42 protein-coding genes (2 of these 42 only partly in view) are annotated in these 57,671 nt (G+C 40.8%); 20 read left to right on the plus strand and 22 right to left on the minus strand.

Going from position 1 to position 57,671, the window contains the following annotated elements:
• The 17 genes from ACRWP9_RS10485 to ACRWP9_RS10565 form a co-directional block, all read right to left on the minus strand.
• Positions 1–1,422, minus strand: the 5' portion of a protein-coding gene (locus ACRWP9_RS10485; RefSeq protein WP_434925968.1) for an MFS transporter. Its footprint begins 123 nt before the window's first position; 1,422 of the gene's 1,545 nt are visible here — the first part of the coding sequence; the start codon lies at positions 1,420–1,422; its stop codon lies beyond the left edge, outside the window.
• Between the two features lie 365 nt (positions 1,423–1,787).
• Positions 1,788–3,818, minus strand: a complete 2,031-nt coding sequence (locus tag ACRWP9_RS10490) for a glycoside hydrolase family 97 protein (protein ID WP_434929025.1) — start codon at positions 3,816–3,818, stop codon at positions 1,788–1,790.
• Positions 3,819–4,055: 237 nt separating this feature from the next.
• Entirely contained in the window at positions 4,056–5,849 is a 1,794-nt protein-coding gene (locus tag ACRWP9_RS10495) for a protein adenylyltransferase SelO (protein WP_434925969.1), read from the minus strand.
• A gap of 253 nt (positions 5,850–6,102) precedes the next feature.
• Positions 6,103–6,300 carry a CPXCG motif-containing cysteine-rich protein gene (locus tag ACRWP9_RS10500; protein ID WP_434925970.1) on the minus strand — a complete coding sequence of 66 codons (198 nt, stop codon included), beginning with the start codon at positions 6,298–6,300 and terminating at the stop codon, positions 6,103–6,105.
• A gap of 463 nt (positions 6,301–6,763) precedes the next feature.
• A complete protein-coding gene (locus ACRWP9_RS10505; protein WP_434925971.1) occupies positions 6,764–7,612 on the minus strand; it encodes a PepSY domain-containing protein in 849 nt (282 codons plus the stop codon).
• Positions 7,613–7,646: 34 nt separating this feature from the next.
• Positions 7,647–8,129, minus strand: coding sequence for an FMN-binding protein (locus ACRWP9_RS10510; RefSeq protein ID WP_434929027.1), 483 nt, complete (start codon positions 8,127–8,129; stop codon positions 7,647–7,649).
• A gap of 209 nt (positions 8,130–8,338) precedes the next feature.
• Positions 8,339–9,514 carry a porin gene (locus ACRWP9_RS10515; protein WP_434929028.1) on the minus strand — a complete coding sequence of 392 codons (1,176 nt, stop codon included), beginning with the start codon at positions 9,512–9,514 and terminating at the stop codon, positions 8,339–8,341.
• Positions 9,515–9,860: 346 nt separating this feature from the next.
• Positions 9,861–10,265 (minus strand): large-conductance mechanosensitive channel protein MscL, encoded by a 405-nt coding sequence (mscL, locus tag ACRWP9_RS10520; protein WP_434925972.1) that lies wholly within the window; start codon positions 10,263–10,265, stop codon positions 9,861–9,863.
• Positions 10,266–10,868: 603 nt separating this feature from the next.
• Positions 10,869–11,465, minus strand: a complete 597-nt coding sequence (gene trmY / locus ACRWP9_RS10525; RefSeq protein ID WP_434925973.1) for a tRNA (pseudouridine(54)-N(1))-methyltransferase TrmY — start codon at positions 11,463–11,465, stop codon at positions 10,869–10,871.
• Between the two features lie 224 nt (positions 11,466–11,689).
• A complete protein-coding gene (locus ACRWP9_RS10530; RefSeq protein WP_434925974.1) occupies positions 11,690–12,214 on the minus strand; it encodes a GGDEF domain-containing protein in 525 nt (174 codons plus the stop codon).
• Between the two features lie 115 nt (positions 12,215–12,329).
• Positions 12,330–13,489, minus strand: a protein-coding gene (locus ACRWP9_RS10535; protein ID WP_434925975.1) for an IS3 family transposase whose coding sequence is annotated in 2 segments (ribosomal slippage) — positions 12,330–13,240 and positions 13,240–13,489 — 1,161 coding nt in all. Because the reading frame shifts where the segments join, the coding sequence is not laid out codon by codon here.
• A 14-nt stretch (positions 13,490–13,503) separates the two neighbouring features.
• Complete coding sequence (locus ACRWP9_RS10540; RefSeq protein ID WP_434925976.1) at positions 13,504–13,794, minus strand: hypothetical protein; 291 nt, start codon at positions 13,792–13,794, stop codon at positions 13,504–13,506.
• A 338-nt stretch (positions 13,795–14,132) separates the two neighbouring features.
• Positions 14,133–16,085 (minus strand): alpha-amylase family glycosyl hydrolase, encoded by a 1,953-nt coding sequence (locus ACRWP9_RS10545; protein ID WP_434925977.1) that lies wholly within the window; start codon positions 16,083–16,085, stop codon positions 14,133–14,135.
• Positions 16,086–16,147: 62 nt separating this feature from the next.
• A complete protein-coding gene (locus ACRWP9_RS10550) occupies positions 16,148–16,849 on the minus strand; it encodes a cyclomaltodextrinase C-terminal domain-containing protein (protein ID WP_434925978.1) in 702 nt (233 codons plus the stop codon).
• Positions 16,782–18,107: an alpha-amylase family glycosyl hydrolase gene (locus tag ACRWP9_RS10555; protein WP_434925979.1), complete on the minus strand. Its 1,326-nt coding sequence runs from the start codon at positions 18,105–18,107 to the stop codon at positions 16,782–16,784. The genes ACRWP9_RS10550 and ACRWP9_RS10555 overlap by 68 nt, the downstream gene beginning before the upstream one ends.
• A 261-nt stretch (positions 18,108–18,368) precedes the next feature.
• Entirely contained in the window at positions 18,369–19,868 is a 1,500-nt protein-coding gene (locus ACRWP9_RS10560) for a tryptophan halogenase family protein (protein WP_434925980.1), read from the minus strand.
• 81 nt (positions 19,869–19,949) lie between these two features.
• Positions 19,950–22,673: a TonB-dependent receptor gene (locus tag ACRWP9_RS10565; RefSeq protein WP_434925981.1), complete on the minus strand. Its 2,724-nt coding sequence runs from the start codon at positions 22,671–22,673 to the stop codon at positions 19,950–19,952.
• Between the two features lie 500 nt (positions 22,674–23,173).
• Between ACRWP9_RS10565 and ACRWP9_RS10570 the strand changes: the two genes are divergently transcribed.
• The 4 genes from ACRWP9_RS10570 to ACRWP9_RS10585 all read left to right on the plus strand — a co-directional run bounded on the left by ACRWP9_RS10570 (position 23,174) and on the right by ACRWP9_RS10585 (position 29,937).
• The gene (locus ACRWP9_RS10570) at positions 23,174–24,814 is read left to right on the plus strand and encodes an alpha-glucosidase (protein WP_434925982.1); all 1,641 of its coding nucleotides are present in this window, start codon (positions 23,174–23,176) and stop codon (positions 24,812–24,814) included.
• 107 nt (positions 24,815–24,921) lie between these two features.
• On the plus strand, positions 24,922–26,190 hold the full coding sequence (locus ACRWP9_RS10575; protein ID WP_434925983.1) for a sugar MFS transporter: 1,269 nt from the start codon (positions 24,922–24,924) through the stop codon (positions 26,188–26,190).
• Between the two features lie 146 nt (positions 26,191–26,336).
• On the plus strand, positions 26,337–27,551 hold the full coding sequence (locus tag ACRWP9_RS10580; RefSeq protein ID WP_434925984.1) for an RsmB/NOP family class I SAM-dependent RNA methyltransferase: 1,215 nt from the start codon (positions 26,337–26,339) through the stop codon (positions 27,549–27,551).
• 142 nt (positions 27,552–27,693) lie between these two features.
• Positions 27,694–29,937, plus strand: a complete 2,244-nt coding sequence (locus ACRWP9_RS10585; RefSeq protein WP_434925985.1) for a sensor domain-containing phosphodiesterase — start codon at positions 27,694–27,696, stop codon at positions 29,935–29,937.
• A gap of 160 nt (positions 29,938–30,097) precedes the next feature.
• Here ACRWP9_RS10585 and ald read toward each other — a convergent pair whose 3' ends face one another.
• Positions 30,098–31,213: an alanine dehydrogenase gene (gene ald / locus ACRWP9_RS10590; RefSeq protein ID WP_434925986.1), complete on the minus strand. Its 1,116-nt coding sequence runs from the start codon at positions 31,211–31,213 to the stop codon at positions 30,098–30,100.
• 182 nt (positions 31,214–31,395) lie between these two features.
• Here ald and lrp point away from each other — a divergent pair, with 182 nt between their 5' ends.
• From lrp to serS, 6 genes are all read left to right on the plus strand, one after another.
• Positions 31,396–31,896 carry a leucine-responsive transcriptional regulator Lrp gene (lrp, locus tag ACRWP9_RS10595; protein WP_226410050.1) on the plus strand — a complete coding sequence of 167 codons (501 nt, stop codon included), beginning with the start codon at positions 31,396–31,398 and terminating at the stop codon, positions 31,894–31,896.
• Between the two features lie 258 nt (positions 31,897–32,154).
• Positions 32,155–34,893, plus strand: coding sequence for a DNA translocase FtsK 4TM domain-containing protein (locus ACRWP9_RS10600; protein ID WP_434925987.1), 2,739 nt, complete (start codon positions 32,155–32,157; stop codon positions 34,891–34,893).
• A 20-nt stretch (positions 34,894–34,913) separates the two neighbouring features.
• The gene (gene lolA, locus ACRWP9_RS10605; RefSeq protein WP_434929030.1) at positions 34,914–35,546 is read left to right on the plus strand and encodes an outer membrane lipoprotein chaperone LolA; all 633 of its coding nucleotides are present in this window, start codon (positions 34,914–34,916) and stop codon (positions 35,544–35,546) included.
• A gap of 60 nt (positions 35,547–35,606) precedes the next feature.
• Positions 35,607–36,884 (plus strand): replication-associated recombination protein A, encoded by a 1,278-nt coding sequence (locus ACRWP9_RS10610; RefSeq protein WP_434929031.1) that lies wholly within the window; start codon positions 35,607–35,609, stop codon positions 36,882–36,884.
• On the plus strand, positions 36,877–37,251 hold the full coding sequence (gene crcB, locus ACRWP9_RS10615) for a fluoride efflux transporter CrcB (RefSeq protein ID WP_434925988.1): 375 nt from the start codon (positions 36,877–36,879) through the stop codon (positions 37,249–37,251). The genes ACRWP9_RS10610 and crcB overlap by 8 nt, the downstream gene beginning before the upstream one ends.
• A gap of 18 nt (positions 37,252–37,269) precedes the next feature.
• The gene (serS, locus tag ACRWP9_RS10620; protein WP_434925989.1) at positions 37,270–38,556 is read left to right on the plus strand and encodes a serine--tRNA ligase; all 1,287 of its coding nucleotides are present in this window, start codon (positions 37,270–37,272) and stop codon (positions 38,554–38,556) included.
• 444 nt (positions 38,557–39,000) lie between these two features.
• Here the strand turns inward: serS and can are convergent, their stop codons facing one another.
• From can to ACRWP9_RS10640, 4 genes are all read right to left on the minus strand, one after another.
• Positions 39,001–39,612, minus strand: a complete 612-nt coding sequence (gene can, locus ACRWP9_RS10625; protein ID WP_434925990.1) for a carbonate dehydratase — start codon at positions 39,610–39,612, stop codon at positions 39,001–39,003.
• A gap of 197 nt (positions 39,613–39,809) precedes the next feature.
• Positions 39,810–42,485, minus strand: coding sequence for an MlaD family protein (locus ACRWP9_RS10630; RefSeq protein ID WP_434925991.1), 2,676 nt, complete (start codon positions 42,483–42,485; stop codon positions 39,810–39,812).
• Complete coding sequence (locus tag ACRWP9_RS10635; RefSeq protein ID WP_434929033.1) at positions 42,472–43,068, minus strand: paraquat-inducible protein A; 597 nt, start codon at positions 43,066–43,068, stop codon at positions 42,472–42,474. The genes ACRWP9_RS10630 and ACRWP9_RS10635 overlap by 14 nt, the downstream gene beginning before the upstream one ends.
• Before the next feature lie 103 nt (positions 43,069–43,171).
• Positions 43,172–43,798: a paraquat-inducible protein A gene (locus tag ACRWP9_RS10640; protein ID WP_434925992.1), complete on the minus strand. Its 627-nt coding sequence runs from the start codon at positions 43,796–43,798 to the stop codon at positions 43,172–43,174.
• Between the two features lie 183 nt (positions 43,799–43,981).
• Between ACRWP9_RS10640 and ACRWP9_RS10645 the strand changes: the two genes are divergently transcribed.
• The 10 genes from ACRWP9_RS10645 to ACRWP9_RS10690 form a co-directional block, all read left to right on the plus strand.
• A complete protein-coding gene (locus tag ACRWP9_RS10645) occupies positions 43,982–44,266 on the plus strand; it encodes a YebG family protein (protein WP_434925993.1) in 285 nt (94 codons plus the stop codon).
• Positions 44,267–44,341: 75 nt separating this feature from the next.
• Positions 44,342–44,800 carry a GAF domain-containing protein gene (locus ACRWP9_RS10650; RefSeq protein ID WP_434925994.1) on the plus strand — a complete coding sequence of 153 codons (459 nt, stop codon included), beginning with the start codon at positions 44,342–44,344 and terminating at the stop codon, positions 44,798–44,800.
• Positions 44,801–45,076: 276 nt separating this feature from the next.
• Entirely contained in the window at positions 45,077–45,700 is a 624-nt protein-coding gene (gene proQ, locus ACRWP9_RS10655; protein ID WP_434925995.1) for an RNA chaperone ProQ, read from the plus strand.
• 22 nt (positions 45,701–45,722) lie between these two features.
• Positions 45,723–47,774: a carboxy terminal-processing peptidase gene (prc, locus tag ACRWP9_RS10660; protein WP_434925996.1), complete on the plus strand. Its 2,052-nt coding sequence runs from the start codon at positions 45,723–45,725 to the stop codon at positions 47,772–47,774.
• A gap of 73 nt (positions 47,775–47,847) precedes the next feature.
• The gene (gene pepN / locus ACRWP9_RS10665; protein ID WP_434925997.1) at positions 47,848–50,406 is read left to right on the plus strand and encodes an aminopeptidase N; all 2,559 of its coding nucleotides are present in this window, start codon (positions 47,848–47,850) and stop codon (positions 50,404–50,406) included.
• Positions 50,407–50,479: 73 nt separating this feature from the next.
• Complete coding sequence (locus tag ACRWP9_RS10670; RefSeq protein WP_226410037.1) at positions 50,480–50,698, plus strand: DUF2835 family protein; 219 nt, start codon at positions 50,480–50,482, stop codon at positions 50,696–50,698.
• Between the two features lie 311 nt (positions 50,699–51,009).
• The gene (locus ACRWP9_RS10675) at positions 51,010–53,046 is read left to right on the plus strand and encodes a DUF1302 domain-containing protein (RefSeq protein ID WP_434925998.1); all 2,037 of its coding nucleotides are present in this window, start codon (positions 51,010–51,012) and stop codon (positions 53,044–53,046) included.
• Positions 53,047–53,059: 13 nt separating this feature from the next.
• Positions 53,060–54,424: a DUF1329 domain-containing protein gene (locus tag ACRWP9_RS10680; RefSeq protein ID WP_434925999.1), complete on the plus strand. Its 1,365-nt coding sequence runs from the start codon at positions 53,060–53,062 to the stop codon at positions 54,422–54,424.
• Between the two features lie 102 nt (positions 54,425–54,526).
• On the plus strand, positions 54,527–55,534 hold the full coding sequence (locus ACRWP9_RS10685) for a WD40/YVTN/BNR-like repeat-containing protein (RefSeq protein WP_434926000.1): 1,008 nt from the start codon (positions 54,527–54,529) through the stop codon (positions 55,532–55,534).
• 40 nt (positions 55,535–55,574) lie between these two features.
• Positions 55,575–57,671 carry the 5' portion of an efflux RND transporter permease subunit gene (locus ACRWP9_RS10690; protein ID WP_434926001.1) on the plus strand. The gene runs 213 nt beyond the window's last position, so the window shows 2,097 of its 2,310 coding nt (coding positions 1–2,097); its start codon is at positions 55,575–55,577; its stop codon lies off the right edge, out of view.

Below are 57,671 nucleotides of genomic sequence, written 5' to 3' on the forward strand. Positions count from 1 at the left end.
TAAAATACTGGCGGCCAACAGTTGGGGTATCACGATGAAAAAGTTAAAAATGCCCATATATACACCCATTTTTTTCGGTGGAATAACCCCCGATAACATGGCGTACGGCACAGATAAAATAGAAGCCCAAGCGAAACCGACACCTATCATCGGGATCCACAATTGAGTCGGGTCTTTAATAAAGTAAAAACTGATTAAGCCAAAGCCGCCTAAAAACATATTGATAGTGTGAGTAAACTTAATGCCGACAGCTTTGGCTAAAAAAGGAATAATGATTGCCGCAATGGCAGCAAAGCCATTGTATGAAGCGAATAACATGCCGACCCAATCAGCGCCGTCATTATAGGCTTGGGTAACCACGTCAGTAGAACCATAATGATATGAGGTGACCGCGGCTGTGGTGTAAATCCACATGGCGAATAGGGCAAACCAGGCAAAAAACTGCACTACAGCCAGTTGTCGCATTGCTCTTGGCATGTGGAATAAGTCGTCAACCACGTTAAACACTAATCCCAAAGAACTGCGTGCTTGTTGGTTTTTGTTTGCCAGTTTTATTGAACAAATGAGTTGCAAAGGACCAAAAGCAAAAATGCCTAAACTTAAGATATAAAGCTGTTTATCGAGATCTTGAGTCACAATGATGGCAGTAAATATTGCCCCAATCGCCATCCAAATCATTGCGCCATTTCGATACTGGCTTACGCTGCGCTGGTTTTCCACTAGCGGTTGCAGTTGATCAGTTTCTTGCTGATGAAAATCCGCCAATTCTTCAGGAGAGTATTCTTTACTGGACACAACTGTCCAACCAACAGCTAGAAACAGTACCGCGCCACCAAAGTAGAAAGCGTAGCGTACTGAGTCGGCAATTTCACCCGCAGGTGCGGTATTGGCGACATCAAAATAATTAGTCAAAATATAGGGTAATGCTGATGCAATTACCGCGCCGACACCAATAAAAAAGCTTTGCATTGCATAGCCCTGGGTGCGTTGGTTTTGCGGTAAATTATCGCCCACAAAAGCGCGAAATGGTTCCATGGCGATATTAATTGAAGCATCCATAATCCATAACATCCCTGCGGCGATCCATAAGGTTGGCGAGTGGGGCATGATGAATAACGACAGAGTGGTAAAAATGGCACCGATTAAGAAATAAGGACGACGGCGACCTAAAAAGTTCCAGGTATTATCGCTTAAGTAACCAATAATGGGTTGGACAATTAATCCGGTGAGCGGTGCTGCAATCCATAAAATAGGAATGTCGTCTATCTCAGCGCCTAAGGTTTGAAATATTCGGCTGACATTGGCATTTTGCAGGGCAAAGCCAAATTGAATGCCTAGAAAGCCAAAACACATATTAAATATTTGCCAAAAATTGAGCTGAGGCTGAACTTGTTTATTAGGAGCATGGTTATTTGCCGACATTTTTTATCCTTATTATGGGTAGGCGGTTGTTCAGTCGTTAGATAAAAAAAAGCGAATACACATCTCCCTAAGACGGGTATTCGCCAATGACCTAATATCCTTATTCAGCAAACAAAACGCTAAACAAAGTTAATCGAGGTACTCCAAAGCCGATACTTGCCATAGTCTGGTCAGTATCAGAAACGACCTAGCCTTCTTCATCTCCACAAGCGAGAGCGAATTTAGCAGGTTTTATAGTAGCCTCGCTGTCTGGATTTGCACAACTGAATACATACGTATTCATCAATTATAGGTAACTTAAGTAGCACATTCTCGCTACATTTTTTAGCTTAATACTCAAGCCAATATTCTTTAGCAAGTCTATGTTATTTAATTAATTTAAATCTAATCGCTGTACCGCCACTGGCGGCCATCGTTAACGTCAGCGTGTCTTTAGCTGAAACCACTTTTTGTTCAATAACATAGTCGTATGGGTTAGTTAACCAATCAGCCTTGTCACCATCACGATAAATTTGTGCCTGGTATTGCGAATTTGCAGTAAAAAAGTCTAAAGCAATATCGACACTGCGTGGGGTTTCATCGGTTAATCCACCGATAAACCAATCATCATTTTTACGTGATTTACGTGCAAAAACCACAAAGTCACCCACTTCACCGGCAAGGGCTTTTGATTCGCTCCAATCGGTTGGCACATCTAAAATAAATTGAAATGCATCTAAACGCTCAACATAGTTGCGTGGTAAGTCGGCAGCCATTTGAATAGGGCTATAAAGCACCACATAAAGCGCCAACTGCTTCATTAAGGTTGTTTGCACTCGATTAACCGCATCTAAGCCAGCAGGCGCAAGATTGAATATGCCTGGGGTAAAGTCCATTGGGCCAGACAACATGCGAGTGTAAGGTAAAATTGCAGTGTGTTCAGGGTTATTAGGCGGTGAACCCCATGCATTAAATTCTTGACCACGTGCGCCTTCACGGGCTATCCAGTTTGGATATGTGCGGCGAAGTCCGGTATCTTTAATCGGTTCATGGGTATTAATACTAATACCGCGCTTAGCCGCTTCGGTGACACTGTGCAGGTATTCATTAACCATAAATTGGCCATCGTGCCATTCATGGCGGGTAATACCGTGTTCATCAACCCGTTTAATATCACCGCCATCGGCAACATAACCGGTTTTAATTTGGGTTACGCCATGCTTTTTATATAAGTCGTAGGCATCGCTCATTTGCTTGCGATAATTGGTGACTGAACCTGAGGTTTCATGGTGGCCAATCAAGCGTACATTTTTACTTTTGCCATATTGGCTAATCACATCTAAGTCAAAATCAGGGTAGGCTTTAGTAAAACTGAATACATCGCCGTTATCGAACCAACTGCCGTCCCAGCCTTCATTCCAACCTTCAACCAATACGCCATCAAAACCATACTTGGCGGCAAAGTCCATGTATCGCTTAGTTTCACTAGTGGTTGCGCCATGTTTAGGCCCGCTGCCCCAAGTGTTCTCATTTAAGTGCATTCCCCACCAAATACCCACGTATTTACCCGGTTGCACCCATGACACATCACCGAGTTTATTCGGCTCGTTAAGATTAAGGATAATATCTGAGTTAAGCAGTCCTGGGGCATCTTTAGCAATTTGAATAGTACGCCAGGGTGTTGAAAAACCTGGCTGGGTTTTAACCCTAATACCGTCGGACCATGGGGTTAAATCTGCGCGTAAAATACCATCGCGACCTTGATTAAGGACCATAGCCGCATAGTCGGTGAGGGCAGCTTCATGAATGCTTAAATGCAAGCCATCAGCCGTTCTAAACGTCATTGGGGTGTGGGCTCTATCGATTTTATCCAGCGAGGTTGTTCGGTATAAATACTCGTAACGGTTCCAGCCACGACCGGGGATCCACCATGCGGTAGTGAGTTGCGGATCGGGTATGGCAAATTCAGTTAATTCGTCAGTAATATCCAGCTTGGGTGTTTTAGCCAGTCCAGCTTGTTTTGGCACTAAGTAGCGAAAACCAATACCGTCGTTAAAGGCTTTAAATTCAATATCAAAGTCGACTTTGCCATTACTGAGCGTCGCGACAATACGATTGTAATGGTCACGCACATTTTCACGCTCGCCCCAAGGTAGCTGCCAGGTTTGATCAACACTGTTACTTTTAACCTCTTTAATGCTGAAATCCACGCCAAACTCACCCAACTGCTGGAATACCAAGCCCAGTTTGCTTGGGTTAACCACGGTGTTACCGTTAAATTTAACCTGATATTCAGGACGACCATTGTCGTCGGTCAAACTGACTGAAATGTGTTTATCAGGGGAGACGACTTTTACGGTTTCAGCTTGCGCCATGTTTGGAATGGCCAAGCTAAGTAGTGAGACAGCATAGGACATAGCAACTAAGTTAGGTGTTAAGCCTAACTTAGTTGCTATGCCAGCGGGGCGAATTGTCGTGGTTGATGCCGTAAAATGAGCTGAGCGGGTTGATCTAGTTGAGTCAGCGCGCGCCATACAAAGTCCTTGTTGTTTATTTTAATATTCAACAAGCAATATATGACGCTTTACGATTTTACCGCAAAGATCTGCATACGTATTCAGCACTTATTACTGATCTCACCGGTTCCCTCAGCGTTACGATGAGCAGCTTAAGTGCGACAGTCCACCGATCGCAAAAAACTCAGATGCCTTAAGTCGATAAAATTTATCTTCTACTTCCTGAGGCTGCTCGGCATAAGGTTGAGTCATCACAGCCTGCAATTCTCTAACAAGCGAATAATTGCCCTCGCTTGCTTGGTTGTAGGCTGGCACCAGTAACCATTCACGCAAAGTGTATTTAGGGTTAACCAGTGTCATCTGCTTAATGATTTCTTCACGGGTGCGAGGCTGGGCTGAATTGACATTGTTTTTTGCATCTGCACTTTCACCAGAACTCACATCAACATCCGAATCAGCTGTGCAATCCAGTAATGACTGCCATTGGTTTAACCAGGCTGACCAGCGCTGCTCAAATCCTTCGGGAGCGTGTTGTAGGTCCTGGTAAAAACTTTTTTTCAGAGGAGCAATATTGACCGGTAGTGCTGAGAGTTCGCGGAAGAACAAGGTGTAATCAACAGGTGTTTGCATCATAAGCGTTTCAAGCTCTGTCAATAGCGAAGCATTGAATGTGTTAAGCCCAAGTTTTGCGGCCCACATCTGCTGCATTTTTGTTTGTATTTCGCTCGAAAAGCCATTTACTAACTGTTGGAGTTGCTCTAAGTCAACGGGTGTACTGACTAATAATGGACTTAATGCCGTGCAAAACATCAGAAAATTACGTTCTGCAGCCACGCCTTGATTCAAAAACGCAAAGTGCTGACCGCCGCCTGTCCAGGGTTGATATTGTGGGTTAAACACATCGCAAAATCCGAAAGGACCGTAGTCGAGGGTGAAACCACCGGCGGCGCAATTATCACTATTAAAGTTACCTTGGCAATAACCGACACGGATCCAGTTTGCCACCAATGAAGTCAGGCGGTGACGGAACTCGGTTGCTAGCAGCAACACCTTGTCGTTGATACTAAGCTGTGAGTCGATAACATCAGCGTATTCACGATCGATTAAGTGTAATACCAGTTGTTCAAGCTCAGCCATCGCTTGCGGATGTTCCTGCTTGCGCGCACGGCGACCGAAAAGCTCGAGTTGCCCCACTCGAATAAATGATGATGCCACACGCGTTGAAATCGCAACTGCCTCCGTAATCATTCTGTCAGGATCTTGCGAACGCGAACCTTCAGAGTACCACGGCCGTTTTACCGTCTCGGTTTTCGACACATACAAACTTAGCGAACGCGATGTTGGTACACCCAGCGCGTGCATGTGCTCCTGTGCTAAAAACTCACGGACACTTGAACGTAACACTGCACGACCGTCTGCACCGCGACAATATGGCGTGCGACCACCACCTTTAAGCTGCATTTCCCAGCGTTTTCCCTTGATGACAGCTTCAAATACAGACATAGCGCGGCCGTCACCATAGCCGTTACCGGTTTTGAACGGGCATTGTTGAATGTATTCAGTGCCAAAGATAGACAAAGCATAGCCACTTGCCCAACCAAGTTTACTCATGGGTGCTGGCACATTTGAGAGGTCGCCGGAAAACATATTCATAAAGTCGGCTGACTGCGCCATGCTGTCTGCAAAACCCAAATCTCTAAATAAGCTGTTGCTATGCACTACATATTCGGGGTTTTCGATAGGCGTCGGTTTAACGGTGACGTAGTGTCCGCTAAATACTTGGCGCGGCGCATAGTCGATGCCATTTTCTTTTGCGTCAGGATCGCAGTTGAGCGTATCCATGAATGAATAGTTAGCCAATTTAGTGAGGTCGTCGATGGTATTGACGGTCTCGGCAGTTGCAGAAGTGTCCTGGGAGAGTTTATGTGTCATAGGGGTACCTGGATGATTGAGTGCAAGGGCTATTTCCCCCTAGGGTATTGCGCATCGACGATTTTTCGATTTATTAAATTGTGGTTAGTATACTAGATATCATTGTTTCACAGCCAGTATTGGTGGTCTTGCGTTGATACCGAGTCTGGCTGTGGCATGTATTTGATCACAATCAATTATATGTATTTAATAAACTTTTAAAAACTTGAATTGCTTTGGGATTAGGCCGAAATTATCGCCATTTAATCAATGATTAGTAAGCTTCGTCTTCACCATAAACATTAACCGTCAGTTCGCCATTAACGCTTTCAGAAACCAGGAAATTAATGGGTTTACAACACACCTGGCAATCTTCAATGTACTCTTGCCCCATGTCGGATGAATCAATCAGAATTTCAATAGCTTTGCCACAGTAGGGACAATCTATAAGTTGCTCAGTTAATTGGTTCAATGTTATGCGCTCCTGCATTGCCTAAATCTTGACTGTAAAGTAATTATCTGACGTCTAGTGAAATGACTCTTATGTTGATGTCAGCCACTTAAGTTACTTCTCATTTGTTACTTATCGTTAGTTACTTATCATTTTATATTGGTAGTGGTAACTCAATTTATCATCTTTTTATTCGAAGAGGGGGCAATTTTAATACTTATTCTGGCATTAAATGTTTAAAGATATATAAATCGCTAAGTACCATAAATGGCGAGCAGTAATCAGGTGCTAAAAGCGTTAATCAAGCTTACGCAGTCATGCGAATCATGCGAGTAGGGGCACTCGGACAGAGACGGCAATTATTTTTGATCCCAATTATTTTTCGATCTAACTATTTTTAACTCTAAGTGTTTTTGAATTGATGTGTTTTAGAATCTAAGTATTGTCGAATTCAAGCGTTTATGACAGGAAATTGTTGATGATTTTAGCGCTGTTTTGCCCAAATCCACACACCGCTGCTGGCAACTAACAACAAGGCAAGGGCGAATAAATCCCACAACCAGATTGTTAACGCACCAAATAATCGACCACTATGTAAGTCTAGCATGACTCGCTCCCAGGTTAAGTGAACACTACGGGCATTGAGCTCGATAGTTTGCCATTGTGATGGCACTAATTCATTTTTAGCCATTGGGGCTAACCAAGCAAAATCAGCATTGGCTGGTTGTGGCGACCATTCCAGTAAATCGACATCACTTAAAAACAGCCCTTTAGCAGTATTTATCCACACTCCAGCATCAGTATTAGCCAGAGCCAATATGCCCTGTGGAAGTCCGGTACTTGGGCCTTGGGTTTCGTAAAGCTCACCTGCTGCTGAAAACAAATACACATGCTTAGCATCAACGGCCACCAGGGAGTTTCCAACCTGTGTAGCACCAATTATTGGTAACTGACTTTCCAGAATAAGTTTGTCTTTCAGCCAGAGTTGGCGGTCTGTAGCCGCCACTAATCCTTTACATTGGGAAGGCGATGCCGCATTAGCGGTCACATTGGCGTCAGAAGCAGATCCTGTAATCGAATCAAGGCAAAATACCGTTATTTGTTGCGGTGCATTGATGCCGTAATAGTCCAGCAACCAAGCCTGTTTCACCTTGGCTGTATCTAAGTTGAAGTCTTGGCTATGATTAATGGCCACACCTGTGAGGGCTAATAATAGAATAAACAAGCCACTGAATAGACCCAGTCGACGATGCCAAGGACGCAGTGCTCTGAGGATTTGATATTTAATCCCTTGGCGTCTCAGTTGTTGGTTTGGGCGTCTACTTTTTGTCATTATCTTTGCTCGTAATATCTGTCATTGCTATGGACTAATTCTCAGCTTTATTAACATGGGCATCGAGCCACAGTGCAATACGGGATAATTTGGTTAAGGCGCGTACAGACAAGGTTGCCCCAGTAATGCCATCAATATGCCTGTCGAGCTTATTATCAGCATTAAGCTTGGCAGCCTTAAATTGGTCGGTAAAAAAATCATGGCGCACCTCATCGCCGCGGCTTTCACGGTAAACTAGCACTTTTGTCTGAGCTATCTCAGCAGCCTTGACGTGAATGCCTACCGTTATCAGGGCTTCTTTACCAATTTCATCCAAAATCCACACACTGGCGTCATCTTTTTGCCAATAACGCACCCGCATTTTATTAAAACTGTGGGATAAAATATCTTCAATAGCCGCTTTGGCTTCATCATCAAGCCAAAACACCTTAGCTTTAGGTAATTCGCCTGCAAAAGCCTGTCTGATAAAATCCTGAGAAGATAAATATTGAGTGGTTTCGGCCTGAGCCTGAGGCATTAATAAACTGATACCAAGTACGATGCAGTAAAGTAATCTCATAAATCAATGGAGCTCTTAGTTAGGGTCGACTAATTAGAATCGGTTTAATTAGGCACTATTTAAAAAGGCACATAAAACAAAGGTGCCTATCATACTGAAAAATTGATAGCCACCCCAAGTGTTTTATGTGATTAAGCCCAAAGGCTTATATCCACAGACTCAATTACTTAGAATTGATAGCCAACGCCTAAGTTAAAGCCGTCTGAATCAGCGGCGCCACCGATGTTTTCATAGTCTGCTTTAAAGACTACGTTTTCATGTAACCAGTAGTTAATACCTACGTTAGTTTGCTTTTTCTTAGTGTCTGCATCGTCGCCCGCATTGTTGTCCCACTCGTTGTAACGAGCGAATACGCCAAACTGGTCATTGATGCGATAAGAAGGCTCGATGTAGAAGCCGTTTTGCTTATCACGGCCTAAGGTTTCAGCTTCTTTACCATCGATATTCCACTGAGCGTAAAGCGCTTTAACAGAGAAGTTTTCGATGTTGTAGATAGCATGAGCTGTCATTAATGTCGCTGATGCAGTATCAACGCCAGCTTCACCCTGGGTTAAATCTGATTGATATTGTACCGTCGCTGCAAGCTCAAGACCTGGCACCGCAGTGTACTTAACACGGCCGGTATAAGCTAAATCTTCGCCTTTGGCTTCAGAGACTTTTTGGCGACCGTTACGGATTTTATAACCTGAATCTTGGCTTAGATAAAGACCTGAAGTCACAGCGGTATCAAACGCAATGCCAGGAGCCGCTTTAATATTTAAGTTAAGACCACCTTCCCACCACGTTGCTGGGATGATGTCTTTTTCAACAGGGTTACGCTCAACACCGTAGAAAGTTGTCGGTTCGTGAGTTTCGTTGATGATACCCACTGGCATCAGGAATAGACCCGCTTTACCGGTGAACATGTTATTAAAGTCATGTTCGATATAAGCTTGCTCTAATTCCACTTCGCCTTTTTTGCCTTCACCAGCAATTGAATGCTCAACTTCTAATTCAGAGAAGAAACGTGTTGTGCTGTTAAATTCATGACCCACAAATAATACGAAACGGTGGAAATCGAATTCTTTCTTATCTGTGTTATTCAGATTGTTAGAGATGTTGTTGTAGTGCAATTCACCATAACCACCAATAGTGGTGGCAGATTTGCTTGATGCAGTAGATTCAACAACATCAGCGGTTTTTTCCACACGTTGTTCTGTCTGTTCAAGGCGTTTTTCTAAATCTTTTAATACTTTTTGCTGCTGTTCAATAATTTTACGTAGCTCTTGAGTCTCCTGTGACGCAACGGCAGAGTGGCTTGCAAACATGCCCAATAATGCTGTAGCAAGTAATGTTTTCTTCATCATTTTCATCTCAATTAATAGTAAAAGTGGAAATTACACGGATTCTACCAATTGATATGAATAATGCAAACTATTCGTATTTGGAATTATATTTAAGATCACATTAATATAAATAATGTAATATTAACAATAAGATAAAATTCTGCTTTTGATGACAATTACAAGTCAATTTGGTTCACAGAAAAATAGATGACCTTAACTGGATTAAATTTCAGTGGCTAATCTGTATTAGCCACCTTTTTCCGTAATCGAGGGAGCTTGCAATGAGCGCTATTTTACAATGCTTAACAATGTAAAAATCAAAGGGGTGGCATCGATTGCGATCATTTTTAGCTAGCAGGAATCATCATGATTTAGCTTTTAATAAATCACGTATTTCCGTTAGTAATATTTCCTGTGCAGTCGGTGCTGGTGGTGCTTTAGGCGCTGCCTGTTCTTTTTTCTTTAATTTGTTAATGCCTTTTACAATCACAAATATTGCCAATGCAATGAGAGTAAAATCAATAACGGTTTGGATAAAAGCCCCATAACTTATCACCACAGCTGGCGCATCACCAACCGCATCTTTTACCACAATGGCTAAATCAGTAAAATTTACTCCACCTAATAAAACGCCTATCGGAGGCATAATAACCCCCGCAACTAATGCAGTGACAATCTTGGCAAAAGACGCGCCTATGACAATACCAACAGCCATATCAACTACATTGCCTTTTACCGCAAAATCTTTAAATTCTTTCATCATGCTCATCGTACTATTCCTTTATAGCTGAAAATCGATTATGTGAATATGTGATTATGTGATTTGCAAGGTACAGATGACTTATAGGGCAGTGTCTATACCACGTCAATTTTAGTCGGTAACTTTCACATCACATAAAAGACTAGAGGAATTTATTTTTTATGGTAGTTTTTTATAGGCAACGTCGGCTAAGCCTCTGTTCTGATAGCGCCTTTTAAAAGGCGGCGAATGTCTTTTGTATTGCTGTGATGATAAATAGGGCACTCGCCAGCGACTCTTACAAGGCCGGTAAAGCGTGCTCTAGCATGGCGCAGCGTATTACCTCACGGCTCAATGAGAGTAAGTTGATGTGAAACCTGTATGTTAATTTTTATCTGAGGATATGATTTGTTTTTATAAAAATGCAGCTGGTACATTTGGCGGTGGAAGGAATGTTTTAGAAAGCCCTTGTAGATGTTTATTAAGAAATAAAAAACCACCATTTGATGATGGTTGTGGACTAATCATAGCGGTGTCACCGTTATGCTAACAGGACATTGTTGTCATGCAAAATATCCCTACGTCAAGTCATTGAATATGGAATAATAAGATTTCTGCCTTAGCCAATATCCATTACAATCTCATGTCTAACTCATTGTGAATTAATAACACACACTGAGATGCAAACAGCATTTTAGGGCCTAAATTGATATGTTGAGTACCAAGACGCTTCAAGCTATTAAAGCTCTTTTTAGGCATAGGAATATGATCGGTGAGTAGAAAACACACATTATGAGCAAACTCGACTTCCCGTACTGGGGTGCCTTTTTTCTCCAACATATACAGCTGATAATGTTCAGCTAACTCTTGGATTAACTTTTCAAAACTGACAGTGCGCACAGTAATACCAGATTCAACGACACGGGACTGCTCTTTACTCATGCCTTTAGAGGCATCTAACGCTTTGGCGATTTTAGCGGTGAGATTTTGTTCATGAAAGCCGCCAATATTGCGCAGTTCGCTTGAGGTAAAACTGATGGTGCGGGAAAAGTCATTAGTGCTTTCAAGCACCAAATGCACCACTACATCGTCGCGGTATGATTGCGCCACAAAAATCGTGTTCATTAGTACGTGGGCTAAAATCTCGGTGTGGGCTTCTTGGCCAATGCCTGCTAGAAAAAGTTTGCTGTCGACGGGAGCCGCTCTGGCTCGTAAAACAAAGGCGCGCATGAAAATATCCTATTGAAATAAAAAGACGCAAAAAACACCGATAAATTATGAAGGCTATGCGCAATATTAGGATTCGCATAAAGATAATAAATCCTCATGGCATTATCTCAGTTTTACTACAGGCTGTAACGCTAAAATTGATTTAAGGGTGTGTTTGATTGATATAGACAGAAGACGATTTAAGCCGTTTGTGAATGGTATTAATCAAAAGGAAAGGGACTCTGTTACTCGTATAACACAACGCAATTACGCCCATTTGACTTAGCTTGATATAAGGCTTGATCCGCACTGTCAATTTCTTTTTCAAGGCCACTTGAGCTAAAAGCATGATAAATGCCGATACTTGTGGTGCATTGAATGGCTTCGTTATTACATTCAAATGTCAGTTGTGCGATGTGTTGCCTTAATGAATTTGCGATAGCAATGGCTTCATCCTTGGTCACATTCGCGAGGAAAAACAGAAATTCTTCTCCCCCCCAACGGGCTAAAATATCGTCTTTTCGTACTTGAGATTTTAATGACTTTGCCGCAGCGGCTAATACTTGATCGCCACACGTATGGCCGTAATTGTCATTTATTGCTTTAAAATGATCGATATCGAGTAACAAAAAAGCACGACCTTCTGACTCTTTAGGCTTAAATGTGCCTGTTATTCTTTGGATAAAAGCGCGCCGATTTAGCAATCCGGTTAATTGATCCGTTTCTGCTTTACGTTTTAACTCGCTGATTAGTTGCAGGTGTAAATTCATCCATCTATGGATCCCAAGGCTCAAAAGAATAAAGCCTGAGGTTTTTAAAAAATCATCAAGGTTACTGTTACGAACAGTACTTTCTACAAAAAATTCTTCTGTTAAATTGTACTGGTCAAGCCAAACTGGACACTTTTAGTTGAGAATTTTCAAACTCTACCGGTGACAGATCACCATTAGCAGAATGAAGTCGCTCCAAGTTGTAATATTTCATGTAAGCAGTCACATCTTGCTTCATAAACTCCCTTGTTGGTTGAGCAACGTTAAAAATCCAATCGTGTTTCAAGCTGCCAAAGAAACGCTCAACGACTGCGTTATCCCAACACGCACCCACATCACCCATACTGGCTCGGATACCATAGCTCGATAGCAGCCTACCGAATTGCTTACTGGTATACTGTGAGCCTCGGTCACTGTGAAATACCAGCCCTCTGGCCGGTTGGCGCAGGTTGTAGGCTTTCATTAATGCCTTGGATACCAAATCTGTAGTCATGCGTTTGTCTATGTGCCACCCAACAATCCGGCGTGAATATAAATCCATTACCACTGCTAAATACATCCAGCCTTCACCTGTCTTTAAATAGGTCACGTCACCCGCCCAAACCTCATTAGCCGATACTGGGTTAAAGTTCATGTTTAACAGGTTATCAGCCACTGCATCTGAATGTTTGCGCTGTGTAGTCACCTTGTAAGCTCGTCGCTGGGTAGCTTTGAGTCGAAGGCGGTGCATAATTTTACGAACGAGATAGCGACCAACCTGGTAGCCTTCCTTGCGCAATTTCTTCACCATTTCACGATTTCCTAAGCTGCCTCGACTTTGCTTAAATAGCTGTCTAACAAGGCGATAAAGCTTCAGTGTTTCAAGGCTTATCACGTTTGCTGGGCGTTTATGCCAATCGTAATAGCCTGACTTACTGACACTCATTACTCGGCATAAGAGTGCGATAGGGAACCGGTTAGATTGCTGTTTGATGAAGCGAAATTTTACTTCATTTCTCTCGCAAAGAAGGCGCTTGCCTTTTTTAGTATTTCTTTCTCCATGCGTAATTCTTTGTTTTCTCTACGCAATCGTTTCAACTCATCACGCTCAGATTCTTCTAAGGTGATACCTTGTTGCAGGGCTTGGTGTTTTTCCTTCCAGTTGTAAAGCAGGCTAGTGCTAACCCCAAGAGACTTTGCTGCATCAGCAACGCTATAACCTTGCTCTAGCACCATCAAGACGGCTTCATCTTTAAATACCTGCGGATAACTCTTATGTGATTTTTTTAGACTCATATTGACCTCTTAATTTATTGACCATACTGTCTCAAAATTAAGTGTCCGATGGAATTAGACCAGAACAAATCCATAAATGCAGACATGCTGTAAAAGGCTGAACCAAACAGCATTAGCCAATATATTTTCGGAAACACTTTGAGAGGGTTGATGTAGTACATTACCGCAAAACAAGCGATCAGCATCGCAATTTCAGCGACGAATTCAATTAAATCTGCTGGCCAAGAAAAAGTATAAATAGTGATTTTGTAAATAAAAGCCAAAACATAAAGCAATATAATGGTGTGTTGAGTTTTATATTCCATAAGCGCCCTATGGGTCGAAACCGATAAAAATAGATATCTTGCTATGATTTTTATTGTGTTTCGTTAAGCATAGCAATAAGTGACAATATTGCTCTATAAATGGACTAATTAGGGCATAGAATAATAATCTGCTAGTGGACTTAGTCTTAGAGATATTAAGCTGTACGGTAGGGTTCGAGAGGCTGAAAGAAATTGTTGTGGCTTATTCTGCAAGTTAAATGTTGCGATAATGCTTATGACCAATAATTCACAATCTGCGGCAGCAAGATACGCCTTTGATTTATCAATACTTGATCCCCTAGCCAGTTTTGCCAAGCGAGGGGGTACAGTAAAGATGCTTATGGTGAAACGCTCAATATAACCGACTCTAGTGGTTGCAAGCTGATATTAATTGTTGCATTACCCTGCTTTTGTGGTGTTAATTTTAGCTGATATGTCGATCCGCTCAGTAAGTCAGTTAACTTAACGTGAGTATGAATGTTCCACTTTTGCATAAGGTTTTTGGGGAGTTCAAGGCTAAATTGCTTGGCTTCATGCTGGCTAAAGTTACTGGCTATAATCAATTGCTGCTGCTGGTTATAGCGGCTAAATGCAAACACTTTATCGTCATATCCGACCACGTTAAGTTTGCGCTGATATGTATCTAACTCTTGATACTCACCTTTTAATGCTGTTGCTGTGTGGCTTAAATTTAATAGCCGTTGATAATAGTGGCGCAGGGCTTTTTCTTGCGCTGTTGATTGTCCTCCATCAAATTTGCCGTTATTCATCCAACGTTGATGCGCCGGTACGCCAATATAATCAAAAATACTGGTACGAGTCGGCTGACCAAAGCCTGCGTGTTCAGCGCCTTGTTCGCCAACATCTTGTCCGAAATAAAGCAAAGTGGGGGAGCGGCTAATTAAGGTTGAAACCACCATAGCCGGTAAGGCTGCTTCTGCTGAACCCGCAAAGTCAGTAGTGTTAATCCGCTGTTCATCGTGGTTTTCTAAAAAGTGCAGCATATGGGCTTCAATGTCGGCGACTTTTGCCTGGTCGATAGCAATTTGTGCGGTACTAGCCTTATCTTGAATGATGTTTTTGAGGGTATCGTATAAATCGACTTTATCGTACAGATAGTCCATTTTGCCTTGTTGAATATAGGCGCGATAAAGACTTGGGTTATACACCTCGGCGAGTAAAAACGCATCGGGTTTGGTGTGTTTAATGTGACTGTTGAGATAGCTCCAAAATTCTACGGGCACCATTTCGGCCATATCGTAACGAAAACCATCAACCCCTTTATCTAACCAATATTGAGTGATGTGCTCAAACTGACGCCATGAATCTGGAATGTCCTTATTGGGTTGCGACTGCCAGAATAGATAATGTTCAGCAGCTGATTTTGTGTCAAAGTCATTAGGCAAGGCAGGGAAGTCATGGCTGCCATCGGGCTTAATACCATAATTAATTTTGACTGTTTCATACCAGTCATTAGCGTCCGGTTTGGCTAATCTCGAGCCATTACCCGTCCATTTGGCGGGAGACTCTTTGAATAAGCGGTCACTCAGTGGATTGACTTCGCCATTTAATGGTTGATATCCATTGGCTGGGTCAGGGACTTGAAAATTTTCGCCAACGACATAATAGAAGTTGTTATTTTTACTGTAGGTTTGAGTTTTATCATCTTGAGCGCCAAAATCTTCTACACCTGCGGGCGAGGATAAGGATTGATAATTACGCGCCACATGGTTGGGTACAATATCGATAATGACCTTCATTCCTTGCTGATGGGTGCGGGCAATGAGCGATTCAAACTCGGCTAAACGGTTGGCTGGGTCATCTGCTAGATCAGGATTAACATTGTAATAATCTTTTACTGCGTAAGGTGATCCCGCACGGCCTTTGACTACGTCAGGGTCATCGTTTGCTATCCCTATTGCAGTGTAGTCATTAATGACGCCGTGGTGGGGAACGCCTGTATACCAAACATGGGTTGTGCCTAACGACTTAATGTCTTGTAATGCCACATCGGTGAAGTCGCTAAATTTACCCACGCCGTTTTCGTCAAGAGTACCCCAAGGCTTGTTGGTTGTGTTGGTATTGCCATATAGGCGGGTGAACACTTGATAAACCACCGCTTTATGGGGCAGTTGAGCGGCAATGTCAGCACTTTGATTTTGTGCTGATGTGGTATCAATAATAGATCCTGTTGCAGAAGGCTTGTCACCAGAGCAAGCCGTTAAGCAACCACTGAGGATGAGTAAAGTGGATACACGAGACAGAGTTAAGGGTAATGGCGTTAAATTCATATTAGGATTCTTATTGGTTAACGTATTTATTAATTTTAAATGCTGGCATGTGTCAGTCACGATTAATGTTGTCTACTGGAAAGTAGCAGAATGGTGACGCCTTTTTGCGTTAATTTAAGGCTTTGTTCTAATGAATACGATTGTGATGTCAGAATATCTTTGGCGATGATAGGTTCTGCACTCGGTTCATTACCGGTAATACTTGACTGAAATCGAGCTAACTCTAATTCAACCACTTGCTCATTTTTGTTATAAATGATCATTAACGTTTCATCTTCGGCTTGCCTAAATTGCACATAAACGCCCTCTTGGGGCGCATAATGAGTGAGTTTACCTGCCGTAATCGCTTCAGACTGCTTACGGTAATTGAGCAATGTTCGCGTAAAGTTAAGTGCATCAACTTGAGTGGCGGTGAGATTGGTATTTTCTAACACGCTGCGGTTATCACCATTCCAACCACCTGGAAAATCAGCCCGAACCGCGCCGTCATTTCGGTCTTTTGTGGGGCTGGTCATCGCCACTTCAGTACCATAAAAAATTTGTGGAATACGGTTACTGGTTAGCACGTAGGCCATGGCCATTTTGTATAACGCCATGTCTTCATTTAACAAGCTGTATAAACGATTAGTGTCATGATTACCCTCAAATAACACCAACTTTGTTGGGTTGGCATAAACCACATCATTGGCGAGCATTTCATATAAGTTTATTAACCCAGTCCCCCAATCTTCTTTTTCGTTTAAACTTGAAATGATTTTTTTCATACAAAGGGAAATCCATCATGCTTGGTGAATATGATTGATAACCGTCTTTATTGTTTTTGCCTGCTTGCCAATAACTGACCGTGATGGGGTTGGCGGTCCATTCTTCACCGACGATATTAAAGTTGGGATATTCATCCATTACCGCTTTAGACCACTTTGCCAAAAAAGCTTTGTCGGCATAGGAGTAGGTGTCTTCACGAATACCGCTAAGGCCTGCATATTCCACCCACCAAATACTGTTTTGAGTTAAATAGGTAGCTAAATAGGGATCGCGCTGATCCAGATCTGGCATAGTGTCGGTAAACCAGCCGTGTTCAAACTCTGAGGTGTCTAATGCTACTGCATAAGGGTCTTGTACTGTGGTGCGTCTGTGGCTGGTATAAGTGATATTTTTAGCATCTTGCTGCCATTTAGCTTGGCCGTTAATCCAGCTTGAGGTGGGAAAACCTAGGCCATTAGGCTTCATCCATTGATGGCCAGAACCCATATGATTAACCACCACATCTTTAATGATGCCAATGCCAAAAATGTTGGCTTCTTCTACTAAGGATTTATATTCTTCATTACTGCCAAAGCGTGGATCAATATTGTAAAAGTTGGTGGCCGAATAGCCATGATAAGAATACTGCGGTTGATTATTTTCAAGTAGTGGGTTGATCCAAAGCTGGGTGACGCCTAAGTCTTTCAAGTAGGGCAGTGCTTTACGAATACCCATAATGTCACCACCATGGCGACCATCTTTATCGGCTCGATTAGTCTGTTCAAGCATGTCAGGGTGGTTATCATTTTCCGAATTGCCGTTAACAAAACGGTCGGGTGTAATGAGGTAAATTACATCTTTATTGCTAAAACCTTGACGGTTTTTAGACTCTTTCTCTCGCACTAAAATAGGGTATTCAATGCTTTGTATGAGCGTATTATTATCATAAAGTCCAATCGTTAAGGTTTGTGGCGGTGCATTGGCCAAATCTAAGTTGATAAATAAGTGATGTTGGCTTTGTGAGGCATTAACATCGACTAAATTTATATCGATGGCGTGAATAAGCTTTACGTTAAATTGGCTTATGTTTTTGCCATACACTAATAGTTGTAATTGGCTATTGTGCATGCCAGCCCACCAGGACTCGGGCTCCACTTTGAACGATTCAATTTTTATTGGACTGATGTCTGAAAAAGTATGAGCGCTGAACAACACAGTGGCACTGAATAATAAGCCAGTGATAAGAGAGTAAGCCTGCTGGTGTCGAGTTAATTCCATGGGGTACCTTATTAAATTTAGTCTTTAGTTAACCTCAGCTCGGGATAATAAATGCTTACCAAACAGCCCTTTGTCTTGCTAACTGCGTTTCATTAACGTGCAATAGGCCAGCTATTGACGTGTTAATGCGCCTTGTTTTCAAAACAAATAGCAAGTTTGCTAAAAAATAAGCTAAATCTGTTGAATTCAGCCTATTGAGCCCATCTCTTAACTCGAGTTGAGGTTAGTTATTTTTGTAATCAACAATTTTTTGCTCATTATTTACAGCTTGTTAATAAAATGCTCATGTTCAGGCATTGCATCAACAGTTCGACCTATGATGGTTTTGACATTAGTCAGAAACTCTTGCAAGTCATAGTCTTGAATACTATTGGCCAGTGGGTTGAAGTCTTTAGGCATAATACCTTGACCTAGCATCACTTGAGCCCAAGCAACTTCGGTAAATAGCTCATCTTGATGGCGGGTCACGGTACCGGTTGCGGTAAATAAATCTATTTTGCGTTGCAGTGATTCAGGGATGGCCATTTCGCGGCATTGTTGCCATAAATCAGCCTCTTCACCGCGATTATTTGCACGTTGATTTAGATGGTAATGCAGAATGATGAAATCACGAATTTGCTCAAATTCCGTCTGTGACTGGCGGTTAAACTCATCAATGTTGGTTTGTTGAACGCCATTGTGGGGAAATAGCTTTGTTAACCTAATAATGGCTGATTGAACCAAATGCAGGCTGGTGGATTCCAGCGGCTCTAAAAATCCACTTGATAACCCAATCGCGACACAGTTTTTGTGCCACTGTTTTTCACGTCGGCCGGTTTTAAAGTTAATCTTTCTGGGTTCGGTTAATGGTTTACCATCAAGATTGTTCAATAATAGTGCTTTGGCATCGTCATCGGAGATAAATTTACTGCAATAAACCAAACCATTACCGGTACGGGTTTGTAATGGTATACGCCATTGCCAGCCTGCATCATGGGCAATTGATCGTGTATAGGGCGTGAGTGTTGTTGTGCGTTCACATTGCACCGCATAAGCACTGTCGCAGGGTAACCAGTGTTGCCAATTTTCAAAGCCAACGTGCAATTGTTTTTCAATAAGTAGTGCGGCAAAACCAGAACAATCGATAAAAAAGTCGCCACTAATACATTGATTATCCTTTAATGTGACCGATTCAATATTACCGTCTTGGGTCAATTGAGTTGAGGTAATTAATCCTTCAATCCGTTTAACGTTGAGGTTTTCGCTGTATTGGCGCAATAATGTGGCATAAAGACCGGCATCGAAATGATAGGCATGGGTAATACCAGCAAGTGGTGAGCCTGCAACCTTGTCCATGACGGTAAATTTATTGGCCTTAGCTGCCTGATAATTGAGTGAGTATTGCCAAAAGTCGCTATTGTCTAACGGGTTTGATTTTAGCCAGTAATGATGAAATTGAGTAAAGCCAATGTCTTTACCTATGTCGCCAAAGGCATGCATATAACTTTGTTGTTGCTTGCCCCAGTTTTCAAATTCAATACCCAATTTAAAGGTGGCTTGGGTGTGTTTAATAAAATCAGTTTCTTTAATGCCCAGCACACTATTAAAAATTTGCAGCGGAGGAATGGTCGCTTCGCCAACGCCTATGGTGCCAATGTCCTCTGATTCAATTAAGGTGATGTTGAGCTGTGACTTAAAAAGCCGAGTGAGCATGGCCGCTGTCATCCAACCCGATGTACCGCCGCCTACAATTACAATGTTATTGATTTTGTTGTTATTCATAGTAATCGCCTTATGTAATATTACCTATAAAGTAAAAAAGCCCCTGTAACAGGTTACAGAGGCTTTTTTGTCGCCGCTAGATTAGAACTTGTAGTTCGCACCTAACATGAAATTGCGACCGTAGTTTTGATAGTCACGTACATGACGCGCATCATCACCAGTATATGAAGTGAATGGCTCATTAGTTAAGTTGTTCACTTGAAGTACGACAGATAGACCGTATAAGGCATCAATTCCACTTTCAGTAAAGTCATAACCCACTTGCGCATCAACCACGGTTTCAGCTTTAACGTTAACATTTTGACGAGTCAAACTGATTGCAGTGACTTCACCTAGGAAGTCGCTGCGGTAACGTGAGCTAACACGGGCTTCAAAGCCTGAGTTTTCATAGTAAACCGTTGCGCTGAATGTTTTTTCAGATAAACCAGGCAGTGCAGTTGGATCACTTTCAGCGGTTTCTTTTACTTCAGAGTCGTTGTAAGCACCGCTAAGCACTGTACCAAAACCCGTTAGTGAATCAGCAAATAAGCCAAAATCTAAAGAGAATGTAGCTTCGATACCTTGTACATAACCGCCGTCACCATTTTGTGGTTGCGATACAACGCCTAGTGGGTTGTCGCCTGGGTTTTGCGGTAAAATTGTACTGAAATCAAATACAGCTTGCTGATTGTATACGAAGTTTTCTAAGTCTTTGTAGAATGCTGCTACTGCAAAGTAACCTTGATCACTAAAGTAGTTCTCGTAACTTATATCAAACTGGCGGGCTAACCATGGACGTAGTTCAGGGTTACCTGCACCACCAGACCAGTTAATACCGTCATTTGGATTTTCATTGTAGCTAAAGTTAACGTTAGCATTCATTTGATCCATGCGAGAGCGAGTTAGTGTACGCGCAGCAGCAAAACGGATCATCTGACTATCAGCAACTTCAAAACCTAAGTTGATACTCGGTAGCCATTCAACATAATCATCGCCCGCAGTTCGAGGCGTCATGGTGACTTCGCCATCAGCAACAGTTGCCACAGTACCGTCAGAACTTTGCTTAGACTGTACCGCTTGTAAACCTAGGTTACCGGTCACTGGGATATCAAATAATTCAGTTTCTAAATTACCCATCACGTATGCAGTGGTAATTTCTTCACTGACTGCCCAAGAGTTGGTAGCACGTGATAAATCAACATTTGCTACGTCAGTTTCAGTATAGTTACCGTCATTATAGAAGGCTAATGAGTCATAGCTGAGTACATCACCCATACCAAAGAAGCCAAGTGATGTTGGTGACAATAAGTATTGATCTGGCACTGTCATCATATAATTAGGATCAGTACCGTCATAACCTTTAAGGGTTAAGTAGTAACCTTTGTCTAATTTTGTTTTGTCACGCTCAGTGTAGTTCACACCAAATTCGATGCTGCGCAAAGCGCCGCCATCAAGAACATACTCAGCACTTAGACGTAAAGACTGTAACTCATCTTCAATTTCTGGTTTGTTAATAAAGCCATCTTGAGTGTTAGCGCCTAATGGGCTGCCCCAACCAAGTGAATCGCCCAGTCTAATTACGCTAGGATCAGCATAATTTAGGCTGTGGTTGAATTCATAACCACCATTGCCATTATTCACAAAACCTAAGTCGTCTACTGCGCCAACGCCAGTGCCACGGCCTGTACCACTGTAACTTTCCATACCAATGTCGGTACGGTCAGCTTTAGACAAACCAATGTCAGCCGCTACAGACCAATTGTTATTAACTTGGAATTTGTTATTCCAACCAATAGATAATGATTCAGCATCACGCTTGTTTACATCGTTACGCACCACAACTTCTGCGCCACGAATAACGCCTTCAGTGACTAAACCGTCTTCAGTTTTAGTCGCTTCAACACCGCCGTTAGCGCCCCAAGCAGCAGGAATTTCAATACCGCGTAAACGTTGGTCATCGGTAAATTTAGAGTAGTAAACATCTACCACAGAATGGAAAAAGTCATTTGGTGCATATTCAAAAACGGCTAGCACACCATCACGCTCAAGTTCACTTGAACGTACAAATGGCTTAGCGCCGCCTAATACGCTATCACCAGCAGCATTTTCTGGGTAACCCCATGCTTGCCAGCGCTCTTCCTGGTTAGGCGATTGCATGCGCGCATAGCCTAAAGCAATACCAATAGTATCATCAGCAAATTGGTCGATATAAGAGATACTGCCGCGATAACCTTTGTCTTCAGAGCCGCTGTTCAGTGCGCCCAGGTCGTTCATTTCGCCACGTAAGCCGATAGCAAAAGTTTGCTCGCCGTGTGCTAATGGGCTAATAGTTTGCATGTCAACCGTGCCACCAATGGCTTGAGCCATCACAGATGCATCAGGTGTTTTGTAAACAACAACTCGGTTTAATAATTCTGATGGATATTGGTCAAACTCGACACCACGGTTATCATTCACAGAGGCTTGTTCGCGTCCGTTTAAGGTTGCCGTGGTGAAATCTGGGCCCATGCCGCGAATAGAGATAACGTTTGCACGACCATCAAGACGCTGTGCAGATACACCTGGTAAACGCGCTAGTGACTCAGCGATTGAAACATCCGGTAATTTACCAATGTCTTCAGCAGAAATAGCTTCTACGATGGAAGATGAAGACATCTTAAGTGATTGTGATTCTTGTAAACTGCGGCGAATACCTGTGACTTTTACCACTTCGATATTTTCATCTGCAGTGGTTGCGGCATTCACGTCGTCAGCCGCATAAGCACTGATGCTTGCTCCTGCAGCGACTAACGCTAATGTGAGTAGGCTTGGTTTAAATAGCAACATTCATCGTTCCCCTTTTACGACGGCTTAACCTTGATATATCGAGTTCAAGTATTAGCAATCTTTTTGATTTTGGTTACAGTCTTTATTGTGTTTTTGTATCAGCATACTTAATTGACTGCAGTAAGTGCTGAAGTTATGACCAAATTGTTGCACAACAGTGACGATACTACTCCTAGGATTGTTTGACCGACAATATTATGCATACGTATTCAAAAGCTTTGCCGTGATAAAGTTGTACAGAATTTACATTTTACTAACCTGAATTTGATGTAACTAATATGAGTTAAGTGTATGTATACATTTATGATATCGCAATTTTAGAATGGATTGTTTTTAAAGTATTTTTATGCATACGTATGCAGGTCTATTGAACCTCATTTCCCTATTCACGTATCCTCAATGCCACAACAATATAACGATGGCGTGTTATAACGTCGCAACATGTGTTTAACATCATTAAAAAAGTGGGTCGATGATAAACATCATTTAGAGGGAATGTTATGGGTCAAGTAACCTGGTGGCGTGGCGGAATAATTTACCAAGTTTATCCACGTAGTTTGATGGATTCGAACGATGATGGCGTGGGTGACTTACAGGGGATCATAGCCAAGCTTGACTACATTGCTAGTCTAAATGTAGATGCAATTTGGATTTCGCCATTTTTTAAATCACCAATGAAAGACTTTGGTTACGACATTAGCGATTATCGTGATATCGACCCCATGTTCGGCACTATGGCTGATTTTGACGAACTGATTAATAAAGCCCATCGTTTAAACATCAAGATTATTATTGATCAGGTACTCAGCCATACTTCTGATCAACATGCATGGTTTGAGGAAAGTCGCCAAAGCAGAACTAACCCTAAAGCTGACTGGTATGCATGGGCTGATCCTAAAGATGATGGCAGCGCACCCAATAACTGGTTAGCTATTTTTGGTGGTTGTGCTTGGGAATGGGAGCCTCGACGTCAGCAATATTATTTACATAACTTCTTAAAAAGTCAGCCTGACTTGAACTTTCATTGTGACGACTTACGTCAAGCTGTGTTAGACAATGTTGAGTTTTGGCTTAAAAAAGGAGTTGATGGTTTTCGCTTAGATGCGATTACCTTTTGTTATCACGATGAACAGTTGCGAGATAACCCAGCTAAACCAAAAGATCAGCGCCAGGGGCGTGGTTTTAGTGAAGACAATCCATACGCTTATCAATATCACTACTATAATAATACTCGCCCGCAAACCGTTGGCTTTATCGAAGAGTTACGGGGATTAATTAATCGCTACCCAGGTGCGGTGACTTTAGGGGAGGTTTCTTCAGAAGATTCGTTAGCGACTATGGCTGAATACACTCAAGGTGATGATCGCCTACACATGTCTTATAGCTTTGAACTGTTAACCGATGATTTTAGTGCAGCCTATATTCGTCAAACTGTTGAAGAGTTAGAAGCTAGCATTGGTGATGGCTGGCCGTGTTGGGCCATTGGTAATCATGATGTTCAGCGTGTGGCATCTCGCTGGGGTAAAGGCGAGAGCAATACTGATTTAGTTAAAATGCTCAATGGTATGCTGTTTTCCTTGCGCGGCAGTATTTGCAGTTATCAAGGTGAAGAATTAGGTTTAACCGAAGCGCCAATTGAGTTTGAACAGCTTCAAGACCCATTTGGCATTGCATTTTGGCCGATGTTTAAAGGCCGCGATGGGTGCAGAACGCCGATGCCTTGGAGTAAAACTGCAACTCAGGCTGGATTTTCTCAAGGGCAACCTTGGTTACCTATTCCTGCGGAGCATGCCAACCAAGCTGTTGATGTGCAGGAAATGGATCCATATTCAGTATTGAACAGTTACCGTCATTTTTTAGCGTGGCGAAAAAAGCAAACTGTATTAATAGAAGGGGATATTGAGTTTATTGATACCTTGCCGGCAGTCTTAGGTTTTAAACGACAAATTGATGATAAAACAATGCTGGTGTTATTTAATTTAACCGCTGAAATTGCCTATTTCGATCTAGGGACATTGGCGCTAAGTTCCTTGACAATAAGTTATATCCACAGTGAGCATGGACTGTTAGCTGGAGAAGTAGATGATTCTGATCAGATAAAACTCCCGCCGTTTGCCAGTTTCTTTGCTGATTTATCATAAAGACAAGATTACGTCGTTAACCTTTTTGTTAATGGCGTTTTATTTTACAACAGCACTTAACACGCTTTAAGTGTCACAATAACAACAATAGATAAGAGACCTTAATTATGGCTTCAACAATATCAGGTTCAACGAATACTTCTGCATCGGGTGGTGAGGGTAACTTCCGCTTTGCACTTGTTTCATTAACTTCATTGTTTTTTATGTGGGGGTTTATCACTTGCTTAAACGATATTCTTATTCCCCATCTTAAATCGGTATTTTCGCTGACTTATGCTGAAGCGATGTTAATTCAATTCTGCTTCTTTGGTGCCTATTTTTTAGTGTCACTGCCTGCAGGTATGCTGGTTAAGAAACTGGGTTATCAAAAAGGGATTGTTACTGGGTTAGTGATTGCCAGTATCGGTTGTTTATTGTTTTATCCTGCTGCGGCACTTGCTGTATATGGACTTTTTTTAGGTGCTTTATTTGTACTTGCTTCTGGCATTACTATTTTACAAGTTGCCGCTAACCCTTATGTAAATGCATTAGGCAGTGCTGAAACCGCATCAAGTCGATTAAATTTAACTCAAGCATTTAATGCACTCGGTACCACGGTGGCTCCCTTTTTTGGTGCGGTATTAATTTTATCTGTTGCTTCAGGTGCAACCGGTGACTTAAGCCATGCTCAGGCAGAAGCTGAAGTGGTGAAATTACCTTATCTTATTTTAGCCGGTATGTTGGCATTACTCGCGGCTATTTTTGCAAAAATTACCTTACCAAAAATTGTGGAGCATAATGAACCAGCAGATGCCGCAGGCAAAATTAGTCACAATGGCAAAACCAGTGCAGTTCAGTCGTTACACCTTGTTTTAGGTGCTGTGGGTATTTTTGTTTATGTGGGTGCAGAAGTTGCAATTGGCAGCTTTCTAGTCAGTTTTTTGGGCGAGGAAAACATCGCTGGATTAAAAGAAGCGGATGCCGCTAACTATATTGCTTATTATTGGGGCGGAGCAATGGTAGGACGCTTTATTGGCTCGGCTGTAATGCAAAAAATTCCTGCTGGAACCGTGCTAGCGTTTAATTCATTAATGGCCGCGGCTTTAGTATTGGTGGCAATGAATACGCAAGGCATGCTTGCCATGTGGGCCATTTTAGCGGTTGGCTTATTTAACTCTATTATGTTTCCGACTATTTTCAGTTTAGCGTTACGTGATTTAGGCCCACATACTTCACAGGGCTCAGGCATTTTATGTTTGGCTATTGTTGGCGGTGCAATCATTCCATTATTACAAGGCGTGATGGCAGACAGCATGGGCTTACAACCTGCGTTTATTTTACCCGTGATATGTTATGGGTTTATCTTGTTCTATGGTGCAAAAGGCTCAAAAATGTAATTTAGGTTATATTCATTGGGCAACAGGCCATATGACTATCCAAAGCGACCATTTAGGTCGCTTTTTTATTGCTATCAGTGGCGTAAATACCTATGATCGGCGCAATTGTGTTTCTGTTTTTTCATTGTGTCTAAATTGAGAGTGTTATGCTGACTTATTCCTTATCTGGCAGTTCTTCTGAGCTGGTGTTAAATGTGTTAACCATGGTACTAAACCAGGGCAAGCCATTAGATCGTGCCTATTCACATAACTTCTCTGGTTTACAGCTTGAACCTGCTGAACAAGCGCGTATTACTGTGGTTGCCGGAGATATCTTACGTCGATTAAATCTGTACTGCTTTATTGTTGATATTGAACAGGATGAATTTGAACGTTTAGGGTCTAAATTGCTTAATGGTTGGCATCTTTTCCATGATTTAGCCTTACCCAAAATGCAATATTCATTGCAAGTTGATGAAGCGGCATTGAGAGCAAACATTGAAGCGGCTAAAGCGATACCGACATTATGGGATGGTTGCCCAGAATGGTTAGATATTTTAGGAGATGCGCAGTTAGGCGAAAAATGGCCTGCTGAACGTGCAGCATTAATGCAAGCCCCTAAGCGTTATATTCGCGTTAATGGCTTAAAGTGCGATCGTGAAACATTGATGGAAAAGCTAGCCAAAGAAGGTGTTGATACTCAAATAGTTGAGTCTGTCGATAGCGCCCTTGAAGTCACATCTAATTCTGCCTTATTTAGAACAGATTGCTTTCAAAAAGGGTTATTTGAGCAACAGGACGCTGGCTCGCAATTAGTTGCCGCCGCTGTGGATGCTAAACCTGGGATGCGCGTTGTAGATGCCTGCGCAGGTGCTGGCGGCAAAACATTACATATAGCGGCACAAATGCAAGGAAAAGGGCGCTTATTAGCGATGGATATTGAGCAGTGGAAACTTGATAACCTTAAAACCCGTGCTAAAAGAGCGGGTGCCCATAATGTTGAAACCCGCATTATTGCCAGCTCTAAAACCATTAAACGACTAAAGCTGACCGCAGACCGAGTATTACTTGACGTGCCTTGTTCAGGTTTAGGGGTCCTAAAGCGTAATCCTGATTCAAAATGGCGTGATACCGCGGAACGTCTTCCGATATTAATTGAGCTGCAAAAACAAATCATTGATAGCTACAGTCGTATGGTCAAAGTCGGCGGTATGTTGGTTTATGCGACATGCTCAATTATGCCGGATGAAAACCGCAATCAAGTTAATCGTTTTCTAGCAGACAATCCTCATTTTAGTTTAATTGATGATGAATCTATTTTGGTTTCAGAGCATGGTTTTGATGGTTTTTATATCGCCAGAATGAGCCGAGATTCAGAATAGTGTTAGGTTAAAATGTAAAATTCTTTTACTAAAAAACAATAAATTCGAAACAAATGTTGATCATATTTAATATAATGCATACCCTTGATAGGGTACTCTTGTTGAGTGTTTTATCTTGTAATTATTGTCTGTTTGGAGTTGCATGGATTTAGGTCAACCAGATACCAACCTTGTGTCCGAGTTATTATTAACCGCACAATACAAGTCCAGTATTGAACGCTATAGCACTATTCTTAACATGGTGCTTGAAGGCGTTTCATTGGGTGAGATTTTACACTCCTTAGTGTTGTTAATCGAAGCTCAAAAAGTGGGTACCCGGGCATCAGTCTTATTACTCAGTGATGATGGGAAAAGATTATTATCCGGTGCAGCGCCTAACCTTCCAAGCGAATATAATGATGCCATCAATGGTGTAGCAATTGGCCCTAACGTGGGTTCATGTGGTACCGCGGCACATTTGCAGCAAAGAGTAATAGTCGAAGATATTGAAACTGATCCTAATTGGATTGATTATAAATCTCTACCTCTTAAAGCGGGGTTAAGGGCATGCTGGTCCGAACCTATTTTTGATACTGACAATCGAATACTCGGTACATTTGCCATGTATTACGACACGATAAAATCACCCACTGAGCAAGATTTACATTTAATTCAAGAAGCAGCAAGATTAGCCAGCTTAGCTATTGAGCGTAGTCGAGGATTACATTTACAACGTTTAAGCAGTAAAATTTTTGAAAATTTACCAATAGCATTAGTCATTACTAACGAGCAAAATGCCGTATTATCCGCTAATCCTAGCTTTATTAAATCAACCACACTTTATGACTATAATAATAAAACCTTTGATATTAAGGCTTATTTGCAGTCTTCAGATCAAGACCTTATTGATGAGTTATTCACATTTATTCATCGTGGACATTCGTGGGTAGGGGAATTAAAAGGCTTAAAAACAGTTGACGATATTATCGATATTGAGCTGGTTGTTACAGTTATTCGCGATTCGTTAACCCAGCAAAATTGTTATGCCTGGATGATTACCGATATTTCCGCTAGAAAAACAGCTGAAAAATTAATCGACTTCCAAAATAATTATGATCAACTTACTGGCTTAGCGAATCGAAAATATTTATTCAAAAAATTACAAACATTAATTAATCAAAGCACAGCCGTACAAGGCCAATCACAGTTCAGTTTAATGATTCTAGATTTAGATCATTTTAAGCAAATTAATGATTCCTTGGGTGCTGATAATGGTGATGAAGTTTTGTGCCGAGTAGGCAAGCGTTTACTCGAGATTATTCCTGAAAATAGCTTGCCTTGCCGAATTGCTGCAGATGAATTTGCGATAGTGCTACCTGGAAATCAAACCAGTGAAAAATTATCTGTGTTTGCTGAGCAAGTTAAAGCTGTAATCGGTAAAGAAATAGCTATTAGTCATGAGCTTCTAAGCTTGAGTATTAGCAGTGGATTCGCCACATACCCTAATGATGCTTCGAGTGCAGAACTCATGTTAAATTGTGCTAGCCAAGCGATGTACAATGCTAAGGCCAGCGGACGTAATTGTTATCAATTTTTTAATCAGGACATACAATTAGAAGCTGAGCGCACAGCGCAACTGCATTTTTATTTGAAAAAAGCAATAAGCCAAAATGAATTTGAATTATATTATCAGCCGATTGTAGACCCTATTAGTGGCAAAATAATTAAGGCCGAAGCCTTACTGCGCTGGAGCCATGACGGTAAGTTCATTTCCCCAGATCTGTTTATCCCTATTGCAGAACAATCAGGCTTAATTGTTGAAATAGGCGAGTGGGTTAAAACTCAAGCTGTAATGACCGCGATAGAGCTAAAAAAACGTAATCTAATCATACCAATATCGATTAATGTCTCGACATTAGAGTTCTGGTCCGGGGATCTTCAAAAGCGATTTTTACAGTATTTTGATACAGTCCTTGAAACACTAAGTATTGATGTATTTCCTTATGAGATGATTACCCTAGAAATTACTGAATCACTTATGATGAAACAGCAATCTGAAGTGTGCGAGGTTTTGTCGCTATTACGTAAAAGAGGCATACAAATTTCCATAGATGACTTCGGTACAGGCTATTCATCATTGTCATATTTAGTTAATTTCCCCGTTGACCAAATAAAAATAGATAAGTCTTTTATCCAAAAGCTTGAGACAGACTCTCGGCATAATGCTTTGGTCGAGGCTATTGTGAGCATGAGTAATGCACTTGATCTGACTGTTGTTGCCGAAGGGGTTGAAACTCAGAGCCAGTTAGACTTTGTCAATCAATTGAATATTCCCGCAGTACAGGGCTATTTTTTCTATAAGCCTATGCCTAAAGCCGATTTTCTTAATTTGATGTTCTTAAACTAACGTAAAAAGTGGGTTAACTTTGGAATACCCTTCTTAAGTTGTATTCAGTAAGTTGTTATTTGGTGATGCTGATATTCAATAGTGCAACTTTAAACATCACTTTTTTATGGGCAAAAAAATACCGCTGAACAGCGGTATTTAAATTTGATGTTTAAGCTTATTAAGCAAGTAAACTCTTTGGATCGGTAAAGGTGAGTGAAAGTGCTTCAGCTACTTCTTTACAGACGATCTTTCCATGCATGACATTTAAGCCATTGAGGAAGTTTTTGTCATTCAATAAAGCTTGCTTATATCCTTGGTTCGCTAACTTAATGATATAAGGCAAGGTGGCATTATTTAATGCAAAAGTTGACGTGCGTGCAACAGCACCAGGCATGTTAGCGACACAGTAATGAACTACATCATCAACGATATAAGTTGGGTCTTGGTGAGTAGTAGCGTGAGAAGTTTCTACACAGCCACCTTGGTCAATAGCAACGTCAACAATGGCACTGCCAGGCTTCATACGTTTAACCATGTCTTTGGTGATAAGTTTAGGTGCTGCAGCGCCTGGCACCAATACACCGCCAATCACTAAGTCAGCTTCAAGTACATGGCGCTCAATAGCATCAGCTGTAGAGTAAATCGCTTTGACTGCTGAGCCAAATTGCACATTTAAGCGACGAAGAGCATCAATGCTGCGGTCAAGAACAACCACATCAGCACCCATACCAACAGCCATTTGTGCAGCATTAGTGCCGACCATACCACCGCCAATAATCACAACTTTAGCTGGCTCAACACCTGGTACACCACCTAGTAACATGCCACGACCACCAAGTGACTTCTCTAGTGCACGTGCACCTGCTTGTATAGACATACGACCAGCAACTTCAGACATAGGAGCAAGTAGTGGCAAGCCGCCACGGTCATCTGTAACGGTTTCGTAAGCAACACATACAGCACCACTTTTAACCAGATCTTCAGTTTGTGCTAGATCTGGTGCAAGGTGTAAATAAGTAAATAGAATTTGGTCGTGGCGTAACATGGCACGCTCAATCGCTTGTGGCTCTTTTACTTTTACGATCATGTCAGCTTTAGCAAAAATTTCGGCAGCCGTTGCTGAAATAACAGCACCTGCGTCGATGTAATCTTGATCGGTAAAGCCAATACCAACACCAGCATCAGATTGAACAAAAACATCATGACCTTTAATAGTCAACTCGCGAACACTTGAAGGAACCATGCCAACACGGTATTCGTGGTTTTTGATTTCTGTTGGAACACCAATAATCATTTTTGAGCCTCGATTAGAATTGTACTCGTAGGATAGACGAGTAATTTTATTATTAATTATTTACCCTGAACGTGCTTGTTTCAGAGAACTCTAGTATAGTACTGCTTAAGTAGTTTATCCTGCTGAAGTTTGATAATAAAAAGATACAAATGTCGTTTAAGTGTTAAATTAGAGTTTAAAATATGGCTAACAATAAAAACTATTCAATAAAAGATTTGGACCGGATTGATAGAAACATTTTGAATGAACTCCAAGTGGATGGTCGTATTTCAAATGTCGAATTGTCTAAACGTGTTGGCCTTAGCCCAACACCTTGTTTAGAAAGGGTTAAGCGTCTTGAAAAGCAAGGGTATATAAATGGGTATACGGCATTAGTTAATCCACACTATTTAGGCGCATCTTTATTGGTATTTGTCGAAATCACCTTAAATCGCGATACCCCTGATATTTTTGACCGTTTTAATCGTGCTGTTCAACTACTCGATGATATTCAAGAGTGTCATTTGGTCTCCGGCGATTTTGACTATTTGCTTAAAACGCGGGTACCCGACATGTCTGCTTATCGTCGTTTACTTGGCGAAACTCTGCTAAAATTACCTTCAGTTTCTGATACACGTACATACGTGGTGATGGAAGAAGTGAAGCAAACCAATAAAGTTGCCCTAAATTTACTGGTGGATTAATCGCAATTATTGATTTCACATTAACATGGCGTACTACATTAGTGAGTCAAAAAAAGAAACTGCGACAGAATTAGTCGTTGAATCGGCTAATTCTGTTTATTATTCATCCACTCTTAATCATTCCTTAATTCAAGCGATTAAATCCTATTCACATTCAATTGAGCTTATGGTGTACTCAGTGCATAATCACTGATAACACAGACTAATTCTGTTATATTCTGTACTATTAATCTCTCTCATTTTTTATGGATGATTCCTTTGACTCAGGGAAACAATTTAAAAACACTCAGTGGACTGCAGCGACTGCTTGAAGGCGGTTTAATTCTTTGCTGTATGGTCGCCACCTACATTTTGTTGGCGTTATCTAGCTTTAGCCCTAATGATCCGGGTTGGAGCCAATCGCATTTTCAAGGTGAAATACACAATTGGACCGGCGCTGTTGGCGCATGGACTGCTGATGTTTTATTTTATTTTTTTGGTTTTATCGCCTATACCATTCCGGTCATAATTGCTGCCACCGGTTGGTTCTTTTTTAACCGCTCACATCGATTGCTAGAAGTCGATTATTTTTCTGTAGGTCTTCGTATTATCGGTTTCATGTTAATGGTACTTGCGCTGGCTGCTATGGTGAGCATGAATGTCGATGATATCTATGTATTTTCTGCTGGTGGTGTAGCGGGTGATGTCATCAGTCAAGCCATGTTGCCTTATTTTAGTATATTGGGTACCACGTTATTATTACTGTGTTTTATTGGTGCGGGATTTACCCTCGCCACAGGAATTAGCTGGCTAACGATTATTGAATTGCTTGGCCGTGGCGTTATTTGGTTAGCAAAGAAGATATGGCAATTACCGCAAGTGTTCAAACGTGAACGTGAAACCGAAGATACACGTGGTTTTATGTCTGTTGTAGATAAGTTTAAACAACGCCGTGACAGTGGGTTTGACGATGAGTTGTCACATTCTTTTACCGCTAATATTGATGAAAAGAAAACTGCTTCATCACGAAATATCCAAAGCTTACTTAAAGCAGATAAATCACATTCTGAATTAAAGCAAACAACTTCTAATGTATTTGATGCTGATGAGTCATCAACTGATGAAGATAGTCCAACACCAACAATAGAGAAAAAGCGCAGTATTTTTAGTCGTAAAATAAAACCTGAGCCGCTTGAGCCTAAAGTTGAGTCTGAAATAAATGAAGATGACGATGATGAACGCTTGGAACCTAAAATGTTCCAACAGGACATTAATGATTTAGACCCGTCTTTTACCTCTTGGTCTGAAGACGATGAAGTCAGAACCCCGAGTTTTTCGGCTATTGATGATTTGGATGATGATCTTGACGATGATTTAGATGAATCTAATGATGACATCGAATTTGCACCAGTACATTCTACTGGCGCGTTAGTTGCTCAACAGCAACCTAAAAAAGAAGCCAAAATTGTAGATGGTATTGTGCTTATTGATGGTCAAACACTTCAACAAGCCAAAAAACCGATGACTTTATTGCCCAGTATCAGTTTATTAGATGTGCCAGATAGAAAGAAAAACCCGATTAGTGAAGAAGAATTAGAGCAAGTTGCGCGATTAGTGGAAATGAAGTTAGCCGATTTTAATATTATCGCTAACGTTGTAGGTGTGTATCCTGGCCCTGTTGTGACACGTTTTGAACTCGAACTTGCACCGGGAGTGAAGGCCTCAAAAATCACTAATTTGTCAAAAGATTTAGCGCGCTCATTATTGTCAGAAAATGTCCGTGTTGTGGAAGTTATTCCAGGTAAAGCCTATGTCGGTATAGAGTTACCTAACAAGTTCCGTGAAACTGTTTACATGCGCGATGTATTAGACAGCGATGCTTTTAGAGACAGTAAATCAACCTTATCTATGGTGCTCGGCCAGGATATTTCCGGCGAGCCTGTCATTGTCGATTTAGGTAAGATGCCACACCTATTGGTAGCGGGTACCACAGGCTCGGGTAAATCAGTAGGCGTAAACGTGATGATCACCAGCTTATTGTATAAGTCTGGTCCTGATGACGTGCGCTTTATTATGATCGACCCTAAGATGCTTGAATTGTCAGTTTATGAAGGCATCCCACACTTACTGTGTGAAGTGGTAACCGATATGAAAGAAGCCGCCAATGCACTGCGTTGGTGTGTGGGCGAAATGGAACGTCGTTATAAATTGATGTCGGCTTTAGGGGTGCGTAATTTAAAAGGTTACAACATCAAAATTAAAGAAGCCGCAGCCAGAGGGGAATATATTCCGGATCCACTTTGGAAGCAGTCTGAAAGCATGTTAGATGAAGCACCGCCATTAGACAAATTACCTGCAATTGTCGTTGTGGTAGATGAGTTTGCTGACATGATTATGATAGTGGGTAAAAAAGTGGAAGAGCTTATTGCTCGTATCGCCCAAAAAGCTCGAGCTGCAGGTATTCATCTTATTTTGGCTACCCAGCGCCCATCTGTAGATGTTATTACTGGTTTGATTAAAGCTAATATACCGACTCGAATCGCATTCCAGGTATCGTCTCGAATAGACTCAAGAACCATTTTAGATCAACAGGGGGCCGAAACGTTATTAGGTATGGGCGATATGTTGTATTTACCACCAGGTACTAGCGTGCCAAACCGTGTTCATGGTGCTTTTATTGATGACCATGAAGTTCATAAAGTGGTTGCAGATTGGTGTGAACGCGGTAAGCCTCAATATGTTCAAGAAATTTTGAATGGTATCTCAGATGGAGAACAAGTGCTGTTACCTGGTGAGACCGGTGACTCAGATGATGAGTTAGATGCACTTTATGATGATGCGGTTGCGTTTGTCACAGAAACTCGACGAGGCTCTATTTCAAGTGTGCAACGTAAATTCAAAATTGGTTATAACCGAGCAGCACGAATTATTGAATCAATGGAAGCGCAAGGGATTGTTAGCTCACAAGGGCATAACGGAAATCGTGAAGTTTTGGCGCCACCGCCACCAAGAAATTAGTAGGAATTTTTATGCTATTTATGCGTACGACCATGATTTCAATGACAGTAATGGCTTTATTAAGCAGCCACAGTGTAATGGCTGACGATGCCAATTCATTGCGAGCCAAGCTCACTAATATTGACAACTTACATGCTAAGTTTGAGCAAAAAGTAACGGATGTAAATCAAAAACTTATTCAGTCAGGTAGCGGAATATTTGCTTTGTCGTACCCGAATAAATTTTACTGGCACTTAACTGAGCCTGATGAATCATTGATTGTAGCCGATGGTCTTAGTGTATGGGTATATAACCCATTTGCAGAGGAAGTCACTGTGATGGATGTATCACAAGCTGTCGATGCTTCTCCTATAGCGCTGTTAGTTCATCGTGATGAAGCAACATGGTCGCAATATAATGTCACCAAAACGGCTGGCAAAGCTGAGTGTTTTGATATTTCCTCTAAAGAAGCCCGTGGTAATGTTGTGGCGGTAGCTGTGTGTTTTAAAGGTAAGCAACTGTTGGCGTTTGATTTAACCGATGAGCAAGGCAATTTAAGTCAGTTTATGCTGACAGAGCAACGTCCTGTTTCGCCATCTGAAAAAACGTTATTTAAGTTTGCCATTCCTGAAAATGTTGATATTGACGATCAACGTTTAAAGCAGATCCAATAACTGAAGGTGGCAAATCTCGGTTTTGATTTCGCGCCTGATTTTCGCCCACTTGCGGCAAGAATGCGGCCGCGTGAAATTAGCGAATACATAGGCCAAAAACATCTATTAGGTGAAGGGCAACCCTTACGTAAAGCCTTAGAGGCAAATCGTGCCCATTCTATGTTGTTGTGGGGGCCACCTGGGACCGGTAAAACCACCTTAGCCGAAATTATTGCCCATTATGCCAATGCTCACGTTGAGCGTATTTCTGCGGTAACATCAGGTGTAAAAGACATCCGTGCTGCAATTGAACAAGCTAAAGCGATAGCCCAAAGCCGTGGACAACGCACCTTATTGTTTGTTGATGAAGTACATCGATTTAATAAAAGTCAGCAGGATGCATTTTTGCCTTTTATTGAAGATGGTACGGTGATTTTTATTGGCGCAACCACTGAAAACCCCTCTTTTGAAATCAATAATGCCTTATTATCTCGTGCGCGTGTTTATCTCATTAATCGGTTAACTGATGATGAAATTATTCAAATAGCGCAACAAGCATTAATGGATAATGAGCGCGGTTTGGGTAAAAGACAACTTGAATTGCCTAGTTTAGTCGCTAAGTCATTGGCGCAAATATGTGATGGCGATGCCCGAAAAGCGCTAAATTTAATCGAGTTAATGAGCGATCTGGTAATCGATAAAGGTCAATTCAGCCTTGATATGCTTACTCAAGTAGCCGGTCATCAAGTGGCAGGTTATGACAAAAATGGCGATCAGTTTTACGATTTAATCTCAGCGGTTCATAAATCGGTTCGTGGCTCCGCCCCTGATGCCGCTTTATACTGGTTCTGCCGTATTCTAGAGGGGGGCGGTGATCCTTTGTATGTTGCTAGGCGATTATTAGCCATTGCATCTGAAGATATTGGTAATGCCGACCCGATGGCAATGACAGTTGCATTAAATGCCTGGGATTGCTTTCATCGCTTAGGTCCTGCTGAAGGTGAGCGTGCTATAGCCCAAGCGGTACTTTATTTAGCCAGCGCGCCAAAAAGTAATGCTGTTTACACCGCATTTAAACAGGCCAGAGAGCTTGCAAAACAAACTGGGCATGAACCTGTGCCCAATCATTTACGTAATGCTCCTACCAAATTAATGAAAGATATTGGCTATGGTCAAGAATACCGCTACGCCCATGATGAACCTGACGCATTTGCTGCGGGAGAGAATTATTTCCCAGAATCTTTACTCGACAGTCATTTTTATCAACCAACAGACCGTGGTTTTGAAAAGCGTATACAAGATAAATTAGCCAACCTTGAGCAACGTAATCGCCAAAGTGAGCACAAACGCTATGACTAATATTCTATTTGTTGCGTTAGGTGGGTCAATAGGTGCTGTTTTACGTTATCTTATTTCAATTTTTATGATCCAAGTATTTGGAAGCAGTTTTCCTTTTGGTACACTGTTGGTCAATGTATTAGGATCGTTTCTAATGGGAATAGTTTATGCCTTAGGGCAACTGAGCCATTTAAGCCCTGAAGTAAAGTCACTTGTTGGTGTTGGCTTACTTGGGGCATTAACTACCTTTTCTACTTTCTCCAATGAAACCTTATTGCTAATGCAGCAGGGTTTATGGTTTAAAAGTATGCTTAATGTGTTGCTGAATGTATCACTGTGTTTATTCATGGTGTATGTAGGTCAGCAGCTGATTTTTTCACGCGTTTAACTAAAAAGAACTAACAACATGCTAGATCCAAAATTTTTGCGTAACGAACTAGAAGTCACAGCTGAGCGTTTAGCTGCCCGAGGTTTTACTTTGGATGTAAAACACTTATCCACATTAGAAGACAAGCGCAAAACGCTACAAGTCGAAACAGAAGAGTTACAAGCTTCTCGTAACGCGATTTCTAAGTCGATAGGCCAAGCAAAAGCTCGTGGTGAAGATACCAGTTCGATCATGGCGCAAGTAGGTGATTTAGGTGCCCAGTTAGATGCTAAAAAGACCGAATTAACCGCGTTATTGCAAGAGTTAAACTTAATTGCAATGAGTTTACCTAACTTACCTGACGATGCTGTCCCACAAGGTGCAGATGAAAATGACAACGTAGAAGTGAGACGTTGGGGTACACCTAAATCGTTTGATTTTGAAGTTAAAGATCACCTTGATTTAGGCGAAGCACTCCAAGGTCTAGATTTTAAAAATGCGGTCAAAATTACTGGTTCGCGCTTTATTGTGATGAAAGGTCAAATCGCGCGTTTAAATCGTGCTCTTGGTCAATTCATGCTTGATACCCATACTAGTAAACATGGTTATACCGAAGCCTATGTGCCGTTATTAGTCAATGAAGATAGCTTACTGGGCACAGGTCAGTTGCCTAAGTTTGGTGAAGACTTATTCCACACCAAGCCAGCAACTGAAGAAGCACAAAGCTTATCTTTGATCCCAACAGCCGAAGTCCCGCTAACTAACTTGGTGCGTGACACGATTGTTGATGAAGCCGAATTACCGATAAAAATGACGGCCTTAACAGCGTGTTTCAGAAGTGAAGCAGGCTCATACGGTCGTGATACCCGAGGTTTAATTCGTCAGCACCAATTTGATAAAGTTGAATTAGTGCAAATTGTTCACCCAGACCATTCAATGACCGCATTAGATGAGTTAACTAAACATGCTGAAAGCATTTTAGAAGCGCTCGAACTACCTTACCGTACAGTTGTATTGTGTACTGGTGACATGGGCTTTGGCGCAAGTAAAACATTCGACATTGAAGTGTGGTTACCTGCCCAAAATACTTACCGTGAAATCTCTTCTTGTTCAAACATGAAGGACTTCCAAGCGCGTCGCATGCAGGCTAGATATCGTAATAAAGTGGATAACAAGCCTGCCTTATTACATACATTAAATGGGTCTGGTTTAGCGGTTGGACGTACTTTAGTGGCAGTATTAGAAAACTATCAAAATGCAGATGGTACTATTACAGTGCCTGCAGTATTGCGTCCATATATGGGTGGTTTAGCCGTTATTGGTTAACAGATACAATTAATCCTCAGTAATCATTAATGAGATGGTTATTGGGGGTAAGTGCTTGGGAAAGTACGACTATGGCGCCTAGGCGTAATGATAATAATAAAAGTAGAATCTACTCGTTAGTGATGTTGTTTTTCGGTGCGTTAGTAATGTTTCAATTTGCTCAAGCACTTTTCATTGTTATTGAAAATAGCTTCAAACTTTAAAGTCAAAATATAAAAGCCTCTTTGATAAATCAATGAGGCTTTTTTTGTTATTTTTTAACATATTCAACTGAAGTAAAAAGGTAAGAAACTATAAAGCGGCATATAATTACAAGATTTTGTATCCTATGCATCGAGTTTTTTAGAAAGTTACTCTGTTAAAGTTGCATTCAGTTAAGAGTAACTTATTAAGAATATAAAGTGTGCTTATATCAAATGCGCATTGCAAATAGGATAACGTAAACTAGGTTCTTAATGCAGTATCATGATCGGCCGTCACACCTAAATCGGTTAATAATCCATTATTAATACTATAAATCCAGCCATGAACAGAGACATTTTGACCTCTATCCCAAGCTTCCTGGACTATTGTGGATGTGGTGACGTTAGCCACTTGCTCGATGACGTTTAGCTCACAAAGACGGTCAAAACGCGCGGTTTCATTTAAACCGGTTAATTCATCTTGATGAATGCGATGGATGTCGCGTAAATGGCCTAACCAGTTATCAATTAAACCAAGACGTTGATTTTGCATAGCCGCCTTTACGCCACCACAACCATAATGCCCAACGACCATAATATGCTTAACTTTTAAAACATCTACCGCATATTGTAAGACGGATAAACAGTTAAGATCGGTATGGATTACCATATTGGCAATATTACGATGGACGAAGACTTCACCCGGCATTAAATCAATAATTTGATTGGATGGAACACGGCTGTCGGAACACCCAATCCAAAGGTATTCAGGATTCTGTTGATTGGCCAGTTTTTGGAAAAAGGTTGGATCTTCTTGATTAATACGCTCAGCCCAGCGGCGGTTATTATCAAATAAAGGTTTTAACAGTTTCATAAAGTGTCACATATCATTGTTAAGTATAGATATGCTGATTGCCTAGGTGTAATTTTATAACGAGTATATCAGTAAAACACGCTGATCTGGTCTATCCAATTAACCAATAATCTGTTTGATTGATAGAATTGTTAATTTTTAAAAAAAAGGCGAAGTAAAATAATTACTTCGCCTTTAAAAAATGTAACAAGCCTGATTTACTTATCTTGAGCTGGGCTCCACTCTTGCCATTCTTTATCCATGCTGTTTTGTAGCAAAAACTCAGTTGAAGGTGAAATCTTATTTACAGCTGTTGTGATGTCTTTAGTCACCACTGAAATTCCTCCTGAGAGTAGCGTTTCAAGTGAACCCGTTTCAATTTGTGCCCCAGAAAAAATACCAACCTCAAGTTTAATTCCTGATGCATCCCAAAACTGACTGCTGGTATTAACAAGGTGAGCATACTCTTGACGGATATGAGCAAACATAGTGACTTGTTGGCCTGTACTTGATAGCTCGTAAGCATCGATTTGGCCGATGGCTATGCCTCTGAAAAATAGAGGCGTGCCGACTTTGATTGACCCCAATTGATTATCGATTAAGGTAAAGCTAACGGCATCTTTTGGGCGGTTTGCATCATAGCGAACAGCCATTTTTGCTTCAAACTGGTCGCTAGTAATATTAGATGTCCCCGGCAATACACCAATGTACGCACCCGTGATTAGCGTATCAACATTTTTTATACCAGCAAGCGAGATTTGTGCTTCAACAACAAAATATTCAGAGTCTTGTTTACTAAAGTGCTTAGCATATTCTCCATATAAATAAGCAGTAGCATGCTGTTGAGATAAATCCTTAGTTAATTTAACTTGTTTCACTTCACCTATTTGATGGCCACGGAAACGGATAGGGGAGTTAGGTTCAATTTTAGCATTGGCGGGTAAAACAATAGCAATTGGTTTTGCCTGGGTTAAGGCTAAATGTTGATTGTCAAAAAGTTGATTATTAAATACTATCTTGGTTTGTGTCGATAACGTTTTAGTATCAACTGATTCAAACAGCTCATCATCAATAAAACCGAGTGAAATACTGCCTTTAATTGCCCCTGCAAGCGGTGCTACATCAATTTGCACTCCCGCCAAACTTGCATTCACTGTCACAGCATCATTACGCCAAAATACCGTTTTAGGTTGCAGTAACTGCTTAAACTGCTGTTCAATAGATAAATGCAGTGCAAATAAATCTTCTTTAGCTTGCCACTCAATTTTTATAATGTGACCAATAGGCATTTTTTTATAATAAATGGGTGCGCCTTCACTTAAGCCTGCACCATCTTGGCTAATAACAGTCAATTTAAGTTTTTGTTGTTCAGCAAATAACTGCTGTGCAGAATCGATACTATTATAAATGGTAAATGCGCTACCTGACTTGACGGTCTCCTTAGCTCGACTGGGAACTAATGTTATCGCTCCTTCAAGTAATGTTGTTAAATCACGTGTTTCAAATTTAACTCCATCTAAGGATGCGTCTAATTTGATTGCCTGTTCACTTACAAAAAAACTGCCCTGAGTGATAAGTGATTTAAATTCGGGGTAAATCTCAGCCTGATACTTAACCGCACTAAAATCTTCAGTCAATTGGGTCGAAATAATTTTTCCTATTGGTAGTTGTTTATACCTGACCTGTGCTCCAATACTCATACCAGTGTGTGAGTCTGATGTTAAGTTTATTAATAACTTCTGCTGTTTAAGTAGATCTGGAGCCTGGGTTTCAAGCGGGTAACTTGACGGTATTGCTGCAGTGGAAGTGCCTGGTAAAATATTAATCACATTGCCTGTCACTAAGCGTGATAGATTCTTCACACCAGCAAAAGAAATATCCGCACCGGCAATCCAAAATCGAGAATCCGCTGCTAATAATGAGCGATATTGCAATTCAATTGCAGCTTGTAACGTTACTCCTGTGTCAGTTAAAGCAAGTTTTTCAACTTTACCGACAGTAACGCCTCTATAAACCAAGCTCGCGTTTTCGCTAATATCCTCGGCATTCTGTAAGTGCAGATTAAATACTAAGCCGCCGTTAGCATGCTCTTCGTCTTCAAATAAACTAAAAATATCCCCATTCTCAGCTTGAGTGGTTTCACTGCCGGTATTAAAACTAATGCCACCTGCTAAAATTGAAGCAAGACTTTCGGTATTGATTTTGACCCCAGATAGTGAGGCATCAATACTGAGGCCTGATGCATTCCAAAAACGAGAGTCAGAGTGCACTAAATGCGAATATTGCTCCTGAATAAAGGCGCTAATAATAACATTTGAGCTACCTGATAATCGATAACCTACAATACTACCAACAGGTATTTGTCGATAAAAGATAGATGAACCTACGTCAATAGAGCCAAGCTTATCGGTATGAAGTTCAATAACCATGCCTTCACTACCAGGAGTAATAGCTGGTGCCTCTCGTTGTGCTTCAAAATTAGTGCGTGATTTACCATCTCCCGGTTGAATGGCAATATAATTACCCGAAAATAGCGTTTCAAGTCCTTCAACACCAGTAATACTGGCTTTTGGTTTAACTAACCAAAACTGAGTGTTTTTGTTCAAAAAAGGATCTGCACGATAGTCCATAACGACTTTTACATTTACGCCATTAAGATCTTCATCAATGCTGACATCCGTGACTTTACCCACAGCTAACCCTTGATATTTTACTAAGGTTTTACCGATATCAATGCCTGCTGCACTCGGGAAGTGAATGTTTATTTCAACGCCGGATTCTTTAATGCTTTTTATGCCTAGCCAAGCGCCAAGTACCAAAGCAACAATAGGGAGTAACCAGATAGGAGAAAATAGTTTTTTCTTTACAACTTTTGGCGATTCAATTTGCGTCATTATGAGTTTCCAAGCGGTCCCAAAGTAAGCGAGTGTCCAGCACTTTTGCTGCGAGTTGTGTTAATAATATTACTAATGCGAAGGCGGTTGCCGCAGGAGCGGGTTTTGCATCTAATAGTTGCCCCATATTCACTAATGCCACAGTGAGTGAAATAACAAATAGATCTAACATTGACCAGCGCCCAATCCATTCAATAATGTGAAAGCCGATCATCATTTTTCGTTTAGAAATAGGGATATTAAAGCTGATGGCACATAAATACAGCCCCAGTCCGAAAATTTTAAGCCAAGGTACAAGAATACTGGCAGTAAACACAATGATGGCAATCGGGTAAAGGCCTAAATGGACAAGATGTGCAATGCCGCTAAATATTGTATCGTTAGTCACTACACCACGATTGGTTAGTAAGGTAATGGGATAAATGTTCGCTAGGACCAGCAAAACGGTTGCTGTGACTAATAAAGCCCAACTTTGTTGAATACTAGCATAATTTCGGGTGCTCAGGCGTGAATGACAGCGACTACAATTTTGCTCGGTTGTCGGATTAACTTTTTTGCACACCAAACATAAACACACCCCCATCTTCTGACCCTGAGGCGCTAATGAGGTTAATTGATTACCTTTTTCAACTTGACCTTTTTCAACTTCTGCTTGTGACAAAGTCGAATGAGTGACTTCGTTATTATCAGTCATTCACAAAACTCCACATATGCTCAAGATTATATTCACGCTGTAAAAATAGAATTGATAAGAATAATAAACAAAAGCTTAATGTTCCCATGCCGAAATAAACGTCAGAAAAGTCAGATAGCTGAAATGCCGAGACTAAAAAACTAATCACATAAATTTCGAGCATTGTTAATTGAGAAAGTAAACCATGATTTTTGAGTAGGCCGCGGAACGTTTGCTGCCAAAAAGAAGAGGTTAAATTAAACTTTATAATTAATACTTGAAATAGAATAGATAAGACTAACAACGCAGGAGCGGCAACTGCAGAGGCTATCACGGCCAAACCTACAATCCAGTATCCCTGTCCCCATACCGCTAGAGCAGATTCAAAAACGGTGGTAGTACGAATACTGCCTAAAAAGTTAATTTCAAGTACAGGTAACAAATTAGCAGGTAAAAATAAAATAAGTGAGGTGATACATAAAGCTAAAAGGCCATTTATAGAGCAATAGGGGGTGTCATACAGAGCTGTATCGCATCGCGGACACAGCGCCCTGACATTAGAAGGCAATGCGCGCTTTCGAATAACTAAATCGCATGAGCGACAAAGAATGACTGCTTTAAATAGCTTAGGCTCTGGCATTATGTTTATTATTTAAATTTTCCTTATCATTAAGCTGCTTATATTATACGACATTTAAAAATTTAATGAGCAATATCGAACAAAATCATAAAACAAGTCAATTATTATGTTGATGACTATTGCGTATTACCCTTTAACTATGTCAACCTTGGCACTGTATATAAAAACAGTGGAGATATGTTCATGGCAGTGATAACTCAATTTGTCGTGGTAAGAGAAGGGGTTGAGAAAATGACTTTCACATCGAAGAAAGAAGCCGATGCCTACGACAAAATGCTCGATATAGTCGATAATTTAGTACCATTTCTAGCTGCTTCTGATGCTAATTTAGATGACGGTACCTGCGAACAACTTGCTTTCTATTTAGCAAATAATAAAGACGAGTTAGCCAATGTACTTCGTGGTGTTGTTAAAACGGCTACACCAGCAGAAACAAAGCCAAAGAAGAAGACCGTTAAACAAGATTAATTTCAAATAATAAAAACTACTGTTAACCTATGGGTTAAATTAGTTAAAGTAATATTTTGGGATCAAGGAATTACAATGAAAGTTGAGTTTTATCGCACGTTAACTCGTCAAGTGGAAGCCTTAATGGCAGGTGAGGACGATATTGTTGCTGCAATGGCAAATTTTTCAGCATTAATAAACGACAATCTTGATGATTTAAACTGGGCCGGTTTTTATATCACTAAAGATGAGCAACTTGTACTTGGTCCGTTTCAAGGTAAAGTTGCTTGTACCCGAATACCCTGGGGTAAAGGTGTTTGCGGTACTGCCGCGGCACTAAATCAGACCCAAAGAGTAGCCGATGTACATCAGTTTGAAGGACATATTGCCTGTGACTCGGCCAGTAATTCAGAAATCGTTGTACCTGTTCGCCAAAATGGTAAGGTCATTGCGGTACTTGATATAGACAGCCCATCACTCAATCGTTTTGACCAAGATGATCAAGATGGGATTGAATTACTGGTAAAACAGTTTGAAACTTGCCTATTTGATTAAATTGCAGGCAAAAAATAGTAAATGATTGTCGCAATCGCTGCTGTGAGCTTTATAATAGCCTGCTTGAGCATTCACATATCTGTGAAAAGCCAAATAGATGCTAGTGTAAATAGCTGAAAATTTGTTAGAGTTTGTTTCAGAGGCTTTAGCAGAACGGCTGTTAATGCTAATTTGTAGGCTAAGTGTCAGTAAACTGAAAATCTTAGCAAAAGATGAACGACTACAGGCTTATTTATATCTGCCGATTTAGTCCCCTTATTTAACGTGGAAGTAAAAATGGAATCAACAGACAAGTTGACCGACACCAACGCAATTTTAGCGTTTTTATATGAAACCTTTCCTGCATGCTTTATTGCAGAGGGCGACACAAAGCCATTAAAAATTGGTTTATTTCAAGATTTGGCTGAACGGTTAGCTGATGATTCTAGGGTTAGTAAAACACAACTTCGTGTTGCTTTGCGTCGTTACACTAGCAGCTGGAGATACCTTAAAGGTGTTCAAGTTGGCGTGCAGCGTGTTGATTTAGACGGCAATGATTGTGGCGCTTTAGAGCAAGAGCATATTGATCATGCTCAAGCCACGTTGAAAGAGAGCCAAGACAAAGCCAAAGCTAAACGTCAAGCTCAAGCGCCTAAGCCTGCTGCTAAAAAGCCTGCTAAGAAAGTGGCTCCTAAAGCTCGACCAGAAGCTAAAAAAGAGCGTCCTGTTAAAGTAGCTGCGCCGGTTGTTAATCTAGTACCTGCAAAAATGGAAGACCTATCTACCAACCAACGTGTAAACGTGAAGTTAGGTGCATCGCCAGTTGCTGGAACGATTACCGACATTAAGAAAGAAGATGTCCATGTTCAGTTAGATTCTGGCTTGAGCATCAAAGTACGTGTAGCCCACATACTATTATAAAAATCAAAGGAGTAACTTGTTGATGCGAAAACTTACATTGGCCGCGTCAATTGCTTGTGCATTCGTCGGATTTTCTGCATGGGCAATTTCACCAACGATTCAAATCAGCGAGTTACCCAAACTAGCCCAAGAGCCTCAACATCAGGCTGCGAGTAAACGAGTAACAAATTTGTTTACTCGTGCGCATTATCATCGTTTCGACCTTGATGATGCTTTTTCAGAGCAGATATACGCACGATTTTTAGAGCAACTCGATTATCGCCGCAATGTATTGACTCAAGCAGATATTAATAACTTTGACCAATTTAAAAGTCAGTTTGATGACATGGTAAAAGCAGGTGATATATCACCTGCATATAAAATGTTTGATTTACTACAGACTCGTCGTTATGAACGTTTTGCCTATGCATTGACACTTCTACAAACAGAATTCGATTTTGCAAAAGAAGATGACGCTTATGAATTCGATCGTAAAGATTCTGCATGGCCAAAAGATGACGCTGAGCTTAATGAGTTATGGCGTCAACGTGTTAAATATGATGCGTTAAATCTTAAGTTAACGGGCAAAAAATGGGATGAGATTGTTGAGATCTTAACTAAGCGATATGACAATGCGATTAAACGCCTAAGTCAAACTAATAGCGAAGATGTATTCCAAACTGTGATGAACGCCTTTGCTAGAACTGTTGAGCCGCACACCAGTTACTTATCACCACGCAATGCTGAACGCTTCCAAATGGAAATGAACCTAAGCCTTGAGGGGATTGGAGCTGTTTTACAAATGGACGATGACTACACTGTCATTAAAAGTTTGGTTGCAGGTGGCCCTGCTGCATTAAGTGAAAAGCTATCACCGGAAGATAAAATCGTTGGTGTTGGCCAAAAAGGTAAAGACATTGTTGATGTTATCGGTTGGCGTTTAGATGATGTTGTTGAACTTATTAAAGGCCCTAAAGGCAGTGAAGTTGTGCTGCAGATTTTGCCTAAAAAAGGTGGCGCCAATGCTAAACCTTTTGATGTTACTATTATTCGAGACAAAATTCGTCTAGAAGATCGTGCAGCCAATTCTAAGGTGATTGAGCCTACCACAGGTGAATTTGCTCATCGTAAAGTCGGCGTTATTCAAATTCCTGGCTTTTATATGAACCTATCTGAAGATGTAGCTAAAGAATTGGCGAAGTTGAAAGAAGCTGAAGTCGAAGGCGTGGTTATTGACTTGCGTGGCAATGGCGGTGGAGCCCTCACTGAAGCGACATTACTCACTGGTTTGTTTATCGATGCAGGACCGGTTGTGCAAATTCGTGATGCTAATGGTCGCGTAAACCAAAATAGCGATAATGATGGTAGAAGTACTTATGACGGTCCACTATCAGTGATGGTTGACCGCTACAGTGCATCAGCATCAGAGATTTTCGCTGCAGCTTTACAAGATTACGAACGAGCACTGATTGTAGGTGAATCAACATTTGGTAAGGGAACGGTTCAGCAACATAAAAGCCTAGGTCGTATTTATGATATGTATGACAAGCCAATTGGCCATGTTCAGTACACCATTGCTAAGTTTTATCGTATTAATGGCGGCAGTACCCAACTTAAGGGTGTGACTCCTGATATTTTGTTCCCAAGTGCATTAGATGCCGGTGAATATGGTGAGTCAGAAGAGAAAAATGCGCTGCCTTGGGACAAGGTTCCTGTAGCTCAATACGGGACACTTGGTAGTATATTTCCAGAATTAGTCACTCAACTTGATACCAAGCATAAGCAGCGTATAAGTGCTGACGTAGAGTTTGGTTACATCTATGAAGATATTGCAGAATTCAAAAAGCATCATAATGATAAAACAATATCTTTAGTGGAAAGTACACGGATAAAATCTCGTGAAGACGATGAAAAACGTGCATTAGACAGAACTAACAAACGTCGTGTCAGCGATGGGCTAGAGGTGGTTAAGTCTTTAGATGATATTGAAGATGACAAAGATGCTAAAGTACCTGATCCATTCTTAGATGAAACAGCCTTAATTATGCTGGATATGGTAGACGCAAAAAAGTTAGCTAAAGCACCAAGTCTCTAGCTAAAAAAATATATTAAAAACGCGCATTTGCGCGTTTTTTGTTATAAAAATATAAATTATGCAAGGAAATATAATGTCTGAAGCTCAGGTTAAGCATTTAAAAGATTATACCGCACCAACTTTTACTATTAGTCATATTGATCTGAATGTGATTTTAGACGGTGAGAATACTAAGGTGATAGCACTGAGTAAGATAACTCGTTCTCACTCACACCAATTAGATTTGATATTAGACGGTGAACAGCTCAACTTGGTTTCGGTGAAATTAAATGGTAAGGCGTGCGAATATCGTCAAACTGAAAGTCAATTAGTGGTTGTTACAGATGAGACCGAGTTTGAATTAGAAATTACGACCGCGTTAGATCCTGAAGCAAACAGCAGCCTTGAAGGCTTATATATGTCTGATGGCGCATATTGCACACAATGTGAGGCAGAAGGCTTTAGACGTATCACTTATTTCTTAGATCGCCCTGATGTGTTAGCTACCTACACAGTTCGAGTCGAAGCCGATAAAGCCCAATTCCCTTATTTATTAAGCAACGGCAACCTAATTGAAACTGGCGAAATGCCGCGTTCTGGCCGTCACTTTGTGCGTTGGCAAGACCCGTTCCCAAAACCAAGCTATTTGTTTGCATTGGTTGCAGGTGATTTTGATATGCTTGAAGATCACTTTATTACTCAGTCTGGCCGCGATGTAAAGTTACAGGTATTTGTTGATAAAGGTAATTTACATAAATCTGCTCACGCTATGGCATCACTTAAAAAATCGATGAAGTGGGATGAAGACAGATTTGGATTAGAGTACGACCTTGATATTTATATGATTGTTGCTGTTGATTTCTTCAACATGGGCGCAATGGAAAATAAAGGTCTCAATGTATTCAACACAAAGTATGTGCTTGCTGACAAAGCGAGTGCTACTGATGAGGATTATCACGGCATAGAATCTGTTGTGGGCCATGAGTATTTTCATAATTGGACTGGTAACCGTGTGACATGCCGTGATTGGTTTCAGTTGAGCCTTAAAGAAGGCTTGACTGTTTTTCGTGATCAAGAATTTAGCTCTGATATTGGTTCACGTGCCGTTAATCGTATTCAGGCCATTAAGGTTATGAAGAATCAGCAATTTGCTGAAGACTCAGGTCCTATGTCTCATCCTATTCGACCAGAATCTGTGATAGAAATGAATAATTTCTACACAGTGACTGTTTATAATAAAGGTGCTGAAGTGATTAGAATGATGCATACCATTCTTGGCGAGCAAGGTTTTCAAGCTGGAATGAAATGTTATTTTGACCGTCATGACGGGCAAGCTGTGACCTGTGATGACTTTGTCAACGCAATGGAAGATGCCAGCGGTAATGATTTACAACAGTTCCGACGTTGGTATACCCAAGCAGGCACCCCGGTAGTTGCGGTTGAAGATACATTTGATAACACAACAGGTTTATACACTTTAACGATTAAACAATCTGTTGAAAGCCAGGGAATAAAAGGTCAAAATCTACATATTCCTTTTAGCATCGAGTTAATTAATCTTGACGGTAGCTCAATTGTCAATCAAGTACTGGACGTTAAAAAATCTTCTCAACAATTTGTCTTTGAAGGATTTAGTGAGAAGCCAGTTGCTTCTCTCTTGCAAGACTTTTCAGCACCTGTGAAATTACAGTATGCATTTAACGTTGAACAATTGGTTCATATCATGCGCTTTGCTTCAAGTGAGGTGGCACGCTGGGAAGCCTCAGTTCAATTATTTAGTCAATCGGTTTGGGACAATGTTTCACAGTTAGCAGATAAGCAAGTCATGTCTGTTGACGCTGGCGTTATTGAAGCATTTCGAGGTGTAATTTTAGACCCCGCACTCGATCATGCTTTGGTTGCAGAAATATTGAATTTACCATCTGCATCCTCTCTGATCGAGCAGGTTGATAAGCTTGACTTAGATGCGTTGCAAGTGGCAAGAGAGTTCGTTGTTGAAGAAATTGCATCAGCTTGTCAAGATGAGTTACTAGCAAGATATAGACAACTCTCAGTTATTGATAACGCTGCAGAACGTGCATTTAAGAATGTGAGTTTGTTATTGCTTGCGAGTGTTTCACAAGAGTATGAGCCATTAGTAATTGAGCAATTTAACCATTCAATTAATATGACAGACAGTCTTGCTGCACTAAAGGCGGCAACTGTTGGGCAGTTTGATTGTTTAGCTGATTTATTGGGAAAATTCGAATCTACATGGCATACAACACCATTAGTGATGGATAAATGGTTTATGTTACAGGCATTATCCAATACCGATAACGTGATTGATGCTATTAAACAGTTAACGCATCACAATAGCTTCAGCTTTAGTAATCCTAATCGTATTAGATCATTAATCGGTGCTTTTGCTTCTGGTAATACTTATCAATTCCACCGCAAAGATGGCGCAGGTTATGCTTTTTTAACTGATATTTTGATTAAGCTAAATAAGACTAATCCGCAGGTAGCATCAAGAATGATTACGCCTTTGATCCAATTTGCGAAGTATGATGACGGCAGGCAGCAAATGATGAAGCAGTCATTAATGACGCTGCAGAATCTGCCTAACTTATCTAAAGACCTTTACGAGAAGGTGAATAAAGCGCTCAGTTAAACGCTAAATAAACCGAAGGGGGTTAACTCTCCCTTCTTTTTAATTTTATTTCTGAATATTATATGGAGGCCCTGTGGAGTTTTATTTTTCTATTTATATTAGCTACATAAAGTTTTCTTCATACTATCAGGGTTATAGTGATTCCGTTGCTTTAACAGATGTTAAAGGTCGACACTTGCAAATTAACGCTAAATATTTCAGACCTTTTTTGACGCTAAATGGTATTAAGGGCCAATTTAAGTTGGAGTTAGACAGTCAAGGTAGATATAAGTCACTAACCAAGTTAGAGTAATTACTTCAAACGTTTGATTTATTGATTTTGATGTTAAGCTATCAAACTAATTTTGAATAAACTACTGAAATAAAATGTATTTAATTATTTGTCATCAACTCATTTTCTGTTCCCTAAACTCAATTCAAATATAGCACTCATTCTAGTTGTAGCATTCTCGTTAACCACGTTAATTTTATTATATATTTTCTTTATTTTGGCCTTGCTCAACAAGGTTAAATACTGTAACAATGGTGTTGCCTGTGGGCTAACAAGATGTTGGTTTAAATTCCTATAACAACGATTCCAGCAGGTTACGGAGATAAGCTAAAATGAATATTGTTAAGAAAAAATTTAACAAGTCGGCAATTACTTTGGGGGTAATGTCGGCTTTGTGTTTTGGAATGAGTCAAAATGCTTCTGCTGCCTCATTTGACTGGGGCGATGTAGAAGGTACCTTCGATTCTACCTGGACTGTCGGCGCTAGCTGGCGTGTCGGTGAACGTGACTGGGAAGGTCAAATTGGTAAGGTTAATCAACCACAATTTGATTGGTCTGGTTATTCTGCATTTAGTAACACTAAATACACATCCGCTGAAATTTGGGCTGAACCAGGCTCTTATTCAAGTAATAATGATTTAAGTAATTTACTTTACTCTCAGGGTGATACTACCTCTGAAATAGTAAAGGGATTACACGAGTTATCCCTCAAATACGAAAATTATGGTCTGTTTGTCCGCGGTATGTATTTCTATGACCGTAAACTAAACGATGGTAATTATGATTTTAATGATCCATTAACGGGTAATAGTTTTGATCCATGTGCCGATGATCGTGCCTCAGAAGTGCAATGTAAAGATGTGCGCTTATTAGATGCTTTTGTTTACGCGAACTGGGATTTAAATGATGGCCAAAACCCGTTAACAGTTCGAGTTGGTAACCAGGTTGTATCTTGGGGTGAGAGTACTCTTATTGCCCATGGTATTGGTGAAATTAACCCTGTTGATTTGAATATCTTAAATGCTCCAGGTGCTGAACTTAAAGAAGCTTTCCGTCCACAAGGTATGGTTTGGGCTTCTTTAGGGCTAACTGAAAACCTAAACGTTGAAGCGTTTTATCAATACCAGTGGGAGCCAGTGTGGGTCCCTACACCAGGTTCTATTTTTGCTACCAACGATTTTGCAGGTTTTGGTGGCTACAATCAAAATGCCCAATTAGGCTTTAACTCTAATCCAGACATTAACTTAGACTTTTTAATATCTGAATATAAGAAGTTGTATACCAATGCAGCTGCTACTGGTTTTAATCCTGCAATGGCTTCAGCAATGACAGCATATTCAACTAAAGTAGCATTAATTCAAGATGAAGCGACACCAAGTGATGATGGCCAGTACGGCCTTAAACTAGGTTTTTATTCTCCTGAATTAAATGAAACAGAATTTGGTTTGTACTACATGAATTACCATAGTCGCCGTCCACTTATTAGTGGTACAGCGTCTAACTTTACCTCAGCTGGTATTGGCGGTGATTATGCTAAATTAGCCGCGAGTCAAGGTAATATTGACCGTGAATTGCTACTTAGCATGGAAACCTTTACTAAAGCACAGATTGTTTATCCAGAAGATATTCAACTATATGGATTCAGCTTTAATACTTTAGTGGGTGATACCTCTGTTGCTGGTGAAATTGCGCATCGTGTCGATGAACCTCTTCAGATTGATGACGTTGAATTGCTCTTTGCTGCTATGCCTCAACAATTGGCTAATGCAGGTATTCGTCCAGATTTAGACGGTATTTCACAAATGGATGTTGCCGCACCAGGAGCAACCGTTGATGGCTTTATTCAGCTAGATACTACTCAAGCACAAATGACACTGACACACTTATTTGGTCCTACATTAGGAACAGATAACTTAACTATGTTGGCCGAAATTGGTGGTGTGTGGATCCATGATATGCCAGGTTTTGATGAATTACGCTTAAATGGTCCTGGCACTTCGCGTTCAGGTGGCAATCCTGATATGCCAGGTATTATTCAAGCGGTTCACAATGGTCCTGAAACTAACCCATTTCCAACAGATTTTGCTTGGGGTTATCGTTTAGTGGCTAAAGCGGATTTTAATAACGTTTTTGCCGGTGTTAACATGGCGCCACGTATTATTTTCTCACATGATGTTGATGGGATTACACCAGATCCAATGTTTTTATTCACTGAAGGTAAAAAGTCAGTCGCTTTAGGGCTTAACTTTGATTATCAAAATCGTTGGGGCGTAGATTTCTCTTACAACAGCTTCTTCGGTGGTGTAGGGACAACTAACGCGATGGAAGATAGAGATTATATCTCGTTTAACGTCAAGTATTCGATTTAAAAGGATAATAACAATGAAAAAACTGACGATATTATCGGCAGCAGTTATTTTTGCACTAGGTGCTCCAGTTGCCATAGCTAAAGTATCAGAAGCTGATGCTGCTAAGTTAGGTGCAAGCTTAACGCCGATGGGTGCTGAAAAAGCGGGTAACGCAGATGGTTCTATTCCAGCATGGGATGGCGGAATTACTAAGCCAGTTGCTGGATATGAAAAAGGAATGCATCATTTAAACCCTTTTCCAAATGATAAAATCTTATTTACTGTTACCAATGCAAATAAAGCACAGTACAAAGATTTTTTAACGCCGGGTCAAAATAAACTATTTGATTTGTATCCAGATACCTATCAAATGAATGTGTATGAAACTCGTCGTACGGCATCTGTTCCACAGTATGTTTATGATGCCATTAAAGTGAATGCCACTTCAGCTGAATTAGTTGCTCAAGGAAATGGTATTTCTGGTGCGACGATAGGTGTTCCATTCCCGTTACCAAAAGATGGTTTAGAGGTCATTTGGAACCATATACTGCGTTATCGTGGTGTAGACGTAGAAACTTATCGTAGCCAAGCAGCACCAACCTCAAGTGGTTCATACACTCTGGTTGAAAATGCTGAAGAAATACGTTTTGAATATACTCGTCCAGAAATTACTTTAGACAAGTTAAAAGAAACCAATACTTTGTTCTATTTCAAGCAAGTGGTAACACAGCCAGCACGTTTAGCTGGAACGGCATTACTTGTAAAAGAAACCATGGATCAAGAAGCATTACCGCGTCAAGCTTGGACTTATAACACAGGACAACGTCGCGTGCGTAAGGCACCTAACGTTGCTTTTGATACGCCTGGTACAGTGTCTGATGGTCTAAGAACCACGGACGATTTCGACATGTTCAACGGCTCACCAGTTCGCTATAACTGGGAACTAGTCGGTAAAAAGGAAATATTTATTCCTTATAACGATTATAAGCTTCATTCAAATGAGCTTAAATATGACCAAATTTTAAAGCCTGGTCATATTAATCCTGAATATGCGCGTTGGGAAAAACACCGTGTTTGGGAAGTAAAAGCGACCTTGAAAGAAGGTATGCGTCATATTTATAAAACCCGTGTTTTCTATATTGATGAAGATTCTTGGCAGGTTTCATTAACAGATATGTATGATAACCGTGACGAGTTATACCGTGTTGGTACGGCCCATACTATTAACTATTATGAAGTGCCTACAATGTGGAGTACTTTAGAAATATTCCATGACCTTCAATCTCGTCGTTATCTTGCAATGGGTTTAGACAACGAAGGTCGTATGTATAATTTTGATGCAAACTTATCAGAGTCTAACTTTACCCCTGATGCACTTCGTCGTGCAGGTATTCGTTAATTTGCTAAGATTTTTCAATATTAGTTAGTTAAATTCTAGATGTTAAATATTAGTTTTTATATAAAAGGGGCGCTTTGCGCCCCTAAACTTAAGGAAGTTTGTATGAAGGTTAGCATGCTTCGCAGTGCTGTCGCGATAGGATTAAGTGCATGTTTATATACTGCTTCGGTCAATGCTCAACTTGATCCTTTAACAGTCCAAATTCAACCACTTGCTCAAACATCTTTAATAACGGATGTTGTCAATGCAGGCGATAAGTTAGTCGCTGTTGGCCAACGTGGTCATGTCTTAGTATTTGATAAGCAATGGCAGCAAGTTTCCACGCCTGTTGTCACCCAATTGACGAAAGCTTTTTTTCTGACCGATACATTAGGCTGGGCAGTAGGTCACGATGCGACTATTATTCACACTAATGATGGCGGCATGACCTGGTCTTTACAGATGCAATCGACCGAGTTAGAAAAGCCTTTTCTAGACGTTCGTTTTTTCTCTGAGCAACATGGCATAGCTATTGGGGCATATGGTTTATTTTATCGTACAGAAGATGGCGGTAAAACTTGGCAAGATGAGTTCCATCAAGAATTATTGTTTGAAGAAGACGTGTCTTATTTGAATGATTTAAAACAACAAGATCAACAGCTTTACTTGTCTGAAAGAGCGGCTTTGTTGCCTCATTTTAATCGAATCATTAACTTAGATGATCAACGCTTGTTGTTGGTTGGCGAATTAGGCTTAGTTGCAGTGTCTACTGACATGGGACGTTCTTTTGAGCGTGTAGACTTTGATTATGATGGGTCAATGTTTAATGCCATCACTGTCGATAATAATGTTTATGTAATGGGCTTGCGTGGCCATGTGTTCCAAGCTTCATCTGATTTAGACGTTTGGCAACAAATTGAATTGCCTGTTGAATCATCGATTAACGGTGCTTTAGTTAATGACGGGGATTTATATCTTGTTGGAAATGCAGGTATTGTTTTAAAAGTTGATGATGGAAAAGCTGAAATAGTTACGCGTCGTCAAGGTGAAAACATTGTATCAGTAGCGAAAAGCAAGCAAGGCGATATTTGGTTTGCGGGTTCAAAAGGGCTGTTTCAACTGCCTAAATAACATTTACTAAGACAAAAACAACAATAATAGGGCCGACAAGATGTTAGAAAAACTGGTCAATAGTTTTGAAACTCACTTATTCCGTAATCGGATGTGGGTTATTATTTCATTTATTTTTATCACGATATTTTTAGGGTACCAAGCAAGCCAGCTTAAAATGGATGCGGCTTTTAGTAAGAATATTCCGCTTCAGCATACCTACATGCAAACCTATACCAAACACCAAAAAGATTTTGGTGGTGCGAATGGGATTATGGTTGCGGTAGAAGATACCAGCGGTAATATATTTAACCCCGAATTTTTTGATGCACTTAAAAAGGTGCACGATGAGCTGTTTTTTATCAACGGTGTTGAGCGCTCACAAGTTAAATCACTTTATTCTCCTTCAACACGCTTTACTGAAGTGGTTGAAGATGGTTTTGCGGGCGGTCCAGTTATTCCGGCTGACTTTCAAACCGATGATTACGGCCTTAATACTGTTCGCGACAATATTGAAAAAGCAGGTATTGTGGGTCGTTTAATTGCAAATGATTATTCAGCAGCAATTGTTTCAGCTCAATTAATGGATTTTGACCCTGATACCGGTAAACCGCTTGATACTATCGCCTTTGCACAGCAGTTAGAAACGCAGCTGCGCGGTCAGTTTGAAAACGAAAAGATTAAAATTCACATTATCGGCTTTGCCAAAATGGCTGGTGATGTGGCCGATGGTGCCAAAGGGGTTTTGCTGTTTTTCTTAATTGCTATCGCAATTACTGCTGTTATGGTTTATCTGTTTTCTAAATCAATCACGTTAACTGTCTTGCCATTGCTATGTAGTTTAATGGCCGTTATTTGGCAGTTAGGGTTGCTTACTGTTGTGGGGTTTGGTTTAGACCCTATGTCGATCCTGGTGCCTTTTTTAGTGTTTGCTATTGGTGTTAGTCATGGTGTTCAAATGATTAACGCCGTGCGTCGCAGAGTACTGGATGGACAAGCAACAAAAGCCGCCGCCGCATCAGCATTTAGAAGCCTATTAGTGCCAGGTGGTATCGCATTATTGTCTGATACGGTAGGTTTTTTAACATTATTAGCCATCGATATTGGTATCATTCGTGAGTTAGCTATTTCTGCCTCTTTAGGTGTGGCAGTGATTATCTTAACAAACTTAATTTTGTTGCCTTTGGTTATTTCCTATACCAACTTGTCTAATGCCCAGGAAAACCCAGAGCACAAGGCTAAAGTCGAAAACCTTTGGCGTAGTTTGTCTAAGTTTGCAACACCAAAATATGCGGTTGTCGTGTTAAGTTTTACTGCTGTGCTTTATGGTGTTGGCTATATGCAAGCGACTCAAATGAAAATTGGTGACTTAAAAGGTGGCGCTCCAGCGCTGCATCAAGATTCGCGCTATAACCTTGATACCTTTTTCATTACAGATCACTTTTCTATTACTACCGATGTAATGACCATTATTGTTGAAGCTGCACCAGAAGCCTGTACTTATCATTCATTGCTTAATCAAATTGATCAATTTGAATGGATGGTTGCTAACACTCCTGGCGTTGAGTCTACAGCGAGTTTGGCATCGATTGCTAAAGCGGTTAACTCAGGTTTCAACGAAGGTAACCCTAAATGGCAGATATTGCCTCGCACCACTGCGAGCTTAGTGCAAGCGGTTGGGCAAGTGCCTACAACATCGGGCCTACTAAATGGTGATTGCTCTGTGATGCCGGTTTATCTTTTCTTAAAAGATCACAAAGCAGAAACGATTGAAGTCGTTGTTGATAAAGTTAAACAGGTTGCAGCTGAGCTTAATAGCGATAAATTGCAGTTTAAATTAGCTTCTGGCCCAGTTGGCGTTATGGCCGCGACTAATGAAGCCGTTAGCGAAGCACAGCTCCCTATGATGATTTATGTTTATGGTGCGGTGTTCTTCCTGTGTTTAATTAGCTTTAAGTCACTTAAAGCGACGATTGCTGTGATTATTCCACTTTATGTGGTGTCAACCCTTGCACAAGCCTTGATGACATTACTGGATATTGGCCTTGCCGTAAGTACTCTACCGGTAATCGCGTTAGGTGTCGGTATTGGGGTGGACTACGGAATTTATATTCTTTCCACTATGTCAAATAAACTTAGCAATGGCATGCCAGTACAA

Source organism: Shewanella sp. HL-SH2, assembly GCF_051164935.1.
Classification (GTDB): domain Bacteria; phylum Pseudomonadota; class Gammaproteobacteria; order Enterobacterales; family Shewanellaceae; genus Shewanella; species Shewanella glacialimarina.

What these genes read in the sequence shown, in the direction of transcription:
- ACRWP9_RS10490 (WP_434929025.1), bottom strand. Translation starts at nt 3,818, where the DNA reads ATGTCCTATGCTGTCTCACTACTTAGCTTGGCCATTCCAAACATGGCG.
- ACRWP9_RS10495 (WP_434925969.1), bottom strand. Translation starts at nt 5,849, where the DNA reads ATGACACATAAACTCTCCCAGGACACTTCTGCAACTGCCGAGACCGTC.
- ACRWP9_RS10505 (WP_434925971.1), bottom strand. Translation starts at nt 7,612, where the DNA reads ATGACAAAAAGTAGACGCCCAAACCAACAACTGAGACGCCAAGGGATT.
- ACRWP9_RS10510 (WP_434929027.1), bottom strand. Translation starts at nt 8,129, where the DNA reads ATGCCTCAGGCTCAGGCCGAAACCACTCAATATTTATCTTCTCAGGAT.
- ACRWP9_RS10515 (WP_434929028.1), bottom strand. Translation starts at nt 9,514, where the DNA reads ATGAAGAAAACATTACTTGCTACAGCATTATTGGGCATGTTTGCAAGC.
- mscL (WP_434925972.1), bottom strand. Translation starts at nt 10,265, where the DNA reads ATGAGCATGATGAAAGAATTTAAAGATTTTGCGGTAAAAGGCAATGTA.
- trmY (WP_434925973.1), bottom strand. Translation starts at nt 11,465, where the DNA reads ATGCGCGCCTTTGTTTTACGAGCCAGAGCGGCTCCCGTCGACAGCAAA.
- ACRWP9_RS10530 (WP_434925974.1), bottom strand. Translation starts at nt 12,214, where the DNA reads ATGAATTTACACCTGCAACTAATCAGCGAGTTAAAACGTAAAGCAGAA.
- ACRWP9_RS10540 (WP_434925976.1), bottom strand. Translation starts at nt 13,794, where the DNA reads ATGGAATATAAAACTCAACACACCATTATATTGCTTTATGTTTTGGCT.
- ACRWP9_RS10545 (WP_434925977.1), bottom strand. Translation starts at nt 16,085, where the DNA reads ATGAATTTAACGCCATTACCCTTAACTCTGTCTCGTGTATCCACTTTA.
- ACRWP9_RS10550 (WP_434925978.1), bottom strand. Translation starts at nt 16,849, where the DNA reads ATGAAAAAAATCATTTCAAGTTTAAACGAAAAAGAAGATTGGGGGACT.
- ACRWP9_RS10555 (WP_434925979.1), bottom strand. Translation starts at nt 18,107, where the DNA reads ATGGAATTAACTCGACACCAGCAGGCTTACTCTCTTATCACTGGCTTA.
- ACRWP9_RS10560 (WP_434925980.1), bottom strand. Translation starts at nt 19,868, where the DNA reads ATGAATAACAACAAAATCAATAACATTGTAATTGTAGGCGGCGGTACA.
- ACRWP9_RS10565 (WP_434925981.1), bottom strand. Translation starts at nt 22,673, where the DNA reads ATGTTGCTATTTAAACCAAGCCTACTCACATTAGCGTTAGTCGCTGCA.
- ACRWP9_RS10570 (WP_434925982.1), top strand. Translation starts at nt 23,174, where the DNA reads ATGGGTCAAGTAACCTGGTGGCGTGGCGGAATAATTTACCAAGTTTAT.
- ACRWP9_RS10575 (WP_434925983.1), top strand. Translation starts at nt 24,922, where the DNA reads ATGGCTTCAACAATATCAGGTTCAACGAATACTTCTGCATCGGGTGGT.
- ACRWP9_RS10580 (WP_434925984.1), top strand. Translation starts at nt 26,337, where the DNA reads ATGCTGACTTATTCCTTATCTGGCAGTTCTTCTGAGCTGGTGTTAAAT.
- ACRWP9_RS10585 (WP_434925985.1), top strand. Translation starts at nt 27,694, where the DNA reads ATGGATTTAGGTCAACCAGATACCAACCTTGTGTCCGAGTTATTATTA.
- ald (WP_434925986.1), bottom strand. Translation starts at nt 31,213, where the DNA reads ATGATTATTGGTGTTCCAACAGAAATCAAAAACCACGAATACCGTGTT.
- lrp (WP_226410050.1), top strand. Translation starts at nt 31,396, where the DNA reads ATGGCTAACAATAAAAACTATTCAATAAAAGATTTGGACCGGATTGAT.
- lolA (WP_434929030.1), top strand. Translation starts at nt 34,914, where the DNA reads ATGCGTACGACCATGATTTCAATGACAGTAATGGCTTTATTAAGCAGC.
- ACRWP9_RS10610 (WP_434929031.1), top strand. Translation starts at nt 35,607, where the DNA reads ATGCGGCCGCGTGAAATTAGCGAATACATAGGCCAAAAACATCTATTA.
- crcB (WP_434925988.1), top strand. Translation starts at nt 36,877, where the DNA reads ATGACTAATATTCTATTTGTTGCGTTAGGTGGGTCAATAGGTGCTGTT.
- serS (WP_434925989.1), top strand. Translation starts at nt 37,270, where the DNA reads ATGCTAGATCCAAAATTTTTGCGTAACGAACTAGAAGTCACAGCTGAG.
- can (WP_434925990.1), bottom strand. Translation starts at nt 39,612, where the DNA reads ATGAAACTGTTAAAACCTTTATTTGATAATAACCGCCGCTGGGCTGAG.
- ACRWP9_RS10630 (WP_434925991.1), bottom strand. Translation starts at nt 42,485, where the DNA reads ATGACGCAAATTGAATCGCCAAAAGTTGTAAAGAAAAAACTATTTTCT.
- ACRWP9_RS10635 (WP_434929033.1), bottom strand. Translation starts at nt 43,068, where the DNA reads ATGGGGGTGTGTTTATGTTTGGTGTGCAAAAAAGTTAATCCGACAACC.
- ACRWP9_RS10640 (WP_434925992.1), bottom strand. Translation starts at nt 43,798, where the DNA reads ATGCCAGAGCCTAAGCTATTTAAAGCAGTCATTCTTTGTCGCTCATGC.
- ACRWP9_RS10645 (WP_434925993.1), top strand. Translation starts at nt 43,982, where the DNA reads ATGGCAGTGATAACTCAATTTGTCGTGGTAAGAGAAGGGGTTGAGAAA.
- ACRWP9_RS10650 (WP_434925994.1), top strand. Translation starts at nt 44,342, where the DNA reads ATGAAAGTTGAGTTTTATCGCACGTTAACTCGTCAAGTGGAAGCCTTA.
- proQ (WP_434925995.1), top strand. Translation starts at nt 45,077, where the DNA reads ATGGAATCAACAGACAAGTTGACCGACACCAACGCAATTTTAGCGTTT.
- prc (WP_434925996.1), top strand. Translation starts at nt 45,723, where the DNA reads ATGCGAAAACTTACATTGGCCGCGTCAATTGCTTGTGCATTCGTCGGA.
- pepN (WP_434925997.1), top strand. Translation starts at nt 47,848, where the DNA reads ATGTCTGAAGCTCAGGTTAAGCATTTAAAAGATTATACCGCACCAACT.
- ACRWP9_RS10675 (WP_434925998.1), top strand. Translation starts at nt 51,010, where the DNA reads ATGAATATTGTTAAGAAAAAATTTAACAAGTCGGCAATTACTTTGGGG.
- ACRWP9_RS10680 (WP_434925999.1), top strand. Translation starts at nt 53,060, where the DNA reads ATGAAAAAACTGACGATATTATCGGCAGCAGTTATTTTTGCACTAGGT.
- ACRWP9_RS10685 (WP_434926000.1), top strand. Translation starts at nt 54,527, where the DNA reads ATGAAGGTTAGCATGCTTCGCAGTGCTGTCGCGATAGGATTAAGTGCA.